At 35.5% G+C, this 55,169-nt stretch carries 70 protein-coding genes and 1 pseudogene (1 of these 71 only partly in view); 12 read left to right on the plus strand and 59 right to left on the minus strand.

Annotated elements, in window-relative coordinates; genetic code table 11:
• The 7 genes in view from BD809_RS12785 to BD809_RS12815 are tightly spaced (at most 49 nt apart) and all read right to left on the minus strand, a layout consistent with a single transcriptional unit that may run on beyond the window.
• Positions 1 to 3,081, minus strand: the 5' portion of a protein-coding gene (locus tag BD809_RS12785; RefSeq protein WP_148783374.1) for an SGNH/GDSL hydrolase family protein. It extends 42 nt beyond the left edge of the window; 3,081 of the gene's 3,123 nt are visible here — the first part of the coding sequence; its start codon is at positions 3,079 to 3,081; its stop codon lies beyond the left edge, outside the window.
• Entirely contained in the window at positions 3,081 to 3,584 is a 504-nt protein-coding gene (locus BD809_RS12790) for a DUF6712 family protein (protein WP_148783375.1), read from the minus strand. The genes BD809_RS12785 and BD809_RS12790 overlap by 1 nt, the downstream gene beginning before the upstream one ends.
• A complete protein-coding gene (locus BD809_RS12795; protein WP_148783376.1) occupies positions 3,571 to 4,743 on the minus strand; it encodes a hypothetical protein in 1,173 nt (390 codons plus the stop codon). Before BD809_RS12795 ends, BD809_RS12790 begins: the two co-directional genes overlap by 14 nt.
• A gap of 6 nt (positions 4,744 to 4,749) precedes the next feature.
• The gene (locus tag BD809_RS12800) at positions 4,750 to 5,277 is read right to left on the minus strand and encodes a hypothetical protein (protein WP_148783377.1); all 528 of its coding nucleotides are present in this window, start codon (positions 5,275 to 5,277) and stop codon (positions 4,750 to 4,752) included.
• Entirely contained in the window at positions 5,277 to 5,876 is a 600-nt protein-coding gene (locus BD809_RS12805; protein ID WP_148783378.1) for a hypothetical protein, read from the minus strand. Before BD809_RS12805 ends, BD809_RS12800 begins: the two co-directional genes overlap by 1 nt.
• 28 nt (positions 5,877 to 5,904) lie before the next feature.
• Positions 5,905 to 6,975 (minus strand): hypothetical protein, encoded by a 1,071-nt coding sequence (locus BD809_RS12810; protein ID WP_246131536.1) that lies wholly within the window; start codon positions 6,973 to 6,975, stop codon positions 5,905 to 5,907.
• 49 nt (positions 6,976 to 7,024) lie between these two features.
• On the minus strand, positions 7,025 to 8,143 hold the full coding sequence (locus BD809_RS12815) for a Clp protease ClpP (RefSeq protein WP_148783380.1): 1,119 nt from the start codon (positions 8,141 to 8,143) through the stop codon (positions 7,025 to 7,027).
• A gap of 61 nt (positions 8,144 to 8,204) precedes the next feature.
• On the opposite strand from BD809_RS12815, the gene BD809_RS12820 reads away from it, so the two are divergent.
• On the plus strand, positions 8,205 to 8,423 hold the full coding sequence (locus tag BD809_RS12820) for a hypothetical protein (RefSeq protein ID WP_148783381.1): 219 nt from the start codon (positions 8,205 to 8,207) through the stop codon (positions 8,421 to 8,423).
• On the opposite strand, the gene BD809_RS12825 is transcribed toward BD809_RS12820, so the two are convergent.
• The 11 genes from BD809_RS12825 to BD809_RS12875 are packed head-to-tail and all read right to left on the minus strand — an operon-like array spanning position 8,420 to position 18,269.
• Complete coding sequence (locus BD809_RS12825; protein ID WP_148783382.1) at positions 8,420 to 8,674, minus strand: hypothetical protein; 255 nt, start codon at positions 8,672 to 8,674, stop codon at positions 8,420 to 8,422. The genes BD809_RS12820 and BD809_RS12825 overlap by 4 nt on opposite strands.
• A complete protein-coding gene (locus BD809_RS12830) occupies positions 8,668 to 8,913 on the minus strand; it encodes a hypothetical protein (RefSeq protein WP_148783383.1) in 246 nt (81 codons plus the stop codon). Before BD809_RS12830 ends, BD809_RS12825 begins: the two co-directional genes overlap by 7 nt.
• Positions 8,897 to 11,611 carry a coiled-coil domain-containing protein gene (locus BD809_RS12835; protein WP_148783384.1) on the minus strand — a complete coding sequence of 905 codons (2,715 nt, stop codon included), beginning with the start codon at positions 11,609 to 11,611 and terminating at the stop codon, positions 8,897 to 8,899. The genes BD809_RS12830 and BD809_RS12835 overlap by 17 nt, the downstream gene beginning before the upstream one ends.
• Positions 11,611 to 12,132, minus strand: a complete 522-nt coding sequence (locus tag BD809_RS12840) for a hypothetical protein (protein ID WP_148783385.1) — start codon at positions 12,130 to 12,132, stop codon at positions 11,611 to 11,613. The genes BD809_RS12835 and BD809_RS12840 overlap by 1 nt, the downstream gene beginning before the upstream one ends.
• Positions 12,133 to 12,137: 5 nt before the next feature.
• A complete protein-coding gene (locus BD809_RS12845) occupies positions 12,138 to 14,165 on the minus strand; it encodes a hypothetical protein (RefSeq protein WP_148783386.1) in 2,028 nt (675 codons plus the stop codon).
• Positions 14,155 to 15,276, minus strand: coding sequence for a hypothetical protein (locus BD809_RS12850; protein ID WP_148783387.1), 1,122 nt, complete (start codon positions 15,274 to 15,276; stop codon positions 14,155 to 14,157). The genes BD809_RS12845 and BD809_RS12850 overlap by 11 nt, the downstream gene beginning before the upstream one ends.
• Entirely contained in the window at positions 15,276 to 15,740 is a 465-nt protein-coding gene (locus tag BD809_RS12855; RefSeq protein WP_148783388.1) for a hypothetical protein, read from the minus strand. Before BD809_RS12855 ends, BD809_RS12850 begins: the two co-directional genes overlap by 1 nt.
• On the minus strand, positions 15,740 to 16,156 hold the full coding sequence (locus BD809_RS12860) for a hypothetical protein (protein WP_148783389.1): 417 nt from the start codon (positions 16,154 to 16,156) through the stop codon (positions 15,740 to 15,742). Before BD809_RS12860 ends, BD809_RS12855 begins: the two co-directional genes overlap by 1 nt.
• Complete coding sequence (locus BD809_RS12865) at positions 16,134 to 16,703, minus strand: hypothetical protein (protein ID WP_148783390.1); 570 nt, start codon at positions 16,701 to 16,703, stop codon at positions 16,134 to 16,136. Before BD809_RS12865 ends, BD809_RS12860 begins: the two co-directional genes overlap by 23 nt.
• Complete coding sequence (locus tag BD809_RS12870) at positions 16,696 to 17,907, minus strand: terminase large subunit domain-containing protein (protein WP_148783391.1); 1,212 nt, start codon at positions 17,905 to 17,907, stop codon at positions 16,696 to 16,698. Before BD809_RS12870 ends, BD809_RS12865 begins: the two co-directional genes overlap by 8 nt.
• A complete protein-coding gene (locus tag BD809_RS12875; RefSeq protein ID WP_148783392.1) occupies positions 17,904 to 18,269 on the minus strand; it encodes a hypothetical protein in 366 nt (121 codons plus the stop codon). The genes BD809_RS12870 and BD809_RS12875 overlap by 4 nt, the downstream gene beginning before the upstream one ends.
• A 233-nt stretch (positions 18,270 to 18,502) precedes the next feature.
• Between BD809_RS12875 and BD809_RS12880 the strand changes: the two genes are divergently transcribed.
• The 3 genes from BD809_RS12880 to BD809_RS12890 all read left to right on the plus strand — a co-directional run bounded on the left by BD809_RS12880 (position 18,503) and on the right by BD809_RS12890 (position 20,439).
• Positions 18,503 to 18,793, plus strand: coding sequence for a hypothetical protein (locus BD809_RS12880; protein WP_148783393.1), 291 nt, complete (start codon positions 18,503 to 18,505; stop codon positions 18,791 to 18,793).
• Positions 18,794 to 18,941: 148 nt separating this feature from the next.
• Positions 18,942 to 19,532 (plus strand): super-infection exclusion protein B, encoded by a 591-nt coding sequence (locus BD809_RS12885; RefSeq protein ID WP_148783394.1) that lies wholly within the window; start codon positions 18,942 to 18,944, stop codon positions 19,530 to 19,532.
• 121 nt (positions 19,533 to 19,653) lie between these two features.
• Positions 19,654 to 20,439 (plus strand): hypothetical protein, encoded by a 786-nt coding sequence (locus BD809_RS12890; protein WP_148783395.1) that lies wholly within the window; start codon positions 19,654 to 19,656, stop codon positions 20,437 to 20,439.
• Between the two features lie 124 nt (positions 20,440 to 20,563).
• On the opposite strand, the gene BD809_RS12895 is transcribed toward BD809_RS12890, so the two are convergent.
• From BD809_RS12895 to BD809_RS13015, 25 genes are all read right to left on the minus strand, one after another.
• Positions 20,564 to 20,860, minus strand: coding sequence for a hypothetical protein (locus BD809_RS12895; RefSeq protein ID WP_148783396.1), 297 nt, complete (start codon positions 20,858 to 20,860; stop codon positions 20,564 to 20,566).
• A 12-nt stretch (positions 20,861 to 20,872) separates the two neighbouring features.
• Positions 20,873 to 21,205, minus strand: coding sequence for a hypothetical protein (locus BD809_RS12900; RefSeq protein WP_148783397.1), 333 nt, complete (start codon positions 21,203 to 21,205; stop codon positions 20,873 to 20,875).
• Positions 21,206 to 21,208: 3 nt separating this feature from the next.
• Complete coding sequence (locus BD809_RS12905; RefSeq protein ID WP_148783398.1) at positions 21,209 to 21,481, minus strand: hypothetical protein; 273 nt, start codon at positions 21,479 to 21,481, stop codon at positions 21,209 to 21,211.
• A 27-nt stretch (positions 21,482 to 21,508) separates the two neighbouring features.
• Entirely contained in the window at positions 21,509 to 21,781 is a 273-nt protein-coding gene (locus BD809_RS12910) for a hypothetical protein (protein ID WP_148783399.1), read from the minus strand.
• Between the two features lie 159 nt (positions 21,782 to 21,940).
• Positions 21,941 to 22,180 (minus strand): hypothetical protein, encoded by a 240-nt coding sequence (locus tag BD809_RS12915; protein ID WP_148783400.1) that lies wholly within the window; start codon positions 22,178 to 22,180, stop codon positions 21,941 to 21,943.
• Positions 22,181 to 22,194: 14 nt separating this feature from the next.
• Positions 22,195 to 22,614, minus strand: coding sequence for a YopX family protein (locus tag BD809_RS12920; protein ID WP_148783401.1), 420 nt, complete (start codon positions 22,612 to 22,614; stop codon positions 22,195 to 22,197).
• The gene (locus BD809_RS12925) at positions 22,611 to 22,868 is read right to left on the minus strand and encodes a hypothetical protein (RefSeq protein ID WP_148783402.1); all 258 of its coding nucleotides are present in this window, start codon (positions 22,866 to 22,868) and stop codon (positions 22,611 to 22,613) included. Before BD809_RS12925 ends, BD809_RS12920 begins: the two co-directional genes overlap by 4 nt.
• A gap of 9 nt (positions 22,869 to 22,877) precedes the next feature.
• Entirely contained in the window at positions 22,878 to 23,975 is a 1,098-nt protein-coding gene (locus tag BD809_RS12930) for a DNA cytosine methyltransferase (RefSeq protein WP_148783403.1), read from the minus strand.
• 48 nt (positions 23,976 to 24,023) lie between these two features.
• On the minus strand, positions 24,024 to 24,686 hold the full coding sequence (locus BD809_RS12935; protein ID WP_148783404.1) for a hypothetical protein: 663 nt from the start codon (positions 24,684 to 24,686) through the stop codon (positions 24,024 to 24,026).
• A complete protein-coding gene (locus BD809_RS12940; protein ID WP_148783405.1) occupies positions 24,683 to 25,489 on the minus strand; it encodes a hypothetical protein in 807 nt (268 codons plus the stop codon). Before BD809_RS12940 ends, BD809_RS12935 begins: the two co-directional genes overlap by 4 nt.
• 160 nt (positions 25,490 to 25,649) lie before the next feature.
• Positions 25,650 to 26,009, minus strand: coding sequence for an HNH endonuclease (locus tag BD809_RS15765; RefSeq protein ID WP_211356722.1), 360 nt, complete (start codon positions 26,007 to 26,009; stop codon positions 25,650 to 25,652).
• Positions 26,002 to 26,571 carry a hypothetical protein gene (locus tag BD809_RS12955; RefSeq protein ID WP_148783407.1) on the minus strand — a complete coding sequence of 190 codons (570 nt, stop codon included), beginning with the start codon at positions 26,569 to 26,571 and terminating at the stop codon, positions 26,002 to 26,004. The genes BD809_RS15765 and BD809_RS12955 overlap by 8 nt, the downstream gene beginning before the upstream one ends.
• Entirely contained in the window at positions 26,559 to 26,945 is a 387-nt protein-coding gene (locus BD809_RS12960; protein ID WP_148783408.1) for a MarR family transcriptional regulator, read from the minus strand. Before BD809_RS12960 ends, BD809_RS12955 begins: the two co-directional genes overlap by 13 nt.
• Before the next feature lie 304 nt (positions 26,946 to 27,249).
• The gene (locus BD809_RS12965) at positions 27,250 to 27,483 is read right to left on the minus strand and encodes a hypothetical protein (RefSeq protein ID WP_148783409.1); all 234 of its coding nucleotides are present in this window, start codon (positions 27,481 to 27,483) and stop codon (positions 27,250 to 27,252) included.
• A gap of 10 nt (positions 27,484 to 27,493) precedes the next feature.
• Positions 27,494 to 27,967: a hypothetical protein gene (locus BD809_RS12970; protein ID WP_148783410.1), complete on the minus strand. Its 474-nt coding sequence runs from the start codon at positions 27,965 to 27,967 to the stop codon at positions 27,494 to 27,496.
• Complete coding sequence (locus BD809_RS12975; protein WP_148783411.1) at positions 27,960 to 28,202, minus strand: hypothetical protein; 243 nt, start codon at positions 28,200 to 28,202, stop codon at positions 27,960 to 27,962. Before BD809_RS12975 ends, BD809_RS12970 begins: the two co-directional genes overlap by 8 nt.
• Positions 28,195 to 28,902, minus strand: coding sequence for a lambda exonuclease family protein (locus BD809_RS12980; RefSeq protein WP_148783412.1), 708 nt, complete (start codon positions 28,900 to 28,902; stop codon positions 28,195 to 28,197). Before BD809_RS12980 ends, BD809_RS12975 begins: the two co-directional genes overlap by 8 nt.
• Positions 28,903 to 29,292, minus strand: a complete 390-nt coding sequence (locus BD809_RS12985) for a hypothetical protein (RefSeq protein ID WP_148783413.1) — start codon at positions 29,290 to 29,292, stop codon at positions 28,903 to 28,905.
• Positions 29,293 to 29,320: 28 nt separating this feature from the next.
• A complete protein-coding gene (locus BD809_RS12990) occupies positions 29,321 to 30,364 on the minus strand; it encodes a hypothetical protein (protein ID WP_148783414.1) in 1,044 nt (347 codons plus the stop codon).
• Positions 30,365 to 30,423: 59 nt separating this feature from the next.
• On the minus strand, positions 30,424 to 30,612 hold the full coding sequence (locus BD809_RS12995) for a hypothetical protein (RefSeq protein ID WP_148783415.1): 189 nt from the start codon (positions 30,610 to 30,612) through the stop codon (positions 30,424 to 30,426).
• A gap of 103 nt (positions 30,613 to 30,715) precedes the next feature.
• Positions 30,716 to 30,844, minus strand: a complete 129-nt coding sequence (locus tag BD809_RS15970; RefSeq protein ID WP_262712890.1) for a hypothetical protein — start codon at positions 30,842 to 30,844, stop codon at positions 30,716 to 30,718.
• Positions 30,837 to 31,073 (minus strand): helix-turn-helix domain-containing protein, encoded by a 237-nt coding sequence (locus tag BD809_RS13000; protein ID WP_148783416.1) that lies wholly within the window; start codon positions 31,071 to 31,073, stop codon positions 30,837 to 30,839. Before BD809_RS13000 ends, BD809_RS15970 begins: the two co-directional genes overlap by 8 nt.
• Positions 31,070 to 31,294 carry a hypothetical protein gene (locus tag BD809_RS13005; protein ID WP_148783417.1) on the minus strand — a complete coding sequence of 75 codons (225 nt, stop codon included), beginning with the start codon at positions 31,292 to 31,294 and terminating at the stop codon, positions 31,070 to 31,072. The genes BD809_RS13000 and BD809_RS13005 overlap by 4 nt, the downstream gene beginning before the upstream one ends.
• Entirely contained in the window at positions 31,291 to 31,551 is a 261-nt protein-coding gene (locus BD809_RS13010) for a hypothetical protein (RefSeq protein WP_148783418.1), read from the minus strand. Before BD809_RS13010 ends, BD809_RS13005 begins: the two co-directional genes overlap by 4 nt.
• 1 nt (position 31,552) lies before the next feature.
• Positions 31,553 to 31,864, minus strand: a complete 312-nt coding sequence (locus BD809_RS13015; protein ID WP_148783419.1) for a hypothetical protein — start codon at positions 31,862 to 31,864, stop codon at positions 31,553 to 31,555.
• Between the two features lie 124 nt (positions 31,865 to 31,988).
• On the opposite strand from BD809_RS13015, the gene BD809_RS13020 reads away from it, so the two are divergent.
• On the plus strand, positions 31,989 to 32,393 hold the full coding sequence (locus BD809_RS13020; RefSeq protein WP_148783420.1) for a hypothetical protein: 405 nt from the start codon (positions 31,989 to 31,991) through the stop codon (positions 32,391 to 32,393).
• Positions 32,394 to 32,442: 49 nt separating this feature from the next.
• On the opposite strand, the gene BD809_RS13025 is transcribed toward BD809_RS13020, so the two are convergent.
• From BD809_RS13025 to BD809_RS13055, 9 genes and pseudogenes are all read right to left on the minus strand, one after another.
• Entirely contained in the window at positions 32,443 to 33,015 is a 573-nt protein-coding gene (locus tag BD809_RS13025; protein WP_148783421.1) for a hypothetical protein, read from the minus strand.
• Positions 33,012 to 33,245 carry a hypothetical protein gene (locus BD809_RS13030; protein WP_148783422.1) on the minus strand — a complete coding sequence of 78 codons (234 nt, stop codon included), beginning with the start codon at positions 33,243 to 33,245 and terminating at the stop codon, positions 33,012 to 33,014. The genes BD809_RS13025 and BD809_RS13030 overlap by 4 nt, the downstream gene beginning before the upstream one ends.
• A gap of 1 nt (position 33,246) precedes the next feature.
• Positions 33,247 to 33,498, minus strand: a complete 252-nt coding sequence (locus tag BD809_RS13035) for a hypothetical protein (RefSeq protein ID WP_148783423.1) — start codon at positions 33,496 to 33,498, stop codon at positions 33,247 to 33,249.
• 229 nt (positions 33,499 to 33,727) lie between these two features.
• Positions 33,728 to 33,958, minus strand: a complete 231-nt coding sequence (locus tag BD809_RS13040; RefSeq protein WP_148783424.1) for a hypothetical protein — start codon at positions 33,956 to 33,958, stop codon at positions 33,728 to 33,730.
• Between the two features lie 147 nt (positions 33,959 to 34,105).
• Positions 34,106 to 34,279 carry a hypothetical protein gene (locus BD809_RS15650; protein WP_170251886.1) on the minus strand — a complete coding sequence of 58 codons (174 nt, stop codon included), beginning with the start codon at positions 34,277 to 34,279 and terminating at the stop codon, positions 34,106 to 34,108.
• A 209-nt stretch (positions 34,280 to 34,488) separates the two neighbouring features.
• Complete coding sequence (locus BD809_RS13045; RefSeq protein ID WP_148783425.1) at positions 34,489 to 35,043, minus strand: 1-acyl-sn-glycerol-3-phosphate acyltransferase; 555 nt, start codon at positions 35,041 to 35,043, stop codon at positions 34,489 to 34,491.
• 26 nt (positions 35,044 to 35,069) lie between these two features.
• Entirely contained in the window at positions 35,070 to 36,128 is a 1,059-nt protein-coding gene (locus tag BD809_RS15885; RefSeq protein WP_246131538.1) for an iron-containing alcohol dehydrogenase family protein, read from the minus strand.
• Between the two features lie 72 nt (positions 36,129 to 36,200).
• Positions 36,201 to 36,911, minus strand: a pseudogene (kdsB, locus tag BD809_RS15890) (3-deoxy-manno-octulosonate cytidylyltransferase); the annotation flags it as partial.
• Positions 36,912 to 37,095: 184 nt separating this feature from the next.
• The gene (locus tag BD809_RS13055) at positions 37,096 to 38,520 is read right to left on the minus strand and encodes an ATP-dependent DNA helicase (RefSeq protein ID WP_148783426.1); all 1,425 of its coding nucleotides are present in this window, start codon (positions 38,518 to 38,520) and stop codon (positions 37,096 to 37,098) included.
• 137 nt (positions 38,521 to 38,657) lie between these two features.
• Between BD809_RS13055 and BD809_RS13060 the strand changes: the two genes are divergently transcribed.
• The 7 genes from BD809_RS13060 (at position 38,658) to BD809_RS13090 (ending at position 46,892) form a co-directional block, all read left to right on the plus strand.
• Positions 38,658 to 39,305: a hypothetical protein gene (locus BD809_RS13060; RefSeq protein WP_148783427.1), complete on the plus strand. Its 648-nt coding sequence runs from the start codon at positions 38,658 to 38,660 to the stop codon at positions 39,303 to 39,305.
• Complete coding sequence (locus BD809_RS13065) at positions 39,286 to 40,104, plus strand: DUF3822 family protein (RefSeq protein WP_148783428.1); 819 nt, start codon at positions 39,286 to 39,288, stop codon at positions 40,102 to 40,104. Before BD809_RS13060 ends, BD809_RS13065 begins: the two co-directional genes overlap by 20 nt.
• A 3-nt stretch (positions 40,105 to 40,107) precedes the next feature.
• The gene (locus BD809_RS13070) at positions 40,108 to 40,644 is read left to right on the plus strand and encodes an RsmD family RNA methyltransferase (protein WP_148783429.1); all 537 of its coding nucleotides are present in this window, start codon (positions 40,108 to 40,110) and stop codon (positions 40,642 to 40,644) included.
• A gap of 263 nt (positions 40,645 to 40,907) precedes the next feature.
• Complete coding sequence (locus BD809_RS13075; RefSeq protein ID WP_148783430.1) at positions 40,908 to 41,438, plus strand: hypothetical protein; 531 nt, start codon at positions 40,908 to 40,910, stop codon at positions 41,436 to 41,438.
• A 966-nt stretch (positions 41,439 to 42,404) separates the two neighbouring features.
• Positions 42,405 to 42,608 carry a hypothetical protein gene (locus tag BD809_RS13080; protein ID WP_148783431.1) on the plus strand — a complete coding sequence of 68 codons (204 nt, stop codon included), beginning with the start codon at positions 42,405 to 42,407 and terminating at the stop codon, positions 42,606 to 42,608.
• Between the two features lie 361 nt (positions 42,609 to 42,969).
• Complete coding sequence (locus BD809_RS13085; RefSeq protein ID WP_148783432.1) at positions 42,970 to 43,407, plus strand: hypothetical protein; 438 nt, start codon at positions 42,970 to 42,972, stop codon at positions 43,405 to 43,407.
• Positions 43,404 to 46,892: a WD40/YVTN/BNR-like repeat-containing protein gene (locus BD809_RS13090; protein ID WP_148783433.1), complete on the plus strand. Its 3,489-nt coding sequence runs from the start codon at positions 43,404 to 43,406 to the stop codon at positions 46,890 to 46,892. The genes BD809_RS13085 and BD809_RS13090 overlap by 4 nt, the downstream gene beginning before the upstream one ends.
• A 128-nt stretch (positions 46,893 to 47,020) precedes the next feature.
• Here the strand turns inward: BD809_RS13090 and BD809_RS13095 are convergent, their stop codons facing one another.
• The 7 genes from BD809_RS13095 to BD809_RS13125 all read right to left on the minus strand — a co-directional run bounded on the left by BD809_RS13095 (position 47,021) and on the right by BD809_RS13125 (position 55,088).
• Complete coding sequence (locus tag BD809_RS13095; protein WP_148783434.1) at positions 47,021 to 47,905, minus strand: aldo/keto reductase; 885 nt, start codon at positions 47,903 to 47,905, stop codon at positions 47,021 to 47,023.
• Between the two features lie 17 nt (positions 47,906 to 47,922).
• Positions 47,923 to 50,844, minus strand: a complete 2,922-nt coding sequence (locus tag BD809_RS13100) for a glycoside hydrolase family 3 N-terminal domain-containing protein (RefSeq protein ID WP_148783435.1) — start codon at positions 50,842 to 50,844, stop codon at positions 47,923 to 47,925.
• Positions 50,845 to 50,862: 18 nt separating this feature from the next.
• Complete coding sequence (locus BD809_RS13105) at positions 50,863 to 51,348, minus strand: ABC transporter ATPase (RefSeq protein ID WP_148783436.1); 486 nt, start codon at positions 51,346 to 51,348, stop codon at positions 50,863 to 50,865.
• Positions 51,349 to 51,465: 117 nt separating this feature from the next.
• On the minus strand, positions 51,466 to 52,257 hold the full coding sequence (locus tag BD809_RS13110) for a (Fe-S)-binding protein (RefSeq protein ID WP_148783437.1): 792 nt from the start codon (positions 52,255 to 52,257) through the stop codon (positions 51,466 to 51,468).
• Positions 52,258 to 52,318: 61 nt separating this feature from the next.
• Entirely contained in the window at positions 52,319 to 52,765 is a 447-nt protein-coding gene (locus tag BD809_RS13115; RefSeq protein ID WP_148783438.1) for an LNS2 domain-containing protein, read from the minus strand.
• Positions 52,766 to 52,805: 40 nt separating this feature from the next.
• The gene (locus BD809_RS13120; RefSeq protein ID WP_148783439.1) at positions 52,806 to 54,137 is read right to left on the minus strand and encodes a (Fe-S)-binding protein; all 1,332 of its coding nucleotides are present in this window, start codon (positions 54,135 to 54,137) and stop codon (positions 52,806 to 52,808) included.
• A 6-nt stretch (positions 54,138 to 54,143) separates the two neighbouring features.
• Positions 54,144 to 55,088, minus strand: a complete 945-nt coding sequence (locus tag BD809_RS13125) for an MlaD family protein (protein WP_148783440.1) — start codon at positions 55,086 to 55,088, stop codon at positions 54,144 to 54,146.
• Between the last annotated feature and the right edge of the window lie 81 nt (positions 55,089 to 55,169).

Consider the following 55,169-nt stretch of genomic DNA (forward strand, 5'->3'; position numbering starts at 1 on the left):
AACTGCGTGTGTAAGTAAAAAAGTTCTATGACCTAAATCATTTAGGTGTAACCCATCTGGTACATCTGAAGTGTTAGCCGTATAAATATTCTTTAATTCGGGATTATTGAAGTTAAGCCCCGCAAGTTTGTGGATGTCATAGTATTCAACTCCCTCATTTATACAACCTTCAATAATTGCATCAGCATAATCGCGCAGCGTGTTTCCTAAAACATTCTCATTGTCTCCGTTTTCTCTTTTAGTGGGAGTAACAAACGCAATAGTTTTGTTGCTTCCAAATCCTCTAATGGTTTCAATTATTTTTTTTATATGTCCATGAAACGTATCGGTAACCGATGTATCCGTAACTGATCCTATTGGACGATTAAACCCATAATCATTAGTACCTAAATCAATTATGTATACATTCTTATTGGTTGGGGTTGGTAGATATCCTGTATTAATATCATCAGCAAAATTCTTCATCGTTTTACCGGATCTTGAAACATTAGAAAAGTTTCTAATCTTTAAAATGTTTCTAGCTACAGAAGCAAAGGCCACATTAGTAGCGTAATTCTCCCTCTCTGTTTTTATAGAATCCCCAAGCAGTGCAAAACTGGTATTGCTAATTGTTTGCTCTTTATTTATACGTGAATTCTCATTTGTATAATAGATTGGATCAACTTTTATATTTTGAACCAAGAAAAACGCTTTGAAATCTGATTGTCTTGCTAAATAAATACTACAGTAATAACAATTACTTGGTGTGTTAAAGATGGCAGCATTTAGAGATGAAATAAATACCCCTGATTTATCAAAAAAAGTGACTAAGCTATTTCCTAAAGGATGTGAATATGGTGTTTGTGGCTCAACTCTAAAGAGACCAGTAGAAGAACCATTTGTCTGTATAGTTCCAGTACCGTCATAATATTCATTATAATTGAAATCGCGATAATAAATAAGATTGTTAGTTCTATTTAGCCAAATCAAACCGTTGTTTTCATATGTCCATCGACTATTGTCACGAGCATAACCATGATAAGGGAACCATCCCGAAGGGCCTGCATTACTAACAGAATTGTAAAAATGAACAATTGAATCAGTAACGTTTTTATCCGATATTAAAGCATTCCATCTAACATATGCAACATTTTCATGTCTTATAGCTATCTGAGTAACAAAAGTATTTGCAGGGTAAGCGGGGTCCGAGTTAGGTATTGGGTTCTTGTCCTTGTCGTAAAATTTAAAAGTGTTGGATTTCAGTTTTACTAATCGATCACCAACCGTAACGGGAATGTAATTTGTTAAATAATAATTCGCGTTTGCTGATTCTTCTCCAGTCAATAAGAATTCAAAACCATCTTTAATATCCGGGCTACTTAAATCAATCTCATTGATTCCTGTTTTTATAATTGGAATGTCACGGGATTCAAAATGATATATCATCGTCCAAACGTCGTCAATCGTTGCGTACAACCCATTTTTATCTGTATTAGCTTCTCCCTTTACCCACGCATAACGATCAATCAAAGCGCCATCAATTACCGGTAAATCAGCAATAGTGTTATATTCATTAATTGTGGTGAGTGAAGAAGCATCTTCATTATTTAATACATCAACTTCTGATTGAAGTTCGTATAAAGCCTGTTCAACATTAGTTGAAGTTAAGTTTCCCGAAGGGGTAACAGAAACCGCAGAAGCATCTGAAGCTCCCCCTGGCCCCCCACCTTGTTGCCATGTTGTAGATCCAAGCTCTGTATTTATTGAAGTTACAATTTCTGCGCCTGTCTGGTCAGCCGTGGCGTTTTCTGCTATGTTTGTTAACTTTGATTTTTCTGCATCGGTGAAAGCGTTTGTGTCTATATTACTCTCGTAAGCTGTTTTAATTTCATCAGCTGTACGCTCTCTAAAATATGGCTTCAAATCAACTCCTAAAGTCAAAGAATTATCCGCATCTGTAGAAACACCGGATCCCCCGGTTCCAGAATCTTGATTATTGTTTACTTTTTTAAACCAAAATGAGCCATCAAAAGCAATAATATCATTATCCTTTAAAAATACATCACCGTTACCAAAGTCTTTGTTTGTACCGTTGGTAGTGGCGTTTGTTACTCTGTATTCATGGCCAAGTACACCGGTTGCATTTGTAAGGGTTGGTGTATCGGTGGCAACATTATAATCTCCTTTAAAATCTGGTGTAATTCCTGATTCTTCTAAAGACTTAACCCAAAGATTAAATCTGTAATTACTATTAACAACAAAATTTTCTTCTGCAATAGTGATTTGCCATGCATCAAAATTGGCGTTTGTGATACTGGCCGTACTAAGATCAAACCATAGTCCTAGATCGTTTATGTAAATTTTAGTGCCGGCTAATTTTTCTTCGTTTGTCTTTTTAGAAACGAAGAAATATAAATTTGAAATGGTTTTAGCCAAAGTAAAGTTTTCATTAGCAGTTAAATCGCTTAGATCATCGGCTATCCCAGTTTGAAAATCAAAGGTATCATAATATAATTCTTTTGCTTCAATAGTTGCTTCACTAAGAACTTCACCATCCGTATTTTTTAAAGTCAACTTACCGTTATCAAAGGTTATACTTGTACCTTGATTCATAAAAACTTTAGCATCTACGGTAAAGGCTAAATTAGCATTGCCATCAAAAAAATTAATATCACTGCCATCAACAACACCTTCAGATAATAGATTGTTTGCATCAACAAAAGATTGAAGTTTTAAATCAATTTCATCTTCTGTGTAATACCTGTCATCATGTTCGTGGCCTGTAGCCACTTGTCCGTTTTGTAATTCTTGAATTGCAAGCCTATTCGCTTCAATTTGTGTATTATTTATATCACCACTTATAGCCGGTGAGAAAATTACATCATGTAAGGCATTAATTAAATTCGTGGCCGTGGAGTACGATAACCCTCCTACTGTTATATCTGATACATTGGTAACAGGAACTAGTACATAATTAGAATCATAGATGTTAAGCACTTTTATTTGACTATCGTTCACGCGGTAAGGGATAAAAGTTTTATATAACTCTATCCCGTTTACGCTAAACTTTGAAATCCCTATTTCTACAAATGCAAAACTCATTATGATATTTTTGAAATTCTAAATCCTGTACTTCTAGTGCCGCAACTGCCATTTGAGGTTGGGTATACATCTCTATTTCTTGAAATAAATACCAATACATCATTTAAATAACTAACTGCTGCCTGTCTATCCTTTGTGTAAATGTTACGTTTGAATTCATTTGAAACCGGCTGTGAATCATTATTTGATTTCTCAACAAAACCAAACGCGGTATCTGTAAAAGATCCAAATAAAACATAGCGTGCGTACGCAAAAAGGCTAATTACTTTATTAAGTCCTTTATGCGTGTATTCTTTGCCGTTGTGTTGGTAGTTCTTCGGTTCTAGTAGGTTTATGTACTTAAGGTCTGTCTTATTAGCTATAAGATCATTATACAGGCTCTCACCTAATAATGGTTTCAAATCCAAATATTCAGCATCTTCGATATATGGATTAATTTTATCATCACGTACCGATCTTGAAACCTCTCTATGCTTAGCAATTTCTTCTTTACTGATCAACATTTTCAACTTCTTTTGAAACGGTTATTAATGGCACTATTTTTAATTCCGTTATAGGGTTTACAAAGTGCTTCATTATCTTATTGATGTTCTGTTCTATGATTAATCGCTCATTTGCAGTTTGATCTTGATAGAAAAGTTTCATTTGCTTTATAGCTTCTCCGCTTTGACCGAAAATTGCACCATCTTTTGAACGAATAAGAGCCGCAGGAACATTTTTAAAACACATTCTTATATTATCACTCACTGAGCTTTCAGTATGTGCAAAAAGCTTATCATCGATATTCGAATCAATATTTTTAAACAAAATTTCTTCCTCGATTTTATCTGAATCAAACTCCATTTCTAAATGAAGAACACCATCAGCGTTTTCAGCTCCGATAAAACTTTGAATAGTTTCTCTGAATTTATCTCGTTCGCTAATTTGTTGTTGATATTCCTTTGGCTCGCTTTCTTTTATCAAGTTATCTACAAGAGGTTTTGTAACTACTAAAGTTTTACCAAAGAATCCTTTTTTTAAGGAATTCTTTTTGTAAACACTAGCGTTATACTCGCTTTCTGCATCAAATAAACAAGGATGAATTGGTGCTAATGGGTATACATATTTACTTGCATGGTAGTACAAGATTTGACCGTTGTAATTATCTACTCCTTCTGCTTTATCTATTTGATATTGAATTACTTTTTTATCGGGATTGAATACATCTATTTTAGTAGCTGTTTTTTCTGCTTTTGAATCGTTCCAATCCTTACAAACAAGTATTTTACCATTGTATTTATTATCATCCTTCTTTCCTACCCTACAATCTGTAAACGGTAATACGTCTGCATCAATGATTTCACAAGCAGCATTGTAATTAACTTGAATATAAAAACCTTTATGAGTTGCGTAGCTTTCTGAAATGTCCTGGACGAATTGTAATAATGTTATTTCCTTTTCTTCGTGAACTAAGATTTTATTTATATCATCCCCAAAACCTTTACCGGACAAATAATCTTTCATAAGGTCACGACAAGTAAGCGCGGTAACAGAATTATTAATTCCGCTCTCTACAGCAACGGGGTAGTTATTATCTACCCCGTTGTTATATATTCCTGCTTTCTTATTGAAAAAAGGTAGCTTGTTAAATAGCTCAATAAATTCAAATGCTAAATTCTTCATTTAGTTTTATTCTTCTTCGTCAACAACTTCTTCTTTTTCCGCGATTGCTTCGGCAATCAGTCCTTTGTTTTTGTAATCATCCGGGTTAAGTCCTAAACCTGTTGCGGTTTCATCCAGTTGTGCCCGTGTCATTTTATCGAGTACTTCGATACGCGTTAAAACAATTTCTTCTTCCTCTGGAATCGCTTCAAAAAGTTCCTCACCTCTTGGATGGTCCTTTAAAAGCTTATTACCTATTTCATCGGTAATATTTGCATTGGTTACTAATGTCGCTGAACCGAACTCCAAAGGAATTCCGTTGTACTTTTCTCTTAATTTAAATCCTGATTCTTTTTTTTCGGTTTTCATACTTGAAACGTATTTGATATAATTATTGTAGTAGTCATTCAAACATCTTTGACAACCGGCATTGATCATATCAGGTTGAAAAATGTTTTGATAATCTTTGAGAAACTGTGATAAATAGCGGTTACCATTTTCATCCTTTCCGTTAAAAATGGTAACCTTATCTATATTTCTCCAATCGCGAACCATTAAGGAACTGCAGGCTGAGCAAATTTGTTATTGAACGCTGTCAGCGTAGTATCATAATCGCTTTCTAACAACACTCTCGGCATATCATATTCCAAAGTATCATCCTTAGATGATAAAGTGAACTTGATTGCGCTATCCGATTCCCGTGAATTTTCGGTCATAACGGTTACATATAGTCCGGCATCCCATCCAAGAATCAAAAAGGCATCTGCTTTGTTTGCTCCTTTGTATCGTTTGTGAACCACAACTAAATATGATTGACCTTTTGCAAGCTTTGAAGCCGATAATCGGTTAGCTGCTGAAGGCGTCATAATCATACCGTCAAACAAATGTCTGAACTTGTCAACTGTTTCTTCACTTGGTACAAACTCCCAGTTATAACCCTGAGTTTGTTTGATACCTTCTAATTTTAATCCTGTGGTTCCAGCGTTTAAAACTAAATCATCCACCAACATACGATTGGTGGCATTGATTGTAGTTGCGGTCTTGTTGAAATCACTATGAGGAACTAACAAAACATCCGATTCAATACCGGATATCGAAAGATTATCACAATCGTTTACTATATCTTCTGTCAGTTTATCCGTAAAACATCCCATTTTTGTAATTTTTTAAAGGTTAAACTTCTTAGTAAGCAGCTACTGTCATGTATGGCAATAGGTGCTTAACATCTAGCATAAGATCAAAATCGATGTAATTCGCTTTGTCTTTCTTCTCGTACCAAGATTCAATTTTTGTCAAATCTTCTGTGCTCACAGTTCCTACAGGAATATTTTCTTTTACCGTTAAGATTGCACGGTGTGGAAGGTTGTGCTTCGTTCCGTTATCTTGGTAGGATTTGATGTTGTTATCCCAATCATGACGTACTTTAATAGGTACACCACGGTAAGACTTCTTGGTGATACCGTCGGTTGTTTCGTCAAGTGAGAACACAATTGATTTATCCTCTAAAGTGTCTTGGTAGTTCTGCCATAATGCACGGGTTACTAACATTTCAGGTTGCGCACCATCTTCTAAAGCTTCAAAGAATCTTGAATCCATTTGATTGTGCATTGCTCTAAAAGTTGCTAAAGCTTCCCCATCCGCTAATTTTTGAGCTGCATAACTTGCACCGGCATTCTTTGCAATTGCTACATAGTTGTCTGCTGTGGTAGGAATTTCGGTAAAGATTTGCTTAAACAAACCGTTGATGATATTGAAGTATTTTATATCAATACCATTCGTAATTACACCACCACCAACGACATTAGCCGCAGCTTTATCACCAAACCAAATAAGACGGTTGTTCATTTTCTTCATCGCCTGTTCCAGTTTAGCGATGATAACACCAAATTCTTCACTTCCTATACGGTCGTAGAAATCAGGGTTTACACGTTTTGCTTTCTTGAATAATTTCAATAAGCTATTCACGTCAACTGCACAGTGTTTTAATCTATCTCCTATCAATTCAGGATCCCAGAATTTTTCAGTCATTGGAATGGATGCAGGGTTTTCACCACGATCACACCCGGTAATTTTTTCACCCACTAAACCTAAATTCCCAATAAATGGAATTTGTTGTTTATGAGTAATACCGGTTTCAATTTCATGAAATTCGGAAAGGTCACCACCTGTTATGGTTGCTTCAAATATTGCCTGTGATACTTCACTTGCTTCTTCTGGGTTCATTGTTAAACCCGATAAATCTAATAGAGCCATTATGCTGTTCTTTTTTGATTAATGAATGTTGTTTATAGACAATGGGTGATTAGTCCTGGTCTTTCTTTTTCCAAACCTGTCTTTTTTGGTCTTGGTGTTGTTCTTTGCGTTCGCCTTTCTCGTGTTTAAAGCTCGATCCTATTGATCTTTTCAAAGCCAAAAATTCTGTTTCAAATCCTTTAATTGCTTTTGAATTTTCTTTGTTAGTTTTTTGAAGAGCTTGAATTGTATTATCTCTTTCCGCTAACTCGGTAACTAGATTTTCAATTTTTTCTTCGAGCGCTGCCATTTCCTCTGAAGGTGCTTCTTCTTCTTTTGGCTTGATCTCTTTTAACTCACCGTCTTCAACAACATACGTTTCACCGTTTGGCATTACGTATTCAGCTGCATCGGCTGTTGTTTTAGCTCCAACCGTTGGCGTATCGTCTGGTTCTAAATCTGGGAATTCCAGCTCTGTACCATTGGCATCCTGAATGACTTTTAAATTTTTAGGCTTCTCAGATTTACCGAAGTTTTTTAAGCCACTTAGTAATTTATCTACAAGCGTTTCAGCTTCTTTTTTGTCTAGCGTATTGCTCATTTTATTTGATTTAGTAATTAAATTTTTTGAAAATGCGACGGCATTCAAAGGTATTTTGGTATAGAAACCAGTAGCAAAACCGAATTCGATTGCTTGCTCTGGAGTAAGAAAAGTTTCCTTTTTCATTAATGGTTTGATTGCTTCTTTTGAAGTGCCAGTTGTAGAAGCATAGAAATCAATAATGCCGTTTTCCATTCTTCGTAGATCCTTATAATAGGCTTCTATTTCATCGGCATCTCCTTCACCCGGTGCTCCAAATGGGTTGTGAATCATAATTTCAGGACGATCAATAAGTAATCTTTCGTCACCGGCTAATAAAATTTTGATAGCAGCTGAAGCACATACTTCTTCAACTATAGTTCTAATCCTAACACCCTTTTGTTTAAGGCTAATTAGGTAGTTATATGTGTCGTCACCTTCTTCAACAAAACCGCCGGGGGATTTAATGAATACATCTAATTGGGTAATCCCTTTTTGCGATTCAACTTGTTGAACTACATCTAAAAAGGTAACATTCGGCTGCATTATGTTGCCGTTTTCATCTGGAATTTCACCGATAATACCGTGAATATTTAGTACTCCTATCATAATCACTAAATTACAAGGCGTACGAGCTTAAATATTCTAAGATAATTTGTAATTTTACCGTATGATAATCCTGATTTTAATAGTTTTTGCTATCTCTCTTTACGTGATCTTTCAATTGATCAAAGGATTATATTACTTATGCTTATCTATTTACTATAAAGTAGGTTCGGAAAAGAATGTTGATGAAGGTTTCAAGAAACATGTACTTAAAGAATCAAATGATTACAAGAATTTTGAAGATAGTTTTGATACTCAAATTGGTAAAATTCTGAAAGACTAACTTTTCATCTTTTTCACAATCCAATACACTGTACTTTCTCCTATATTGAATTCTTCGGAAGCATTTGTTTTAGCTTGTCTTTTGGCTTTGCTTTGTGAAAAACCCCCACGGATTAATCGAATAATTTCTTTTTGGTAGAATTCATAGATGACTTTATAATCTACCCAACTAATAGGTACAACCCCACTCTTTAAAAGATTATTGTAGTAGGGTAATTTTTCTAATTTTTTTATCAGTTCGTATGCTACCATTTACCTAAAGGACATTTATCTGTTTCACTTCTTAATTTGGTTGATAAAGGACAATTACATTTACCGCATTTCAAACCTTGAATCTCTTTTAACTGAAAATCTGGCATTAACTTTTCATAAGTTCCAACAACTGCATGATCACATGTAGTGCATGATTTAGCTCTTAACCTTTCAAGGTTTGATATTTTGCCAGAAATATAATTTTTCCATGCACGTACTATCTTAAATGTTTGCCCCATCAACCACGTTATTAAAACTACCTACTCCATTAATTATATCCCTTACATCGGTAATCGGTGCCGGTAATTGTCTGTTTGCATCTGCTATTTTACTAGCTAGTAAATCAATATCTAATACATTACCACTTTGAGAACTGTTTGCTGTGCTGTTGGTCGTGAACGATCGAGATACAAAACCACCATCCGCAAAGTAGTTCGGTTTGCTTGTGCTGCTTCCTGTGAATTGATTATTGAACCCCATGAACATTTTTGCAGCTCTACGATTCATAACACCTATAAGTTCGCCTTTCTCCGCTTCAAAGGAAGTACCATCTTCACCGGTAAAAAGAGTACCGCCATTTGAATGACGTTGACCGCCAATTTCAAACAACGCTCCCTTCTCTGCTTTTGGAACATCGGGCTTTTTAGTATTTCTAATCTTTTGAACCTGTGCTAATCCTGATGCAACGGCAGCCGCTGCTGCTATACCACCTAACACAGGTCCTACAATCGGGATACCTGATAGTGAATTATAGGAATTTACCGCACTTTGAAAAGTTGTTATTGTAGTTTCTGCAATTGCGGCAGCTTTACCGGCATCCGAATATTTACCTAATATTGTAGCAAGTCCATTAAAAGCATCTGCAGCCAATGACAACTTAGCATCGTTCGTTTTGGCTGAAATCTCTCTATCAATTGCGGCATACTTAGCTTCAATTTTAGATTTATCCGCGCCTGTCTTTTCTGCTTTGTCAAGTTCTGCCTGTTTTTCCTGTTCAAGGTATTGACGTTGTAATTCTAAATCGTAGGTTAAGCGTTCTTGGTCAAGTATTCTTTGATTGTCTAAATCAATTGCGGCCGCTTCGGCTTTCTGCTGTTTTAGTTCTTCTTCCTGCTCTGCTTTAGCTGCTCTGTTTTCTTCATTTATCGCGCGTATATTGTCGTTATATTGTCGCTCCGATATCTCGCCTTCCTGAAATCTTTTTAACTGATATTCGCGCTCCGCTTCTGCGATAGCTTCGAGCCTTGCAATCTCCTGGGCTACTAGTTCATCGGTAAGAAGCTGATTTTCTTCAATGCGCTTTTGGTGTGAGCTTCTAATAATTGCTAATTCTTCTTCGGCAAAGGCAATTGTTAGTTCTTTTTGTTTTTCAAGAAACTCGTTTTTAATTTTGAGCCTTTCAAGTTCCGCTTCGGTTTGCGTTTTGTTACCAGCTTCGAGTTCTTCTTCGTTTATTTTTAATTTTTCATCTCGTATACGTTCGGCATCGATTAAAGAATCTTCTAATGCTTTGGCTTTGCCTTTATTTTCTTCAATGAAGATTTGAAGCTTTACCTTACTTTCTTTTATGGCATCGTCAATTTCTTTCTTTGCTCTGGCACTAGTTGCTTTGGCTGCTGCTGCTTGCTCCGATGCTGCACGTTTCAACAATCCTTGTCTTTCTGCTTCAATACTTTTACGACGTTGTAAGGATTCTGTTTCGAGATTTATAACATTAGCTTGTAATTCTGCATTCTCTCGTATTTGTTCGGCTGTACTCTCACCTAAATCAAGTTGCTGCTGTGAAATACGTGCTTTCTCTCTGGCCAGTGTTAGTTCATCATCTAAGATTTTCTTTTCAATGTCTCCGGCTTGCTGTAAAAGCTTGGCACGTTCTTGTAATGATGTCGCTTCGTCCTTTGCTAATAACCTCAATTCGGCTATTTGCTTTTTTCTGGCTGCCTGTGTGGTTATAAGTCCAATTTCTGTATCTCGTAATTTCTGAAGGGCTGCTTCTAATTCATAAGCTAATCTTACTTCGCGCGCAATTTCATCTCCTAATCCTGAAGCTGCTTCCTTCACATCGTTAAAAGCCCCGACAAAGTCACCAGATATAAATTTCAATAGTGCCCCTCCTAATTGTGAAAGTCTATCAATAATCACATCAAAGAACGCCCCTAATCCTGCTAAGGCCTTACTTACAAAATCAACTCCCTTTTGGGTTTTTGTAAGGTATGCGATCAGCGAACCAACTAGCACAAGTATAGCACCTATACCCGTAGCAACTAACGCAATTTTAAAAGCTTTTAAAGCTGTATTCATTAAAAACGTTGAAATCGCTGCGGCTTTTTGGGCTTTGGTATATCCTTGTGTACTCGCTGTAAGTATTTTGTAATTTTTACCTACACTAGCAATTTCTAATTTTAAAGCAGCGAATACAGGCTTACCAACTTTTAAAATTTCATTTATGTTTCTTTGAGCCTTAGCAAATAAAGTGTTTTGATTTTGTGCTGCTAAGATAGCTTCGGTATATCCTCCGACACTTCTACTAGTATCACCTGTATTACCTTCAAGTTCTTTTAAACGATTGCTTAATTCAAGTTTCTTTTTGGCGAGTTTATCGGCTTCCTTTGAATTGGCACCGTATAAATCTGCTTGCTTGGCCCACTCTTTACCAACTACAGATAACGCGTTTCTGGCTTGCTCTACGGTTTTAATCTCTTTCCCTTGCAAGCTGATCATTTTAGCGATTTGCTGCTGTGCTGAATTAGATTCTTTGCGTACGCCCTTGTATGCTGATTCAAGACGTACATACGTTTCACTACTCGTATCACCTGAACGTTTGAGCGCGTCCAATTGCTTCTTTAAAAACTCACTTTCCTTTTTGAGTTCTGAAGTAGAAGCAATGGCTGCATCTATATCAATATCTAGTTCGAATATTTTAATTTTTTCAGCCATCAGATTGCAATTATTTCAAGATGAAGTCTTTGGTGATTACCCGATACCTCTCTAAATGCTACGTGAATCCTAGTTCCTGAGATTCTCCGTATTACGGGGTAACAAACATCATTATGATTATTCCAATCACTAGCCGTGTAGTTAAGCGTTGGTATTAATCTGCGATTGTAAATATTCTGTTTGAAATTAACCTCGATTAACGTGTCATTACCGCTATTTGCAATTATTTTAGCTGAACTAATGATTCCCCCAACGGTATAACTAACAGGGCTATTACCTATTTGAATATTATAAACCGTTCCATATACGGGAATAGCTCCGACAATAGAATTAAGGTGCGTTTGAAGCGTTGTATTACCGTCGTACTTCATACTTTTTAAACGATCATCAATGAGATTAAAAAAAGAATCTCTTAACTCGTATAATACCGCTTTGACATTGGCAGCGGCAATCTCTTTGTTATTGTTGTCATATACATTACTGTTTACAACTTCTGTTACATTACTTCTACTCTTTGCCATGTCTGTTAATTATTAAAATCGTCATTAAAATCGTCGCTAAATTGTCCTAGTTTTTCATAACTACGAACTCTTATTATCTCAACCGTTGTTTTATCTTCTCCTGTAAAATTTGGTATTTTGTTTACGTAGAATATCCCACCTAGCTGTTTGATATATTTAAGCTTAAAGAAGTCCATCCTATGTATATCGATCACATTTAAATAAAGTAAAGCTTTGTGTTTTTTCCCGTAGTTTACCATGTTTGAAAATGCGGTGTATTTTGTTGCAACCGTGCTATTAAAGTCAAGTTCTTCAAAGTCCATAAAGGGAACACTACTATTCGCATAAAAGTTTGATCCTGATGAATCGGAAAGTTTATAAGTTATAGATGCTGCAACACGTTTAACCCTGAAAAAATAGGGCTCTACTTTTTGAGGTTTAACCGTTTTAAGTTTACCATCTTCATCAAACTCTTTTTGGTAAAAGCTGCACTTAAATAGATTTGTGAACGCGACAAATAAAGAAGATCGTTCCGGTGCTCGGTAAACTCTTTCTATTAAAGTCTTTTCATTTTCCAATGTATGATCATCAATTTTTATTTGAGAATCTGCAAAGGTGTTTTCACTATTATCGTATCTGTATTTAAATAAATTGTTTTGTGCGTAATTACCAACTTGGTAGCTAGTACCTACAACCTTGTGAAACTTACTGGACCAATCCTCTAGTACATCACTTGTCTTAATCTTGTATTGATTGAGATATACGGCAGTAGGATCTAATAATTCTTCATAGCTTATTAGCTCATACGTTTTGCCCTTTCTCCTAAACATTAAACCGTAAAAGTTTAGAATATCTTTAATAAAATCTTTTTGCTTTAGTTTGGTTAGGAAAGAACTAAAGTTAACTGTAGCTACCGTGTTATCTAAATACATGGTAAGCGTTAGGTTATAGGAGTAAAACGATTCATTGTCTACTGGTAAACTAATCACCTTTACAAATAGTTCATCCCCTTTTTGAAGGAATAGCTTTTGTTCAAAATTCACATTGCTTCCTTGATCTGGAAAATCGTCTTTAATTGTAAATAGATCGTGCCCGTCTTTTTCTATAAACAGTGAAACATTTTCGGTATTTAAATTTGAAAATTGCCCTCGTAAATTAAAAATATAATACCCTTCTTCTTGAATTCTAATCCTTGAACGGTTATACTGTACAGACGTAGAATATAAATGCATATTATCCGGATCTTCTTTGGTGGTGAATCGGACATATTCCGTTATCTCATCAATCAATTCTTGAACTACTATGGTTTGTCCTAAAAAGTTAATTGTCTCTCCAGTGTATTGACTAACTTTGTCTATTCCTATTTCAAGTTTCTTTACTCTGGGTGCAGTGTTTTCGTTTTTAGCTAACCCTTCATCAATGGTAATAGCTAATTCACTCCACTCTTTTTTATTAAAAGGGTTGTAATCGCTCTGGCCTGCTCTGCCAACATACCTAAAATGGAATCCACTTTCTAAAAAAATACTTTCCCAAATGTATTTGACGAACAAAGATGGTACTTGATAGTCTACTTCAATAGTTTCACCATCTGTTTTTCCGTAGTCTGCTATTGCATAGATATAATCATTACGGCCAAAAGAATTAATCCAGTTTGTAGTGTTTAAAGTGTGGCTCAACTGCTGTATGCGCTTTAGGTCTGATATTGATTTATTACCAATCACATCAAATAGATCGATGTTTTCATTGTAAACATGGACTTTGAAACCTTCTGCACTATCTTTGAAAATACCAATACCATCATGAACGGTTTGAATTCCATTTCTATAGATGGAAACCTTATGAACCCGGTAAGGCGCTAAAGAGGTATTACCGATCAAACCCATTCCTGAAAGTATTTCAATATTTCTTTCAGATTTAGGAAGATTGAAAGAATTTGTATACGAGGTTTGACGATCTTTTATTTCAAAAAAATCGTTTATTTGCTTTGTCTCAGCAATAGTGGTAGATACATCCGTATCCATCTTTTCCTCGTTTATGTAAATATCAACCTGCATACGTTTGTCGGTATTGTTCCGCTAGCATTATATCAACCTGAAATTCTCTAGTTTCTAACTTAGAATTGAATACTTCACGACTTCCTGGTTTTACTTGCACTTCTTTAAAATCTTCTTCAAAGAACTTTTGATGAATTTCATTTGTGTATATGAAAACTTTAGGTGAAGTAAATAGGTCGCTAACTAATCTTTGTTCATCTACGTTTAAATAACCTGAATTTAAACTCATTTCGGGTTTAGTCTGTATTCCAGTTACAATAGTTGGACTAACTGTCTTGTCTACATTACTAAAATCATTATTGATCTCATCTAAGATTTTAGTATTCACCTTTTTAGAATAGACAGGTGAAAACTTCCAATAGGACCATGCACCCGAAGCATTAAACCATTTGAGATATGTACCACAGTCAACAGGCTTTTTATCAATAATAATATTAGCTTTCTCACTAACACTCCCCTCAGTAAATGAAAATTCTAGTTCGTTTTTCCCTAAATAAAGCGGCATAAGACTTTCAAAACCCTGACTTTCATTTGGCCCACTAGAAATAAAAACCCGATTAACCCCCTTAGCTAGTTGAATTAAAATTGATGAAGAAGTTTTTTTATTAGTAACTGTTACCGTTCTTGCTATATTTGAATAAACTGGCACATCAAAGGGATATCCCTCGAAAAAAGTGGCATGCTTTAAAGTGTCGTTAGATGGTAGATATATTCTAATTTTTTCGGCTTCTTCGTATGTAGGGTCGTATAGCTGTACAACTGCTTTTGAAATTGCACAGGGTTTATCTAGTGAATCACTCGCGCCATTTAGTTGAAATATTTTAAAATTTATATCATAACTATTCCATAAATTGAAATCAGGCTGAACAAAATTTTGTGGTAACTCAACAATAATATCATCTCTAAAACCAAACTTATTCATTAAAACGTTAAAAACATCCTTAGCATTGAAATGAAACAATCCTTTGTTTCCGGATATTTCAAATGTATAGCTGCTTATCTTCACTGTAGCTCTTACCCCGTCACCTATATCACTATAGAATTCATAGATCATATTATTATACATGGGTATAACAGGTCCTGTTGGTTCTTTAAAGAATTGTATTGCCATTACGCTGCCATTTTTTTTAATAGTCCGTTTATCTCACTAGTGAATGAACTAACATGAAATTCAGTTACTCTATCTATAATGCGTTGAATACGTTCAGGGGTAATAACTGATTCAACTAAATCGGTACCGCCTTTTTTAAAGTACTCGGTTCCTTCCTTTGCTATTTTCCTAGCAATTAAGAACGCTAAGCTGCTAATTGATATCTTACCTTCAATACTAATATTCTTATCATATATCCACTGCTCAATCTTTTTTATTGGTGGGAACCTTCCGGGCTCTCTACCGTTCACTAAGTAATTAGTATAATCCAAACCAAATATTGTGGCCCGCATTCCCTTTGCGGAAACCTCTAATGAATCAATCCAATCACCGCTTGCTTTCATTCCTAGTTCTTCGTGTCGTCTTATAAGATCCTGCTGAATAGATTCAAATTCTGATTTCAATATTTGAGTTGAATCGTTCATTAACCTTTCAAATTAAAACTAACACTTAAACCATCTGCATTAAAGTCAAATACATTGATAACTTCTATAGATCGCCAGGTTGTAATCTCTGGAAACTCGCAACGCATTTTATTCTTAATCTCATTCATGACAATATCAATTAAAGGCTTTACATACTTAGCGTGTTTACCTTCATAAGTATCATCTAAATCGGATTTTGTAAGGACCATAAAATTACCCTGATACCTTAATCCTTCACTTTCGCCACTTCTTACAATAGGATCCAAAAACAAAAATGTTTCCCCTACTTCGTAACCTTCTATAGAATCAGCAAAAAATTGCGTGGAATCAATCAGATTTTGATAATCACGCCTAGCATGAACAAAGTTCCATCCGTAACTAATTGCGACACTTTCAAGCTTGTCTTTTACGCCCATTGGATTGCTTTATTTCGTTATACTTCTGCTCGATTTCTTTGTAAATCTTATTATGAATCATAAGAGACAAAACAAAATTGTATTGCCATTCTTCAACCTCCTGCGGTGTTTTGCCAAATTTCTCAGCTATTGCAATAAGTGTAGATAGTTCACCGAATACGCTTAGCCTGTTTATACCTGCCATTTCTAAATCAAAATCGGGATCACTTGATAACGCTTTATTTTCTTTGGTGATTAGATTCTTGGTGCTTTCAAGTATGTAGTTAAACGCCTGTAAGAAATCGACTATATCACTATTGAGAATCTGGTCAACCTTCACATCGTAGACAAGTTGAAAAGTTTCAATCAAACTATCGTAGTTTGGGTTCAATACGTTGCGTTTAATACTCGCTACTTGACCGAATGATAAAACACCTAGCTTCTTAGCTTTATATTTTCCAAACTCGTTAGAAGGCTTTATAATCTCTTGCAGCTTCATGTATTCTTTCGCTTGATCTTCTTCAAGTGTAAAGAACTCCTTTACTGATATGTGGTTTAGATCAAACATTTATTCGCGTAGTTGTTGATTTTTTTAGGTTGTAGTAGCAATATCCCCCACCGTCCGTAACGTGATCGAATCCACTTTCTTTATCTGGCACACCGTTTTTGTATGCTAATTTTTCTAACGCTTCGGTATACTCTGGACAATTATGAGTGTTCACGTAATAATCTGTTTCCCCTTTGGCGTTTAGGAATCCTGCATTAACTGTTGTGATACGATCCCTAACTGATGGGTTAGTATTCTTTACTCTTACCGTGAATCGTGCTTTCTTTAATAATGCAATGTCCGAAGGTCCAGCGGTGTTTCTGGCATTACCGGAAGCATCTGGATAGACTACTATTTTATGATTAGGAAAACGCTCTTTTAATATCGTGATCATATCAGCAGTATCATAAGCTCCGGTTACTTCTGAAGCTGCGTGTTTTTTACCTTTTTCGATCACATGAATAACCGCACTCATTTTAGTTATATTGAAATCCATTCCAACATGAAGCACCTCACGTGGTTTAATTTCTCGATCTGTATGGTTACGCTTTCGGTCAAACGTATGGTAGACAGTTCCTGCGGTTAGGTTAACAAATTCACCATTTAAATAGGCTGCTAATTGTTCTTCGGTGTAGCTCTCGCGTAATGTTTCAATATAAGAATCTGGTAAAGATTTGTTAGCGGAAGTCTTACCGTTGATAAGCACTTTGTTTTTTGAAGGTTTCTTTATAAAGAAATCATAAAGAAATTTAAATCCCTCTGGTGTGCTTACAAAATCGGTAGAATTTGCTGCACCATCAGGAAGATTAACCCTGTTTCTTGCAACAATATTTTTGAAAGAAATATTCATTTTATCCTTTGGCGGTATATCAGCTTCATCTACCAAAGAATAACCAACCTCATAGCCTACGATATTATCGGGGCGGTCCATTGAACGCATTATAATTTTTCCTAGTGGGGTTAAGAATTCGGTATCTGTACGATTGAGAACATATTTAATGTTCTGAGCTTCTAAGGTTTTAGATATATTATCAAATGCTATATCCTTTATCAATTTGTAGGTTGGAAGGTAGTACGCTACATTGATGCCGGGGTATGCCATCTTTTTAGATACTATCTTTAATGTGCCGATGAAAGATTTACCACAACCAAAACCACCTACTAGCCCCGTATGTATAGCATTACTATATAAAAAATCATCTTGATGTGGATATAGCTCGATCACTTTACACGTTTTGTTATAATAGGTTTGATATTCATATCTTCCATTTGAATCGCCTGTACCGGTTTACCCTTAGTACGATCCATGATAGCATTATACGCTGTAGTGTCACCCTTTTTGATTGCCTTTTCAAGCTGCTTTAAATGCATGGCCGTTTCAAAGTCGATTTCTTCAATACTTAAACCTAAATAATCGGCCACCCCTTGAAAAGATTCTTTTGCATCGCCTGTAATTATCTGCGCGCATATATCCTTTATCAAAGCTTTCTTTTTTTTTCCTAAGCTTTTAGCTTCTCCAGTAGGTTGATTGTCCTTACTGAAAAGCTTACCATCTTTAGGACCTATTTTTCCCTTACCTCCTGACAATTTTCGTGGTTTTTACGTCGTATGCTTACAAATTTAAACATAAATAAGGCTTAAGTGTTTTAATATGAAAGTAGTTTATCAACAAAACACAACTTTTGTCAACAAAAAAACCGCCTTAGCCATGTTTAAACTAAGACGGTTACAAAAGAATGAGAAATCTGTGTTTTATAATTTAACTTACCTGTTTTGTATTTCCTTACGGGTTTCAGTAATCTGAATTATATTTGCAGGCCATGAAATTAGATCCATCTACAATAACACCTAAGCTGATAGAAGAGCTTATTATGCGTTGCTATACAATTGATCATACTCTGCGAGTTACGGACGCCGGTAAGTCCTGGGCGCAATTAAAATATGGGCTTTACTCCTTTAAAGCACCGAATAAAAAATTCTCCGGCCGCATAGCTGTTGGGATTGTACAAAGGAATCTATCCGGATTAATTAGACGCTATAAGAACTTCGAGTATCAGGGTGTTAGGTATTACTATGATCGTGGTAGGTGGCGGGTTTCGGGATTTGATTAATAATGAACTGATAAAGATATGATCTGTTAGGATTGTAGCCAAATACCTAATTCTATTTTAGTTAGGAAAAATCTGTTAGATTTGTAGTATTAAGTTAATAGAAAGAAAGAATATTACAATCACGATAACCTATATACCGTTTCAAAAAATGAAAATTGATCAATACTTTAAAGCCATTTTTGACTTATCTAAAGTTCCTACAAAGTTCTTTGTTTTAGTATCATTAATTTCTGGATTTTATCTGTTTGTAGACGTCAAATTTTTTAATGAAGTTTCGTTCCGCGATGCAGTATTAGCAAAACTTGGATGGATTGTAGGTTTCTCATTTTTTACGTCCACTGCACTTATAATAGTTAGTTTATTTAGCTGGGGCGTAAAAAAAATTAGAGAAATGATTTTAAATAAAAATCAAAAAAGAAGGATTTTAAAAATATTATGTTCACTTGATCGATTTGAACAATTAGTGTTATGTGAATTTCGTGTGACCAAACGGAATTCACTTGAATTACCAATTAATAACCCTACAGTTTCTGGGCTTTTAAATAAAAAAATATTGGTGGCACATAAACAATCCATTACATCATATGGGGTTGATGGGGTGTTGGCTTCTGTAAGTATAAACACCTTGGCAAATGAAATGCTTAGGGGCCAACATCTTGGCATGAGCAATCCTCCCACCGAGGATGATGTAAGACTAATAGAGAGTAAACGTTCTGATTGGAAGATTGAAAATTACTAATAACTTCTCTCGGTTCAAAGGATATGTTCTCAGTTAACAACAACATTTCAATATTCTAAAATAAAGGAAATTTAAATAATAAAAAATATTATAATAAAAGCTCTCAAAAATAATTGGATACATGAATAGATTAACAAATTTAGCAGGGGTTATTATTGGGGTAATAGGTATTTTAATTGCTTTTTATTTACACTATAGTAACAAGGAAACTAAAGAATTATCATACTATATTTTACCTGAATCTTACAAAGTATTTGACAAGGAGTTAATTACAGAAACCAATAGTTTTTCATTATTACAAAATGATTCATTAAAAATAGAGGAGAGTGTATACTTGACTACATTTTCAATATGGAATACTGGTAACCAGCCTATTCCTCCAACAGACGTGAGGAAAGATTTAGAAGTTTTATTCAGTGGGATAGATAAAATTTTAGATTTAAAAATTTTAAAAACTATTGAACCTGAGGTGTCAAAATTTCAATTAACAAGAGTTTCAGATTCTGTAGTTGGGGTTAAATGGAAGTACTCTGATCCTAAAGATGGTGTTAAATTTCAAATGCTATATTTAGGAGAATCTTACATAATACCCAAAATAGAAGGCAAGATTTTAGAAACCACATTCAATGAATTTAAAATAAATAAAAAAGTTGAAATAGTTAGTAATATTATGTCAGCGATAACAGTGATGATTTTCTTATTCGTGCTTATGATTATCATAAGTCTTTTTTTTAATAAAACGTATTTACCTATTCGTGTTTTGTATAAATTGTATGGACAAGATCTAACATTTGTAAGGCAAAGTTTTAAAAAGTCCAGATTAAATTATTTATATCTTCTTGGGGTATATACATTCTTAATCCTATTAGATTTGTACCTCAGGTTAAATCGAACAACCGAATTTTAAACGAAATAAAAAAGTTAATATTTAAGAAAATAAGTTTTTTATTTTTTCTCAATATGTATAACAGTTTTTTTTTTCAAAATTTAAATAATCTTACTATCAAATATCAGGGGTAAGTGATAAATGGTTAATCAAATTGAATATGCCAACATCTTAAAGAACAGCACGGGCTGTATTGAGGTAATTGATTTTGTCCACAAAGGCATAATTTTTCCTTGTTCATCTCTTTAACTATCTCCGGTGCTTTTACGTTTATAGCGTGAAGGTTCTTTTCGGATTCTCTTAAGTCTTTAATAAAGTGCTTTATTAGCAACAATTTAGCATTAATTTTAACTGATTCTATGTGTCTAATTTCTTTATTATTTAAGACTTCCAAATTCTTGCATTCACCTTCCCATTTTGTGATTAATCTTTGTATGTTCATTGTAATGTGTTTTTAGTGTTGGTTTCCTTTATAGAATACGCTTCCTAATCTGATTATGTAATCCCCTTTCTTGACAATAACCGTTAGACCATTGGAAAACTTAATTGTTTGGTTACAGTTGGATATTTCAAAACCTTTGTAATCTGCTAAAAATAAAGGTTTATCATGCCCGTAACCATTTACAAATTTTACGTTATCGTACTTTTTAGGATTACCTTCCTTATCTATCAATCTTGATTTTATCCATGAACTTGGTGTCCTGTACTCGGTTGATTTTTCACCTGATACCATTACTTCAAAAGCTCTTTTCTTTAAAGTTAAGTGAAGTGTGTTTTGTTCTTCCATCTCTTAGTTATTTGAAAAAATTTCAAAATTATCTTTAAAGTATTTTTCAGCAACTAACCATTGATCAAGATAGTTTTTAGGGTTTCTCGCTATCATATCCCCAATTTTAGGAGATCCGTTTTTAATATCTTGCTCCGAAATAGACACTGTGTACCAGCCTAAATCAGATATAAATTTAAGATTACCGTTACCCTCAAAATTCTCTCTGTCTTCTTTAGTAACAGGTCTAAGTTCTGCTATCTGCTTTCTTATGTATTTTTTAAATATGCTTTTCATTTCTATTTAATAATTATAGTTAGGTGGTTAAAAAGGTAAATCCGCTAAATACTCCTTCTTAAAAGTCTTTGATTCAATCTCTTTAATTTGATTGAATAGTTTTTCTACTTCGTTTCTACTTAAATAAACCTTAATGAATTTAGCTTCGTAATCTGGTTTATTTATATCCCCAATTTGTTGGTAGAAGAAAATTTGATTTACTCTTTTCCGGTGCTCTATAATTTCACCTTCTTTTGCCTTAGCTAATGGTTTATCTCCACTTATTATAGTGAATTCATGATTTTGTGATATATGTTTCATCTTATTATCTATTATCCCCTGTAGGGGTGGTTAAACTTTTGTGCTATTAGCTAAACCTGAGCCCTTACATGTTTTACAATATTCCGCACCCCTGCTATAACTGTAAATAATTAACTGCCAGCCTTTACACTCTTTACATTCTTCTTCTTTAGTCATAATTCAATTTTTGTTTGTTGAAAAAACGCTTTTAATCAGTTCTTCTTTGGTTGCGAAAATTTCGCTATCATAGAATCTAGTGCAATTATGTGATCCCGAAGGGTTCTTATCTATAACATACACTGTACTGACACAACCCTTTTCAACATTAATTACAATCTCCTTAACCTTTGACTCTCTTGGTTTGTCTAATGACATAAAGTGACACTTATCACCTATGTTTAATTTTGTTTCTATCTTCATAACTTTATTATCGTTTAATTGTTTGTTAGTGGTGGGTTGTCGTGAATGTTTCCTGTAATTTCAAGGTTATGTTTACTTAGTCCTTCCCATAAATGAATTGATGAAGCTCTATTGCTATAGTAGCTGTTATCTAATTGCCAACTCCCTGTTTTTTCGTTCCAAAAAACTGGAAAATCACCTTTAAGAAATCCTTCATCAGTTTCTACCCAACCCATTAAAGTATCCCCTTCATATATCTCCTTTCCGTTCTTGTCTTTTAGTCCAGTGTATTCTTCACAAGATATAATCTCCCAACGTTCATCTATTCCGAATCTTGAAATTCCGTTTTTATCGCAATTTAAAGTCATATAAAACGTACCTATATCACCTCCTTTGTACAGCCCCCAATCATCAGAAATTAACCTTAGTCTGTATCTAAACTTTATATCTCTCATAACTCTAAACTTCTTTTAATTACCCCATAGCAATCACCGGGGGTGTGTGGTTGAACTGGTGAGAATAGTCTGTAATAATCACCTTCTTTATAACTATCTACTATGTAGTAGCCAAGTTTCTCTAACTCTGGTGTTAGCTCCTTAATCCAAATTTCATCAGTTAAACGCTTTCCGTCAACTGTAAATGTTGGAACAATTTTGAAGTCTTTCCCCTTTAATAATTCTTTGGCTCTTTGTTGGTGTTCTTTTAGCATGGTTGTATTTTAATAATTAAACTCTTTTATCATCTGATCAATTACCTGGTATATCTGGTAGATTACTTGTGGTACTATTGCGTTTCCGTAGGCTTGGATACTTTGGTTTCTCCATTTAGAAAAGGTAATTCCGTCCAATCCACTGGGAAGCCCATCATCTCTGCCACAAATCGGGGATTGAGTTGGGAAGTTTTCCCAGTTAATGACCTGGCCCTTTTCGTTAAGGAATCTTGATTCTCTTTTCCAGTTACTTTGGTTCCCTCTGATGCTTGTGGTGTTGGAATAAGCTCCGCAATCTTGTCCTCTAAATTTCCTTTTTTCCTGTTGTTGCTGCAATTCCCCCCGGCTGCTCTCGCTCTTGGGGTTGGGAGTAAATGATTTATTACTACACTGTTTAGTTCGCAGTTCTTCATTCTCCTTTTGCTTTCCGGATTTAAATCTGGCGATCTGTAATCCCTCGTTGTTGGTGTTGGTAACATTCCTATCTTCCCCAATCTTACAAGTCCTAGACTGAAACTGTTTCCGTTCTGATTTATCTTTCTGGGAGTTCCGTTTGATGTCATTTTGAAAACATCGTTCTTCCCAATTATCGCACCCGTGGTCGCATCGCTGCTTACCGGCGTAGGCAATAAAGAATATCCTTTCTCTTTTATGTGGCGCGTCGACGCTTGCAGCTGGAAGTGTAACCGGAATGACTTGGTAGCCTTCATTTTCCAAATCAATCTGGATTTGCTCGAATACCAATCCTTTTGACCAATTAATAAGGCCATAAACGTTTTCTCCCACAACCCAACGCGGTTGAATCTCTCTAATTCCTCTAAGCATTTCCGGCCAGAGGTGGCGGTTATCTTCTGTTCCTTCTCTTTTTCCTGCCGTGCTGAATGGTTGGCATGGGAATCCCCCGGTGAGGACGTCAATTTTTCCTCGGTGAATAGTGAAATCTGTTTTGGTAATATCTTCATAACTCTTTGCTTTTGGCCAGTAGTATTCTAAAATTTTCCTTCCAAATGGATTAATCTCACAATGCATTAGATTCTTCCATCCCATCCATTCTGCTGCGATCTCTGGACCACCTATACCGGAAAAAAAAGTTGCGTGTCTAATCATTTATAAATATTAATTTCCCGTGAATACCTTCACGCACTTTTATTTGGTTTACTTGATAGATTTTCTTTTAGCTTTAAGCAATCGAACGTATGGCTTTTTAATCGGGTCCTTTTGCCAATCGGTTATAGTATCTTCCAACATTTGACGGTCCATATTTTTGGTAATGCCATCAATGTGGCGTTTTATTTTTTCAAGCTTTTTTTTCTCAGTATTCTTTTTGTAGGTTATCTGTACATCTTCGTAGGTGACAGAAATAGAGTTTAGTTTGCTTTTTTCGTTCTGGTAGGACTGTTCTCGGTAATCGGCTTTTAATTCTAAATATTTAGGAAACCATGTACCAAAAATTAAATTTGAATCTAAACCCCTTGTTGTTGTTCCAAAACTTCCAGATCTAGCCATTTTAAAAAACAGAATGACATCTTCAAGACTTTCATAAGCACATTTTTCTAAGGTGTCAACCGTTAGCATTTCAATTTGTGAGGGTGAAAGTTTAGAGCTAAAACCAAAACTATCAGTAAAACGTTTGACCATTCCGTTAATGAAAGTAAAACCTAGTTGAGAATTTTCACCCTTAAAAACTGATCGAATCAAAGGCTTTTCAAATACATCTTGCATGGTTAAACTCATTTCCATTTTAGGAATTGAAATTTGCTTTGACATTATTTTTTCAACTAAATCAATTCCGGTGTTTTCTTTTTCGATTAGTTTCATGTGTTCCAACTTTTTGCTATTTCACTATCGTGTACTGTCTGCATGTAATCCTGATCAGCTTCAAAACCTTTGTTAGTTGGTTTTGATTTAATATTTTCATTGAATACAACCACATACATCAAACCTTCTTTATTTTTTTTCCTAAGCTTAACCAGACTTAAAAAATTCTTGGACCAAAAATCGTCCGCTCTGGTTTTCTTGACGATTTCAATAATTTTATCAAAAGGAATTTTTTCAATTCGGTTTAATTTTTCAATCGTATCAACCCATGATTTTTTTTGTTTATCACCGGGCCTTAAATGCTCAGGGAAAAATTCAACGCATTTTTTTAAACACTGGTCAATTTCATTTTGATTTGTGTACTGCATTAAAGATTTTTCTTTTGCGCTTTTTTTTTCATCTTCATCTTTACCTTCTTCTTCTTCTTCATCTTCATCTTCTTCTTCAAGCTTAAAGCAAGCTTGGTTCAAACTTGAATTTAATTTTAGGTTGTGTCTATTAATTGCCCTGTAAGTTGGTTTATGGGGGTTGTAATTTTCTTTTAGTTGAGTGTAATTAATTGAGATAAAATTTTTCATTAATAAAAGGTTTCCGGAAACTTCAAATTCTTCAGGAAGATGCTTTTTTAATAAATCCAAATCAATTTCAAAGCCATTTTCAAACTCAAATAAATCGCGATCTATTTCCCAAACACCGGCAGCATCGCAATGATTCCATAAGTAAAACCAAGTTATTTTTAAGCTTGGTTCAAGCTTGCGCCAAGCTTTAGGCAATATTGATATGTCTATAAATCTTTTGCTCATATTGCTAATTTATGATTGACTAAACCTTTGGTTTTTCTTCATTATATTTTCTCTCAAATACTTCTTTTCAAGCAGCCTTAACGGTCTTTGAAAAAACAGTTCGTTACCTATCATTTTTAATTTTACTTCAATTCCATTTTCCCGATAAATACACCATGCATTAAGCTCCATCTTCATCGGCTCTATTAATATTTTTTCTTCTTTTGTATTCATCTGCATTTAATTTTTTAGGGTTATTTGGGTTAAAAGGATGATCAAATTGTTTATGTGCCTTATCATGATCCTTTTCGCACAATGTGACCATCCATACCAAAAATTCAAGTTCTTTGTTTAAAATGCTCTTTCCGTTAACGTAGTAGGTTATGTGATGCACTTCCAATCGAATCTTACAACCACATACCAAACATTTGAAATTGTCACGTATGCGGACTTTTCTCTTTACCGTGTTCCAATACTTATTGTTCTGGAGTGATTTACGATAGTTTGAAGGTCGTCCGCGTATGTGTCGCATTCTACTCATTAACTGCCTTTTCTTGCTTGTTGAGGTTTTCGAAAAACTTTTCATTCTTCTGGCTGCTGCTTATCAAATCATTTTCCTGATAGGATGGAATATCCTGTACATGGGCCAACTGAATTTTGCCGTCAATAAACGTGTAGTAATACAACTTTGAATTGTAAACCACCTGCCAAGTGTTTTCACTGTCAAGTTCAATGTCTGTGGTTCGATCGTTTACTTCAATCGCTAATTGTTCTATTTTATTCCTAGAAGCATTAACCATTTCTTTAGCTTCCTTTTCTAGCTTCTTAGCTTCTTCCGCTTCATTAGCTTTCTTTAAATGATTTTCTTTCAATTTTGGAAGCTCATTTTCTAGCTCGTTGCCGTATTCGTCCCGCAGTCCTTCAATTTCTCGATGGTCCATGAAACGCTTTGCATTTAAATTGGTTTGAAGCGACAATAAATTTTGAGCCATAAATACGCGCGCATCTTCATCACTTTCAAATTCTCCTAATACTTTGGGAACTTGGTTCGATTCAACTGTAAATTCAATTTCATCCGGTCGGTAATCATCTACTTTGTACATACTTCTAATTCTTTTATAAGGTCATTATTAATTAAATCTTTGAATTGGGATAATCCTTTTTTCCTCCACTGGGAAAACTTTATTTTCTTACGCTCAAAGGCGTTCTTTGCTTGCTTGTTTGGGTCCGGTTGAAATTTGTAATATGAATGAGTACTATTCCCTTTTTTAACTTCTCCACTTTCTTCAATTAAACCTAAATCTTGTAAATCGCTAGTTCTAGCTGAAGCGGTTTGATGCTTCATATTTAGTTTTCTTTCGATCTCTGGTAAGGTTGTGTAAGGATGCTTCTTTATATGGTGTAATATTCTCACCTTATCAGTTTCCATCTTACCAGAATTAACTTGCTTTAATAATGCTTTTACTCGTGGGTTCATACTCTGTTTGGATTAAATTGAACGTCTAGTTTATCATATCTCTGGTGGCATGGCCTTCCTCTATACCTTAGATTCTCTACACTCCAACAAAGTTCAGTTCTTCCGGTTTTCTTAGCTTCGTAAACACTTACTTCATGGCTTGCATCAATCGGTTTGCAATCATTACGCTCGCAGTCCTCGCAGAATAAATACCCGTGTTCATCTATGAACTCAATCTTCTTTTGGGCTTTTGCCTTTTTTATCCGATAATCAATAGTTTTTTGATCTACTCTGGTGCCGTCACTGCAAGCGTATGTATTTGCCATTATCGTTTTGTTTCTACTGGTATTGAATGAACAATTTGTTTTCCGTCGATATATTGAATTTCCTTTCGGTATTTTGCAAAATTGTTACCGTATCGTGCAACTACTAATTGTATTCCTTTTTTGTTATTGAAAAGTCTGTTCTTCTTCCTTCTACGATCTCTGCGTGATTCCGGAATAAAAGATTGTAATCTTTCTTCTCTTAATTCTGCTTTTGTTTTGGTTTCTGAATTCATAGTTGTTTGATTAAAATTTTACTCTCTTTTCTGGATCTGGTAATGGAATTTGATATTCAAACATATTCCAAGCAAGATCCCTGCAAGCCTTGTGATATTCTTCTTGTGTCCACGTGCTGTTTTTGGTTGTAGATTTAGTTTTACGGATGGGGTTCCCTGTTATGGGGTTCAACATTATTTCACCCGTTTCTTCATCTGCCAAATCTTCATAACTTAAATTGACTTTTAGAAACTCATGTACTTCATCTGGGCTCAAAATCTCTCCCCATTCCTCGCGAAGTAAATTTTTCCAATGCTCCACGATTACACCGAAATAATAATTGTTTTGCCGGTTGCTGCGCTTCTTAAAAATCCTTTGTAAAATCAAAGTGATATCCTTACCCTCAAAGGCTTCTATACCTTCAATTATGAAATCTCTATTCTTTATGAGCTTTCCGTTTAGTACTGAAGTTTCAACTTCTATTTTACGTGGATTCTTAGGCATTTTTGTTTTCTAATTGTTTTAGAAGGTTTTTTAATCCTCTCCCATCATTTATACTTCTACCACTAGCCCAACCCGAATAAGGAAAATAAGTAACGGTACAGCCTTTGTATAAAAATTGAATATGATTTTCACATTTTGCTTCAATAACATAACCCAGATTTTCTATTTCGTTGATAGCTTTAGTTAACCTTTTAGGCTCTAAATTTTCTTGTCGTTTTTTATCTAGTCTAGCCATTTAATTTTTTGATATAATCAAGTTTTACACTGATAGCCGTTTTTAGTCTTGGTTTCAGTTTTTCAATATCTTCATCATTACGATGCACTTTTATAATGTGCATTTGGTGAGCAGGATTTTTAAACCTGGGATCATAGGAAAAAAAGTACCATAAAGGTAGATTAGCGACATACATACCCCCCTGACATTGCCAGTAGTAATCTTTGCAAACCTTTTTAAGATCGTTCTGGTTTTTGATGGTTGTTAGATAATTAAAATGTGTTTTACTGTTTGGTGCTTTACCTTCTACACCGGCCAGACCTTTAATAATTCCATCGGGGGTGCATCCTACGTGTTTACCAATAGTTAAAAATTCTTGGTCCGCTCCGAATTTGGTAACTTCTAAACCTGTAATTCTCATAAACTCATGCATTGCATCAATCTCTAATTCATTACCGCGTTGCATGATATCGTTGGTATAACCTTCCTCTTTTATGGTTAGGGTTTCAATTGCCTTTTCCATTGCGTAGGTTTCCGCGCCTTTTGGAAAATCTGGTTTATCTTCATAACCCATAAGGCGGTGAAACTCACTGGCAGAAAAAACACCTCGTTTGGATTCTAACCATAGATCGTGCTTACTGGGTAGAGCATTCAGGGAATTAAAATCTAATCCCTGAACCTCGTTTTCCATTTCTTTTGTTATGTCTTGTAAATCGAACATCTATCCTAATTTTTCAACATCAAAAATCATAGTGCTACCATCACTACTTTTATTCGCTTTCTTACCTTGGTAGGTAAGCTGCAAAGGCGTTTTTAAAGGCAGATTCTTAACGGCTTCTACAAGGGTCATTTGCCCGGAAATGAAACATTCTTTTTCGCTTACAAAGCATCCGCATTTTACAATTTCGCCCGTCTCGTTTGGTATATCTTTTAAACCCATGTAAAAGACTCTTAACGGCTTCCCTTTAACCGCTGCCCAATCGTCCGCAGTTTTGTATTTAAGGTTTAGGTTAAATTTTGGTTCCATGTCTTTAAGACTTCCCAAACTCTCTGTGTCCGGAATGTAAAATGTTACCTCTGTTCCTGCTGCTTTTTCTAATTCGTTACTCATTTGTTCTAATTATTTAAGATTTGATTAATTAAATTTTTGATGCTTCTTCGTTGGCTCTATCTTTCAATAGATCAATATCATTGATAAGCTCTTTTAAGAATTCAACCGAAGATTCATTGTCAAGTTTTGGCGGTTGTTCAGCAAACTGAAGTGAGTTTATAAAGCGAACTAACTTTTCTTTGTCCGGCTTTAAGGCTTCGGCTCTTTTTCTGGCTTCATCTTCCTTCGCTTTTCTTTCGGCTTCTTCCTGAGCCTTTTGTTTAGCTTCTTCCTGAGCGCGTTTTTCATCTGCTAACTTTTTCTTTTCGGCTTCTAGTTTTGCGTTTTCTGCATCAAGTTTCGCCTGTTGTTCTTTTTGCTTTTTTTCAGCAGCTTCATTCTTAGCCTTTTGTTCAGCTTCAAACTTTTCACGTTCGATTCTAAGTTTTTCCTTTTCAGCTTCAAGGCGTTCATCTTCTTTTCGCTGATCCTCTTTTTCGGTCAGGAATTTTGAACGGTCAGCGTGTTGAGAATTAAGAAGATTTATTTTTTCGATAAGATCCAGTTCAAATTCTTCAAAATCGGTTTCCTGTTTTGTTTCTGCATCTTCTAAAAATGAAGCATGAACTTTTTCTATAGTCTCAAACGTCATGTTAATAATAGCGTTCTTATGGAAGTCGTAGAAGTCGTTAATTTCCTTTTGTAAGGATTCTTTGCGCACTTGCTCAATACGGGCTTTTTCTGCTCGCTCTGCTTCCTTTTCAGCTTCATAACGTCTTACTTCTTCCTGCTGCTTTTCTTCGTGTGGTAGAGTGATTGCAATAAGCTTGTTTGATACCTCTATACAATTAGATCTAAACTGCTTAATTTTTTTTGCAATTTCTTTGTCTTGATTTTGAATACTAGTACGGGCAGAAACTAATGCGGTACGTCTTTTTTTTCCTTCTTCGTAGGTTTTATTATCCTCGATAGTGATAAAAGGATTTTCCTTTACAATCTTTTTTTGCTTGTCCTTCCACCCTTGTAGCTCTGGTAATTTGTTTGGATCCAGTAGGGCCAAATCTAAAGTTGTTTTTGTAGCTGAATTTTTCATAACTTTGTATTTCTAATTATTTGAGAATTAAATTTGATTCTTTGATTAATCCCTGTATTCTAGTGCAGGGATTTTTTTATATCTATTATATGATCCGATACTTTTAATTTTTCAAAATCAAACATCTGATCAAATGTTTTTCCGCTGAACGTCCAACGTCCGTTAATCCTTGCAGGCCCTTTGGGGCTTATATGCTTTGGTTCGGTGTCTGTTTTTAGTCCTAGTTTTATGAGTAGTAGTTTTTTCATGAGAAGCGTATTAATTGATTAACAAGTATTATCCCGGCTATGAAGGTTATCATAGCTAGTGCAGTTAAAAGAGCTGCGATAAATAATTGTCGATCCTGATTGTTCATTTGTCCTTTTTGCGTTCTTTTCTTCCTTTGTATACATTGATTCCTATGGGGATAAACACGATAAAAACAACCGCATAAATGATCATAACCGCATAAAAGTGTGTTGAGAATTCCATACTAGTCATTACTTAAAAATTTAATGTAGTATCTGCCATCTGTTGGCTCAATAGCTATTTTACGTTCGTGCAGCATATCACTAATTTTTTGTGCATCTGCAGTTTTGTAAAACCTTTTGCGGCCCACTTTAAAAAAGCTTACTAAACCATACTTTACCAACTCTTTTAAAATATCGTTGTGATAGGTTAATCCTATTTCTTTACAGAATGATTGCGCTGATAGATTAAGTGAATTCATATTTTTTCTTCTTGGTTTAATTCTTTGATATACTTGTCAATTTCTTGATCAACATAGGTTTGGTGCTTTATAGGAACTGTTTTGAAAGTGGTGAACCATGTGTTCAAAATGTATCTAGCTCCCAACTCTAAATCCTCACTAATCCTTTTGATAAACTTGGTTTTTGTTCCTTGTGGTAAACCGTCGTATTTTATCTGGATTACATCGTTTAAATTGCTCATGCTACCTTTGTTAGTTGTGACTTTATTAATTGTATTTTCCATTTTTCCTGTGCTTCTTTTAAACACTCCAAAATCATTTCTTTGAAATTATCATCATCAAAACTCTTTGCAACCAAATCGGTATAGTGGTAAGATTCTAGTATCTCATTGTAAACCTTTAAGACAAGTACAATACTGTTGCCTTTAATGATTTCTACGATGCGATACTTTGAACCGCATTCTAATTGTCCGCTAAAGTTTTTTGCTAATAATTGCATGTTATGAGTGTATTAAGTTGACTTGATTTACTAATTCTGAAGTTGTAAAAGGCTGAGAGGTATCGTTGTCGATCTTTTCCTTTACTTGATAATATATGATCGTTTCAAATTCTTCTCTTTGGCTTTCAGTTGGGATATATAATTCACCATCGAACCATATTTCTAATTTGTAATCCTCTTTGTAATTAACACCCTCGGCAAATACTTGAACTAAATTTGAAACTGCTTTTAAGTCAAAGCTTCCATCATGTTCTGTAGAGATTACAGATTCATTTTTTAATGTTGTTCTGATAGAGTGTATAGTGCTTTTCATTATATTTGCTTTTGTATGATGTATGATTACATTACAAATATACGTACTTTTGTCAACTAATTACAACTTTTACCAACTATAGTTGTTATTTGTAATTAGTATAAATAACCTTCATAATTTTACTATGGACCAGCTGAAAATTAATAAACTACACGAATTAATAGAGGATAAAAAAGTTTCTAATCGCATATCCTACAGTAAGTTAGGTAATGTTGTTGGTTATTCGCCAGAGGGAGTTAAAAAGGCATTAGCAAATAAAACCCTAAAGATCAGTTTTTTGAAGGATATTGCAAAAAAGTTTGATTTTGTTGATGATTTTAATGCAATAGTTGGCCATAGTGATTCTTTAAATTTATCAAAATCCGATGATTCTATTCGCAAACTTGCTTTAGACTGCGTAAATAATTGGGATCAGTTGAAAGAGATTGATACATTTAAACATAAAATGTATGATGAAATAGGTAAGATTTTAAATGTTTCTTTGGACGAAATTATTGAGAATGGCCTAAAGAGCGCCATGAAGAAATAAAAAAACCACCCGGTTAGAGGTGGTTTGTATTTTTAATAACTGTGAGCGTTTACCAATCAGATTTTGTGTTTTCTGATTCTCCGTTAATATGATCACTTACACTTCCAATAATACTATTGGCAATATCTTCTATTTGATTTCTTGCTTGCTCCGTATTTGCTTTAGGTTTGCCTTTCTTATTGAAAAATGAGTACGCCAACATACCCCCTCTAAATATCATTGCTTGAGGGTATTTACCTCCATAATTAGGATGCATATTCATAGATATGATTTTTATGTCATATCTAACCTTACCATCTTTAAATCTAAATTCCACTTTAAACATTGGATCCCATACTAGTTTTGCCAACCCACTTCTTATAAACAATCCAGATTTATACATAACATTGTACGATAAGTATTCGTTTTCAATATTAGATTGATTAGACACTGACGCATTGTTTATGTTATATTCACTCCACTTTGTAACAGCTTGATATAATTCTTCCGCTGTTTTACCTTCAAATTGTTTAACTAAGAAACCGTTAAATCCCTCCGGAGTAATTCTTAGTTCATTAACTTTTTCTTGGGCCTGAATACTAGCTCCAATAAAAAATAATAATAAGAGTAATTTTCTTTTCATATCTGATTAATTTGAATATTATAATTGAATTTGGATAAAATTATATTTTTTAGAACTTCCTTGCTGCAGATGTTATTTTCAATCACAGATATTTTGGAAGCTATTTTTTCATTTTCCTTTTCAATCTCCAGATCTAAATCTTCGATAATACTGTTTTCTAATTCTTCAAAAACATCATCATCGTAAAACTTGGATCTTTCTTTTAGCCTGTTGAGTTTGCTATTTTTCATTTTAATCTAGGGTTTCAAGAGATTCATTAAACCGAACTAAATCTTCGGTATATTCTTTGTTCTTTTCGGTTGGCACCCACTTTTTGCGAACTTCGACAACTATAAATCGGGTAGCTTTACGAATATTCTTCAATAAGATTTCGTTTTCGGTACGGATGGATTGTATCGTGAATAAAATTATAGCAGCAATAAGGAAGATACTTATAGTGAACCCTACTGCGTAGAAGTGTAACAGTGGATCGTCTGCTTTCATTGTGTGGTCAAAAACCCAATACAGTTGTATAAAGAAAACGTATATAGGGAATGCGTAGGAAAAACGATATGGCTTTAGTAAGAAGCCTAAACATAAAAGGATGGGTGACAACGATTGGCCAACCATCCAAATGAATGTTCCAACATTACGGTACCCATAAGAATTGGTAATACCGAAGTCGGTTATTTTGTCAATAAAAATCACTAGCGCAGAAAATACTACTACTATACTAGCAATTATAGATTTTATTTGTGAATTCTTTTGATTGTCCGAACCATGCAGAATCATTTTGAGCACTTGTTGAAGTGGTTTCTTCTTCTGGATCATCCCCTGGTCGGATAACATCTCCTTTCTCTGTTTGGAATAATTCAATTTCTTCTCCTGATTCATCATAAAGATCTGTTTTTTCACATGCAATAAATAAAAATGCGAACACTGCTAGTAATAGAAAATTTTTCATTGGTATGTACATTTAAGATTAAAATCTAAATGTACGAATAAAAAATATGTCTTGACAGTTCTAGGGGTAATCTGAGTTTCAAATATAAATATAATTTCCCCTTAGTTGTATACGGCTTTACCGCAAAATTTAACCGAACAAATCGAACTAGTTAGGCATTTCTTTTTTTAGTTCGTCTATGACTTGTTGAAACTTTAATGTAGCTTTATCCAAAAACGCTATATTTGCTTCATCCTCTACACCCATAATAGGTATCATACCGGTAATTGATTCAAAGTAACTGTTAATTCTTTTCTGCTCTGCTTTTCTTAGATTTTTCATAATTGAGTAATTTGTTTACTAATTGTTTACCAATTAGGATTTATAATTTTACAAACTCAATAAATTCAATACTTAACAGTTTTTTAAGGAAGTTCAAAATGTCTATCATACCATGGAAGAATCAGCATAACGCTATATCCTATAAGGTTAAAAGCGCGGAACCAGTTGGATTCAGCGCTTTTTTTTATTTTAAAAATTGTATTACTTACTTATTTTGGATCAAAACTATAGGCTTTTACTTTTCCTTGTACTCCTTCAAAAAACTTATACATCGTAGTTAAGTCTTCTTCCATATCACCGGTTGGATAATACGGTTTAGATATATGGTTTTGTTTCTTTTCAAAATCAAAGGTGACCATAATGATTGGTACATTTGCCGCTTTGGCTATAAAATAAAAACCCGTTTTCCAATCAGTTACCTTTTTTCGGGTCCCTTCGGGTGCTAAGGTTAAACGAAGTTCATCACGCTTCTCAAATTCTTTAGCAATTGCTTCCACCTTATTTTGTCCCGGAGTTCGATCCAATGCAATCCCGCCTACTTTTCTAAAATATAGTCCCAGTGGCCATCTGAATAATTCTTTTTTGGCCATAAAACTAATTTTGATTCCGCAGATCTGCCGTAGTAAAAGGCCTATATAAAAATCATGCCAGCTGGTATGTGGTACTGCAATTACGACACATTTCTTAACAGTATCAGCACTAAAATCTCCAATGATTTTCCACCCCAATATTTTATGATAAATAAATGATGAGATTTTCTGCATATGGTATAGTCTTCTTATTTTTTAGCTTAAAGCTTTCGGTAAATTGCTTTAAGAACATCGGCATTCACTTTATCCTTCCAATCTGCACCTAATGCATTTTCCCACAGAGGATCGAGACTTAAAGCTACAGATGTCATGGTATCTAATTGTTCTTCAGTCACATCAGCACATATACCCATAGGTAAGGTGATATTGTGTACTTTTTTCATTTCTTTAAAAAGTGCCACCCCTTCCGGATAGTATGCTTCTAATTTATCAAAAACGATGCAATTACCGATTCCGTGTTTGGTTCCTAAAACGTAAGCGAGACCATAACTCATAGCATGTGCAACACCCACTTGAGAGTAGGCAATACTCATACCGCCATGCCACGAAGCCATCATTAATTTTGCATCAGCATCATTTTTATCTAATGATCCATCTAAAAAAATCTCTTTACATAAATCTAACGCTTTCTCTCCATAACTCTGGCTAAAAGCGTTGAGATACGTGCCGTTTAAAGATTCTACACAATGAATATAACAATCCATTCCTGTATAAAACCACTGATCATTTGGCACATTCTTGATCAATTCAGGATCTAAAATTACCTGATCAAAGGGCGTATAATCTGAGTTAATCCCTAGTTTGCGATCCGGACCTGTAAGTACGGTCGTACGAGAGACTTCTGCCCCTGTTCCTGATATCGTAGGCACACCCACATGATAGACTGCTTTGTTCTTAACCAAGTCCCAGCCTTGATAATCTGCGGCACTTCCGGGGTTAGATAACATAATAGATACCGCTTTGGCTAAATCCAACACCGATCCACCACCGATACCGATAATACCGCTAGGTAGAATATACTTATCTTTAATTTCTTGAACCAGAGTATCTACTTGTGATGTTTTTGGTTCCTCTTTAGTAGAAACGTAGATTATTTTATCTCCATTTTTGAGCGCTAAACGATCTTCGATAAAAGCCGTGTTGTCTTTAAACACATCATCTACTAAAAATACAAATGGCGACAAGCCTTTGCGCTCTGTTGCCAGAATACTGTCGATTTGGTTAAAGGATCCATTCCCGAAGACTACGCGAGGTACCATCGGAAAGTTCTTGTGTGTAGCTGTAGTAGCACACGGTTGAGTGGTAGTTGTTGTACTCAAAAGATTTTCTTTTTTAATAATTCGTTTTGCTTTTTCTAAATCTTCTGGGGTATCGATTTCTACACCTTCATGGTGGGTTATGACCATTTTAATATTTTTACCATATTCCAAATAGCGAATACACTCTACTTTTTCTGAGGCTTCAAGGGTTCGCATAGGAAGCTTATAAAAATCTAAAATAGCTTCTTTTCTAAAGGCATAAATACCTTTATGTTTATAATAGGTTGTGTTTGCTTCTTTATCACGAGGGTATGGTATGGGCGCTCTTGAAAAATAAAGTGCATAATTATCCTTATCCACAATTACTTTAACACTATTAGGATTTAAGATATCATCCCACTCAGTCATCGGTTTCATCACGCTGGCCAAATCAATACGATCAGCATCTTCTCCATGAAATACATTAAGTACTCTTTCCAGACTTTCCCGATCTGTAAAAGGTTCGTCACCCTGAACGTTCACCACAATATCAACATCCATATCAACTACCGCTTCGGCAATACGATCGCTCCCACATTCATGTTCCTTTATACTCATGATAGCTTCACCGCCATTGGTGGTGATTTCGTCAAAAATGATCTTACTATCGGTAACCACATACACCGCCTCAAAGAGTTCTGATCGGACAGCTGCCTGATAGGTACGAAGAATTACAGAGGTTCCTTCTAAATCTTTCATTAACTTACCGGGGAATCGGGTAGCCGCAAACCGAGCCGGAATCATAGCAATGGTTCTGAGTTTATTTTTGTTCACTAGTTTTGCTTTTTATACCGCCAAAAATAAGGTATTTATTTGAGTATTTTGGGCTTTTATCCCTTGTTTCTTGTAATTCAACGAGCCTATAACTTATTGATTGGTGTACATTCCTGCTCTACATGAACTATCTCCATAATGCAGTTGCATTACCTTACTCAACAAAGTATTCATCTTTAAAACCTATAAGATATAGTTTTTGTTTTGCACGGGTAACTGCCGTATATAACCAGCGCAAATAATCCTTAGAAACACCGTCCGGTAAATATGGCTGTTCTATAAATACCTGGTCCCATTGACCACCCTGTGATTTATGACAGGTAACGGCATAGGAAAATTTAACCTGCAGCCCGTTAAAGAACTTATTATTTTTGACGCCTAGAAACTTCTTGTATTTTGAACTTTCATTTTCATAATCCTTCAGTACCTCCTGGTACAAACGATTGGATTCTTCGTAGGTAAGCGAAGGTGTTTCGGTTGTCAACGTGTCCAAAATAAGTACTGTCTCAAACGGTTGCTGATCCGGATAATCCACCATACTCACTTTTACTTCCGCAAAGCGAAAACCATACAACTCTTTGATCGCAAAGATTTCTAATATTTTAATAATATCTCCGTTGGCAATAAATCCTGCTTCACTTTTAGTATCCAGCCAATAGTAGTTATTCTTAACGACCATCAAGTAATCTCCAGAAGACAATTCCTCTTCCTGAAACAAAATACGTGTTCTTATTTGCTGATTATACAGATTGGCTCTTTTATTAGAACGCAAAATAATTACAGATTCTTCATGTCCCGAGTTGGCATACGCATCATTTAGTGCATCCATAATCTCATGACCATCGATCAAACGTACAATATCAGGAAATCCTGCAATTTCAAACTGAAAAGAATCATAAAATCCATCGTTGAGTGCCTCACGTAATCGCGTAGCATTTATTAAAATACCGCTATCCTCTGCCTGTCTTACTACTTCGTCTAATTCAATTTGCGTTACCTCTTTATTAAACCCAAGAGATAAGGTATCCGGATCCAACGCCGGACTCACCTCTAATTTGACCGGGGGTAACTGCGCTGTATCTCCGATAAATAATATTTTACAATTGTGTCCTGAGTATACATATAGCATTAAATCATCCAACAACGAACCGTTTTCAAACAATTTACTATCAGTAGCTGTGTCCGAAATCATCGAAGCTTCATCCACTATAAAGACAGTATTACGACTTTTATTTTGTTTCAGTTGAAAGGCTAATCCCCCACTACCCGTCTTTTTAGGATAGTAAATATTGCGATGAATGGTCTGAGCCTGCCTGCCAGAATAGTTGCTAATCACTTTTGCAGCACGACCTGTAGGCGCTAATAATACCGCATTAAGCTTTGCTTTCCACAGATTTTTGACCACTGTACCTATTAAGGTTGTTTTTCCGGTTCCGGCATACCCTTTTAACAAAAACAGCGCATCTTTGGTGCCTGTCAGTAAAAAAGAAGCTAGCTTTTGAAGAACAATATCCTGTTTTAGAGTGGGTTCGAAAGGGAAATCTTTTTTTAATTCTTGATAAAATTCTGTTTCCCGCATTGAATATTTATGAGTGATTGGTTCTTGTTTCAATTAATAAATCAAAGATACTAATGATTTTTTGGCTATAAACTTTTACGATTGAAAAAAAATTGTAGATTTGCGTATACACTAATGTTTAAAAGCTATATCATAAAATGAAAATTGTTATTCAATTAGTTCTATGGGTGGTTATCGGATTTTTAGGATACTTGGTATTCAATTCGATTAATGGTCCTGTAAAGTTCAATAAAATTAAACAGGCGAGATACGCTAAAGCAATTGAAAATCTAAAAGATATTCGAAATGCTGAACTGGCTCATAAAACTGTTGTTGGTAAGTTCCAGAAAGATCCTGCCAAATTAATCGCTTTTGTAGACACGGCTAAATTTACGTTGACGCAACGTAGAGATTCAAGTTTTATTCGTTACAACAAAGTATTACGCATTGATGAGCCAAAAGATACGGTAGTGGTTGATACCCTTGGGTACGCTTCTGTTAGAGATTCATTATTTGGTGGTACAGATCGTTATAAGAATATGATGGAGGTTCCTGTTGAAGGGGCTGAAGCTAAGTTTGAACTTAACGCTGGTTTTATCAATAAGAATGGTTTGAATATCGCTGTTTTTGAAGCTAAGGTTTCTAAAGATGTGCTTTTACACGATCAAGACAGAGATCTTGTTCTTCAAGAAAAAGAAGTACGTTCTGCTGATGGTGTTAATGGACCTTATTTATCTGTAGGTTCTATGGAAGAAGTTAATACAACCGGTAACTGGCCAAAGACCTATGGCGCAAACGATCAATAAGATAACAGACGATACAGTCTATACATTGTCCATTCAGGTTAGCCTGAATGGACTTTCTTTTTGTTGCAAAAACAGCGATAACGAGGTTTTAACTCTGGTGTCAAAAAGCTTTGACATGCAACTTTCTCCAGAACTGGTGTTAGACAAAATCAAGGGATATTTTGAGGAGTTAGAGGAATTGCAGGCAGATTTTAAGACCATTGAAGTAATTTATCAAAATGATCTTTACACACTGGTTCCCGCTCCTTTATTTGATGAAGGTATGCTTAAGGAGTATTTAAGTACCAATATAAAGGTATTGGATACTGATTTTATCGCTTTTGATGAACTGCCACAACGTGATATGGTAATTGTATATGTGCCTTATGCTAATATCAATAATTATTTTTTTGAGAACTTTGGTAGTTTTACCTATAAGCACTCCACCACTATTTTGGTTGATACCTTATCTGGTTATGAAAAGCATGCGACAACGCAACGTATCTATGTTAATATCCATACGGTATCCTTTGATTGTATAGCTTTTGAAAAAGGAAAGCTGCTATTATGTAATACCTTTAGCTGCGAGTCAAAAGAGGATTTTTTGTATTATCTTATGTTTGTTGTAGAGCAACTCAGTTTTAATCCGGAAGTTTTTGAATTAATCTTTTTGGGCACTATTACCGAAGACGACCCATATTATTTAATAGCTTATCAATACATCCGTCATTTGAGCGTAGGTACTCCTGATAATAAGGCTAAAATTCTAAATACTACTGATAGTACTACACATCGTTATTTCACTTTATTAAATTATTAGTTTATGCGTATTATCTCGGGAATGTATAAAGGAAGACGTTTACAAGCACCAAAAAAGTTGCCAGTACGTCCTACGACAGATATGTCAAAAGAAGCCTTGTTTAATATTATCAATAATACCTATACATTTTCTCAACTCACCGTATTGGACTTATTTGCCGGTACCGGTAACATAAGTTATGAGTTTGGTTCTCGCGGAACCAAGCAAATCACGGCTGTAGATGCACATTATGGTTGCGTAGGCTATATAAAAAAAACTGCCGAAGAACTGGAATTACCAATCCAAACCATAAAAAGTGATGTCTATGCGTATCTGGAAAAAGTGAAGCAACAAGCGGATTTAATTTTTGCAGATCCACCTTATGATTTTGCTACGGAGCAATTTATCAAAATTGCCGAATTGGTTTTTCAAAATGAGTTGTTACTCGATGATGGCGTATTAATTATCGAACACTCTAAGCATACAGATCTAAGTGCTTCTCCGCATTTTAGCCACGCCCGCAAATATGGAGGTTCTGTGTTTAGCTTTTTTGAAAAATAGGGTTTTAGGGAGTTGTTTTAAAAGGAAACCTATTTTAGATAGTATTTATTCTTTATTTGGGTTTATAAGTCTTTGCTATAGCATTGAATTATCTAGTAGGTAATACAGATTTAGAACTTGATGTAGAACGCATAAAACATATTGAGACTAATGTTTAAAATTAAGAAAAGAATACTATATGTAATTATAGTTGCATTTCTCTTTGAATTCAATGCTGAAAAAGTATACTTTTAAAATTCTTCTCTAATCTCGAAATATTTTTCATGTCAAGCAAAATAATATCATCAATCATATTCTTAGCTACAAACTGTTTTTTCTTTGGTTGTGGAGAAAAACCTATATCCACAATTATTCAAATGAGTAAGGAGGAAGTTTTAAATATTTTCCCCGAAAATTTTGAAGTAAAACACAATGGAGAAAGGATGGAAGGGTATGTTTATATAAACGATACTTTAAAACTACAATATTCTACTAGTATAATGTCAATGATGTCCAGTAGAGATGAAATAGATAACTTATATATTGGTAATAAAAAGATAGATACTATTCAAAATAGAATTTTACGAGTATTTAAAGAAAAGAAAATAGGGAAAGATAAGTATAATATATCTTTTCAGATGATAGATCTAAGATCAAAAGATATTCCCACTATTTTTGGTAATCCAAGCAATCCTAAAATCTTGTACACCGTTTTAGATCTTTATACAAATATCAAACATCCTCTTTCTAAAAACGAAAAAGATGCTTTAATTCAAAGTATCTTCCACGATTCCATTTTAAAGTTAGAAAAGTAAATTTTCCCCCTGTATCTAGTCTGTGACTAGTAATATATTAATCAACTTCTCCAAATATAAATAAAAAAACGATATCATAGCCATTACTTACTATCACAGATACTACTTGTGGACTGCAAATCTCTACCTTCATTAGTCACAGATTAGCGTGAGTAGATCTTGATATTATTGACAGCACTCGTTACAAACGAGCGACAGCGGATTTTATTCTGCTACAATTGTAAACCAATTACAGAACTATAAGTTACTTGTCAACCTATACTAGGATCAAGTTCGTAATCTATAAACTTTTTTTAAAGCGAATGATACTATTGACCCCTCTTGGCAAGGGGGGTACCCCCTATCACCTACCCCCTTGACCCCTCACCGAAGTGGTTCGATGAATGCTTTTAATAGCTATCACCCCTCTACCAAGGGGCTCTTTGCCCTAAACGCAAGGGTCTATGGGGTAGATTATGGCCTTAAAGCCCACTTGATGACCCTTTTTTGGGTTCGTACCAGGGGTTATAGGCCTTAGTATGAGGCATCTAAGTACTTAAAACAGGGATCGAGATAGTTTGACGACACCTGTAAGGGTATTACAGAGCAGCATTCAATACAAAAAAAGCTGCTGCAGCTAGTCTGCGACTAGTGGTTTCATTACTCAACTTCACCAAACTTAAATAAAAATGATACAATAGTCATTAGTTACAATCACATATACTAGTCGTGGACTGCAAATCTCTACCTTCATTAGTCACAGATTAACGAAAGCAGATCCTGATATTGTTGACAGCACTCGTTACAAACGAGCGCCAGTTAGGACGTTTGTTGCGCATACCATACAATTATTGCGTTCAACCCGTATCCATTAGTTCCTCGTTTTTAGTATCTTGTAATTCAGTTATTTAAAGTTAAACTTTGGAGCATATTTACTTCAAGCATGGTTGAACTCTATCTATATGTAATCTCTTAAATCTTAATACTATGTTTAAAATCACAAAAATTGAAGGCGTTAAAAAAATTGAAAAACAAGATCAAAAAACGATCATAGGTGGTCGCGGACCTACACCCCGACCGAGTTGTTATCCTAGTAGTGATCCGGAGTGCTGTGGCACTGCCTCATGGCAATGTGGCGTTGGACCTCATAGTGGAGGATTATATAGAAATGGTTATTGCTATTGTTTTTAAATTAGCCGAATGAACAAAAAATCCCTCACAGGTCTACTCTGGAGGGATTTTTCATTTTAAATTTTAATTGCTTTTAGAAATTATAAAGATCGTCAAGAATTACATTGGACTTATTAAACAAACCACATTGAGTCCTCATGATACTTAACTTGATCAGTCAACTTAATCATCTTATTATGAAATATTTAACGTATTGAATTAAGTTTTTATACGTATATTCATAATCGTAAATAGTATAGATGAACAGCTTACAATTTCGATATCTATATTTTACAATCACTTCCCAATCGCTATAGAACTTTGGTTACAATAAGCATGGATATTCATAGGAATGAATTTCCTGATTGTATCGTATAACCAGATGAATTCTAACACTTCAAATGTCATACTACTCTTTATCATCTTTCCAATGTTTTTTTATGGTTGTAAAACTTCCGAAAAACAATCTTCTGAAACCACATCAGTCTTACCCATAGCTACAATGAATTTTCAGGACACCATCACCACAATCAAATTAAACACTGATAAAACGATGAAATTAGTTGTAAAAGAAGTGCGTAAGCAAGGTGATCCAGCAGCACATTTCGCATACAGCGTTTTCAATACTACGGATCAAACGCTGCTAAAACAAGGAACTTTTAGAGGAGAACTTGTGACTTGGAATGACAAAAACTCTCTCAAATTGATTCCTTATGTGGGAATAGAACAAAAACCTTCTTCTGAAAATCCTGAAGATTATATAAAGTCTAAAAATAAAAATCAAACAGATATAATAATTGTTAAACTGGATACTTTATGACACGCAAATTTTACTTTCTCAGGCTTATTACTATTTTTTCCTTCGTTGCACTTTTTTCGTGCAATCAATCAGAACAGCAGGAAATAACTTCTCCGGAATCGATTAAGGTTCTTGAACAAAAGAAAAAAAAGAAAGACCACAATTCGATAAAAGGAATTGAAATTATAGCCGAATATCAGGCTAATTTAATGAAACCGATAGATGCCGTCGAGTCTACTTATAAGGACGGTTACTTAATGACCGAACATCAAAAAGCTTTGAAAAAAGCTGCAAATAATACGTTGAGAAGTTCGGTGTCTAATGTCACATGGAAAGAACGAGGTCCAGTGAACGTCCCCGGTCGAATACGACGCGTGGTTGCTGCTCCCAACAATAGCGACAGATGGTATATAGGTACTGTTGGCGGCGGTATTTGGGTAACAGATGATGCCGGAAATACATTCAAAAATCTTACTGATTATAAAATTCCTAGTTTGTCAACATCTACAATTGCCATTAGTCAGGTATGTCCGGAAACTGTCTATGTGGGTACAGGAGAACCTTTTGGTAATCTGGATGCTGTTGGCGGAATTGGATTATTAAAATCCAATGATGCCGGTAACTCATGGAACTACCTTAACAATACTAAAGATTTTGGAGGAATCGGTCGACTCGCTGTGAATCCTCAAAACTGTAACAATCTGATCGTAGCTAGTAATAATGGTGTGTATGTGACTCAAGATGGTGGCCTAACTTTTAATCAAACATATAATGGAGGGAATGTACAGGATCTAAATTATGCTCCGGGAAATTTTAATATACAGTATGCAGGAGTTAATGGTGTGGGAGTGATCAAAAGTATGGACGGAGGTTTAAGCTGGAGTCTTGTGTTTGACAAAGCGAACTACAATACAAACCATCAACGTTTCGAATTAGATATATCACCAGTGGATCCCAATATTGTATATCTTTCAGTATATACTCCTAGAGGAGCGGCTACAGTGGCCGTAAACACCGATTTTTATGTTTCTCAAGATGCCGGGAACAGTTTTCAGCTTTTAGGATTTAATGGAAATCCTGCCGCTGCCAATCTGATAACCGGTCAAGGTTGGTACGATAATATTATTACAGCACATCCCTTTGATAAGAATATCTTTTATGCCGGCGGAGTCGTTATGTATAAGGTAACCATTACCGGAAGTCCTAAAAGGGGTGGCGCCTTTACCTTTGAGCCTATAGCCGCAGGTTACAATAACGAACGTAATGATTATGTACATGTGGATCAACATAGTCTATTTTTTCAGATAGATGAGGCTGAAAAAAAATTCAGGCTTATCTTAGGAAATGACGGTGGGGTATATTCAACTGATTACTTAAGCGATCCTGGCACTACTGAAGGAGACTGGTCACAGGCAGCATTTGGTCTAAATAACACTCAATTTTACGGAGCTGATAAACGTAATGGAGCGGACGATTATATTGCCGGAGCACAGGACAACGGAACGTGGATATCTTTTACGGGTGGAACGGCAGATGAAGCCACCTCATACCTGAGAGCAATTGGCGGAGATGGTTTCGAAAGTCTTTGGAATTATAATGATCCCAATAAATTCATAGGTGGATCACAATATAATGGTTATGTGAGATATGTGAACGGAAGAGGGTTCAATGCGAGACATCCGGAATCAGGTGCAGGCACTTCGCCATTTTATACAAAAATAGTAAGCTCTGCTAACAATCCTGATGTGTTATTTAGTGTGTCAATTAGCGGAATATGGAGATCTACTGATTTTGCTGAAACTTGGAATCTTACAGCAATACCCTCAGCGTATAATCCGGGATCTAATGCCACCAGTGCATTAGATGCATCTGTATCTGTTTCGAATCCTGATATTGTTTGGACTGGTAGCGCCATGACTGAAAGCGGAAGCTTTGCTTTACATGTATCAAAAGATAACGGGAGTACTTTCGAAAAAACAAACACTTTCGTAGATCCAAGACCGGATCGATCTCATAATTATTTTATGGCAGGATTAGAAACCTCTCCTACCAATGAAAATAGAGCCTATGCCCTATTTGGTGGTCAGGGAGCTGCAAAGGTTCTTAAAACTGAAGATTTAGGCCAGACATGGGAAGATATTTCAGGTTTTTCATTGGGTGAAGATAGAGGCTTCCCGGATGTTTCTATTCATAGTATGATAGAAATGCCGTATGATGAAAATGTGATTTGGGTAGGAACCGATATTGGTATTTTTGAAACCAGTGACGGAGGTTTGAACTGGTCACTTCTAACAGGCATACCGGCAGTATCTATTTGGCAAATGAAAATAGTAAATGACCAAGTCGTCTTAGCCACTCATGGTCGGGGTGTTTGGTCTGCTAAAATTTCGCAGCTCTCAGGATACGAACCACCCACCTACTTTGCCCCTCCTGTAATTGTTACCGCTAAGCAAGAAGCTATAGAAAACATGAATATCTTTGCAAAATATCGACAGGTTAATGCCGATGTTACTGCTGTAAAGGTGTATCTAGATGGTGAGGAGGTTGCCGAAATTACAGAAAACACAGAACAGGGAGCTGAAGGAAGTTATGTCTTTGAGAACCTGAGTGAAGGCTTGCACACTATAGGTTTTCAAGCGATTGGTTCAGACGAAATGAGTTCCATAATATCATCTGCTGATGTAGACGTAGTCGCCTTTGCGTCTCCCGCAGAAGAAGTAGTCATCAACACTTTCACTCCGGACGACGTATACACATTTAATAATGAATTTGTAATAAATACGGTCGGCAGTACTGTAAGTCAAGATGTACTTAATAATGCAGATCATAATTATCAGGACAGCAGACAATATAGAACTATTTTAAAACGACCTATTACGGTTACTGCCAGTTCTGCTAATTTTAGATATGAAGATGTTGCTCTAACCGAATTCAACCCAAATCCGGGTGCATTTTATGACTATGTGACTATTGAGGCTACCAAAGATTTAGAAACCTGGGTGGAACTGGATAAATATGATGCAGAACGCTTTCCTGAATGGACAGAAGTTTATGAATCCAGTCCGACACCTTCTATTAACGATGACTTATTTAAAGAACAAACATTTAATTTATTGGATTATTTTGCTGTAGACGATGTAATTGCTATCCGATTTAGATTGGTTTCTGATCCCTTATTTAATTCCTTCGGATGGGCGATTCGTTCTATAAATGCAGAGAATGAACCAGAGATTGTAGCTGAAGAAGTACCGGACTTCAAGAACGCAGAAGTTGTGGTATATCCCACCATCTCAAGAGGAGAGATTTTTATACGTTCCAATCAGACTATGAAGAATAGTATGGTAGAAATTTTTAATCTTGGCGGAATCAGTATGTTTTCTCAAAATATCTCATTATATGATTCATCTGAAGTACAACTACCATTAGGCAACCTAAATCGTGGTATGTATTTAATAAAAATAACTTCAGGTACGTACACGAGTACCAAGCGTATTATTTTAATGTAGGATTATAAGTTTTAAAATTAATAGAAATTGAAGAACAGCTGTCTTTTGAGACAGCTGTTCTTTATTTATCTGTATAGAGAAATAAATTATAAGTAGCTAAATACAGTTAATCCAGAAATACTCTTAAATCAAGCTACCTCCTCTCCGGCAGATGCCTCCCAGATCATAAACCATTCCTGGTCACTTAATACAATCGCTTGTGCATCAACTGCTGACTTAATTCTGTCAATCTTTGTTGAGCCTACAATTGGTAGTATACCGGCAGGATGCTTCAGTAACCAGCCGATTAAAATTTGATCAACTGTTGCGTTATGGGTATCAGCCAGACGTTCAGCCACATTATATACACGTGTTACACGTTCGTCTTTCTCTTTAGCAAAAAAACTTCCGCCAGCTAATACAGAATATGCCATGGGCTGTAACTGCTTCTGTACACATTGATCTAACGTCCCATCAACAAAAGGATGTAACTGTAATGCAGATATTTCTATCTGATTAGTAACTAAAGGAAAAAGGGAGTTGAGCATCTCAAATTGACTCGGAGTAAAATTTGAAACGCCAAAATGCTGTACTTTACCTGAGGTTTGTAATTGACTAAACGCTTCAGCAATGGCATGAGGATCCATAATTGGGCTGGGCCTGTGAATTAGCAGTACATCAATAAAATCAGTATGTAAATTTTTTAATGACTGCTCCACAGACTCGATTATATATGCTGTTGATAAAGCATAGTGCTTTATCGAATTTTCAGGTCGATTGGGAGTCACTAATTGAATTCCGCATTTGGTAATCAATTGCATACGTTCCCGTAGCGCTGGATCTTCTTTAAGTACCTTTCCAAATAATTTCTCAGTTGTATAGTGTCCGTAAATATCTGCATGATCAAAGGTGGTTACCCCAAGCTCAAGACAACCTTCAATCAATTTTTGAGTATCGGTAACTGAGAGATTTGCTCCCCACTCGCCCCAGTACATACATCCCGATATGATTTTTGATGTTGTTAACGCCCTCATTTACTTTGTTTATGTGTTTAGTAGATAATCGCGTCGTAAATAAGTCGTTGTATTTCTGAGCGAATATCATTTGAAATTAATTTTCTATTGGTAGCATCAGGAAAGGTACGATTACTCAAAAATACATACACAATCTCTTGTTCAGGATCTGCCCAAGTAAAAGTACCGGTAAATCCACTATGCCCAAAACTCGTCATAGAAATACAGCCACAGGTCGGACCTACATCACCTAATTGGGGTTTGTCAAAGCCAATACCGCGTCGTACATCGTCATCACAGTAATAACAGGTATTAAACTCATCCAAAGTTTCTTTCCTGATAAATGTTTTACCTCCGTAGGAACCCCCGTTCAAATACATCTGCATTATTTTTGCCACATCATTGGCATTTGCAAAAAGCCCTGCATGACCTCCTATGCCACCAAACATAGCCGCCCCTTGATCATGGACGTACCCTTGAATCACTTGTTTCCTGAAAAACTGATCGTCCTCGGTAGGGACTATACGGTTTTTATCGAATTTATTAAGCGGTAAATATCCGGTGTTAGAAGCACCTAAAGGTTTGTAAAAGTGCTGTAAGGTTAAAGCGTCCAGAGAATTTCCGTAATGATTCTCTATAAAATTTTTAATCATATAGTAGGGCAAATCACTGTACTTATAGCGTAAGCGATCTCTTAAATCACTATCGCGTATCTGAAGCATCAAGGAATCTTTCATATCACTTCGCAAAAACATCTGATTCGCAACCTTTATATTAAATTGCTCTGAAGGTCTATTCCTGTAATACTTGGCAGAAGGCTTTGAGGTAACCGAGTCTAAAGTTTGCAGATAAAAAGGAATCCAGGCACGCAATTTTGCGTAATGAGACAACATCGACCGCAAAGTAATATGTTCTTTATTAGATTCTTTAAAGGAAGGTAGCATCTCACCTATTCTGGTGCCCAAAGAGATCACTCCCTTATCTTTTAACTCCATGGTAAGCGGTAGCGTAGCCAGAATTTTAGTTAGCGAAGCTAAATCATAAATATCAGATGATTTGACTTCGCGCTTTTTATTATAAGTGTGATAACCATAGCTTTTATTGAAAATTACTTTTCCTTTTCGTGCAACAATTAGTTGAGCTCCCGGGGTCATATTATTTGACAACGCATAGTCCATTATCGAATCGATTTTATTCAATTTATATGAATTGACCCCTGCACGCTCGGGCGCCCCATATGATAAACGTTGTAATGCTTTTGTATGAATACCAGTACCAGCCGGAAATTCTTTTCCAACACCAACAGGCAGTTTACCTTTGGCTTCGATACTACCAAATAAAATTTGCGCCGCTTTTTGCTGAGCGATATCACTATTTTGATATGCCATAACAATTCCTTCAAAATTTGTAGTGGTTTGAAGATCCAACATAGCATAGGGTCTGGAGAATAAAGTTAGCACCGTAGTATTGAGCCGAGCAATTTCATATAGCCAAACCAACTCTTTGTCCTTAAACTTATATTCTTTCCAGGGAGAAGCATTTGATTTATGATAACCCACGACGACATAATTGTACTCGCGTAACTGAATCAAAATATCACTTAATAAACTTCCCTTTATTACATCCACCTGCGCATACTTATTCATCTCCTCAATAAATGCATCTCCTGTATCATCGCCTAAAGCGACGTATGCGATCTTTTTTAAATCCAAGTTTTTAACGGGTAGAATCGCTCTGTCATTTTTTACCACCGTAATAGCATTTTCAAAGAGTTCCTCTTGTAAAACTTTATTATGAACGGTGTTTAACTCTTCGTATAAGTAATGTGTATCAATCGGCGTATACTTATGTAATCCTACTTTATACTTGGCGTATAATATTTTTTTAACCGAATGAGAAAGACGCTGCTCGCTTATCTGACCAGCATAATAGGCTGATACCATTTTTTGAGTCGCTAAGGGAACGTTTTCTGAAATCAGTAACACATCATTACCTGCCAGAAAGGCTGCCAAATCAATATCACCGGGTTCTTTAAAATCTGACGCTCCCTTCATATTAAGAGCATCGGTAAAAATTAAACCTTCAAAACCGAGGCTATCTTTTAGTAAATCAGTCACAATACGTTCTGAAATAGAGGAAGGAAAATTAGATCTACGCTCCAGACTTGGTACATTAAGGTGTGCTACCATCACGCTGGACAATCCTTTTTGTATCAATCTACGATATGGATACAATTCTATACTATCGATACGTGCTGCATCAAAATTTATTGTTGGTAAGGTTTTATGCGAATCACTATCAGTATCTCCGTGACCGGGAAAATGTTTGGCGCTGGCCAAAACACCTTCTTTTTGCATGCCCCGCATAAAGGCTAAAGATTTTTGGGTTACATTATTCTTGGTCTCACCAAACGATCGATTCCCGATAATTGGATTTGCCGGATTTGTATTTATATCAACAACCGGTGCAAAATTTATATGCACTCCCAAACGTTTGCAGTGTTCGGCAATTTGTTGCCCGGTCTTTTCAATTAGTTTATTATCCTGTATAGCACCTAAGGTCATATTCCAGGGAAACGCATGCGTGGAATCGAGACGCATGGCCAACCCCCATTCCGCATCCATAGCTACCATCAAGGGTATTCTTGAGAGTGCTTGATACTCATTAGTAAGCTTAGCTTGTCGCTGAGGACCACCTTTTGAAAAGATGAGACCACCAATATGGTACTCTGAGATGAGCTGTTTTATTTTATCTGTTTTTTCTTTGGGATCAGATGAGAAAACATCAACCATAAAAAGTTGACCAATCTTCTCTTTTAGATTCATGGTATTATAGACACTGTCAACCCATTGCCTTTGTTGCTTATAATCCGTTGTATACAATGGATTTTGACGCTGTGCATTGAGGATGAAACTAAAAAAACAAATTAAAAGTGTTAGGTACTTTTTTATGCTATGCATAAATATTATAATTCTATTTTATTTTATAAAACGACTATGCCAACTATCTTTAGCGGGAACTTCCCAATTTTCAAGATATTCTGCCTTATTGGTTACCAAATTATTGAAAACGACCGTATTTGCGGAAACCGAACGGTTTTTGGCCATTTTTTTAAAATCTGTTAAGGGCTTATAAGCTACAAACTCCCCTTGCTTATAAGAAACGTTCATTTTATCTAATAAATCCACGTTGTACGTATCCTGTAATTCTAAAATGAAACGTACCGAAGCATCGATTGAACATCCTGTTGCTGCATTTATATCCTGATCAAGACCAATGATTATGAAGCGCTTATATTTTATCTCATAGCCGGCATTCAGGTCAGCCCCGTGAGCCGTCCAGTCCGTCAAAAACTGATCTAACTTTTGTTGTATCTCGCTCAACTCTTGTTCAGAGAACGAACGGTTAGCTTGATAAATCCATATTCTTGCGCTTTCCGGCAGCGCATTAAATTCTACTAGCATTTATTATTTTTTTTACTAAGGTAACTAAATCTCACTTTCTTTATTGTACAAAAAAGAGTTAATATGAAGATCATACTAACTCTTTTAACGCTTTATTATATTTACAAAAGAAATCTATTACAAATCCTGAGCGTTTGCAATGAGTTCTGCAATATCCAGTACATCTACTTCTGCTTCCTTCTCTTTGCTTTTGACACCATCGGTCATCATCGTATTACAAAACGGACATCCGGCCGCAATGATATCCGGTTTAAGCTCCATTGCCTCTTCGGTACGTTCGATATTTACATCTTTATTACCCGGCTCAGGCTCCTTAAACATTTGTGCTCCTCCTGCTCCACAACATAATCCTTTTTTCTTGCAACGTTTCATTTCGACTAATTCCACTTCGAGTTTACGCAGTAAATCTCGGGGTGCTTCATAGACGCCGTTGGCTCTACCCAAATAGCAGGGATCGTGAAACGTAATACGTTTTCCTTTAAATTTACCTCCTTCTACCGTCAATCTACCTTCGTCGAGCAGTGATTTTAAGAATTGCGTATGATGCATTACTTCGTACGCTCCACCCAAAGAAGGATATTCATTCTTTATGGTATTAAAACAATGCGGACAAGCAGTAACTACTTTTTTAATTTCGTACGCATTCATTACTTCTATGTTAGTAACCGCCTGCATCTGAAATAGAAATTCATTCCCGGCTCTCTTAGCAGGATCCCCGGTACAACTCTCCTCTGTTCCCAATACAGCAAAATCAACATTGGCATTATGCAATAATTTCACAAAGGCCTTTGTTATTTTCTTTGCCCGATCATCAAAACTTCCGGCACAACCTACCCAAAATAATACTTCAGGTTTTTTACCTGCAGCCATATACTCTGCCATCGTTGGCACCTTAATTGTTTCGCTCATAGTAGTAACTATTTATATGAAATTAGCCGTACTAACTTCGTATTCAATTCGTTTTTATTCTTTAATCGTGTTTTCCGTCATCAAAAACCTCTATGGTAACTACACGTTCTACCAACTCTGTAAATTTACCGGTATAACGTGTTGCTTTGACCAAGTGATTATCGATCCAGTGATAGTTTCCTCCTCTGGGTTTTCCCATCAAAAGACTGTGATATTTAAAACCATGCTTTTTTAGCCATGTTTCAGTAACTTCTCTATGATCTTCGGTTCTAGACGTAAAAAAACAAATAATGTGTCCCTCATCAAACCAATTATTGAGTGTCACTAACGCGTCAGGAAAAGGCTTACAAGTAACCATACGTTCCGGTTCTTCATTAGGAACATCCTCGGTTATAGTACCATCAATATCAATAAGATAATTCTTAATACCTTCTGGCAATACAGGACTTATATGCTCTCCTTCTTCAACTTTGTCATGTAATATTTTTTCTACATCTTTCTGGTTCATAATCTTGTGTTTGTGGTGGTTTATGGTATTGGTTATAAAATTATTTTTCCTGGCTCCAGTTCATACGGTCCATTTGGTTAAATGGCCAAGGCGCTCCGTTGTTTTCTACATTCGACATCATAACATTGAGATCCGATGGTGCAGCACTTTCTTCCATCACTAAATATTGTCTCATATCAATGATAATAGATAAAGGATCGATACCAATCGGACAAGCTTCTACGCAGGCATTACAACTAGTACATGCCCAGAGTTCCTCTGGCGTTATATAATCATTGAGCAATTGCTTTTCATCAGCAACAAAACTACCATTCTTATCAATATTTTTACCTACTTCTTCCAAGCGATCCCGTGTATCCATCATGATCTTACGCGGAGATAATTTTTTACCTGTAATATTTGCAGGACATTCACTTGTACAGCGTCCGCATTCGGTACAGGTGTAGGCATTGAGCAACTGCACCCAATTTAAGTCTGTTACATCGGCTGCACCAAATTTCTCCGGTTCCCCTTCTTCTCCTTCGGTTTCCGGAGCTGCGGCAAATGGATCTGCACTTGGATCCATCATCAATTTTACTTCTTGTGTTACCGCATCAAGATTCTTAAACTGTCCTTTTGGCTTCAAATTTGCAAAATACGTATTAGGAAAAGCTAATAGTATATGTAAGTGTTTTGAAAAATATAAGTAGTTCAAAAAGATTAAAATTCCCAAGATGTGTAACCACCAAGCTGTGCGTTCCAAAATTATCAAACTAGATATTGACATTCCGTCAAACAAGGGGGTTATAAAAGAACTTATTGGGAAAGATCCAGCTTTTACATAATGCTCAGCCCCAAGATTTTGAAGTTGCAAATCTGCAGCATTCATCGTTAAAAACAGCACCATTAAAACGACTTCGAAATATAAAATTATATTCGCATCGTTTTTTGGCCATCCTTCCATCTCATTGGCCCAAAATCTTCTAATTTTTGAAATATTTCTTCGTGTCCAAAAGATAATAACTCCAACAAGTACCAAAAATGCAAGTATCTCAAAGGATGCAATTAGAAAATCATAAAATCCACCTAAGAAAGAAAATATACGGTGTGTCCCGGCGATACCATCGATGATTATTTCTAAAACCTCAATATTGATAATAATAAATCCTATATATACAATTACGTGCAAAACTCCGGCGATTGGACGACGTACCATCTTTGATTGCCCTAAAGCTATCATCGCCATGTTCTTAAAACGTTCGGGTTTGTTGTCAGAACGATTAATATCTCTACCCAATCTGATATTACGTATGATCTTACGAATATTATTAGAGAAAAAACCGATTCCCGCCAAAAGCGCGATTACAAATAAAATATTAGGAATGTACTGCATAGTTAGTTAGTTTATTGAATCTGCTGGTTGCTCATAAGGTTCACTTTTTTTACCAAACACCGAAATATGGACATATCGCTTTGGATTGAGACGTAAATCTTCTAGTAACAATTCTAATTGTTTGGTGGTACGCTCTAAGTTATCGTATAATTTGTCATCTTTAATCAATTTACCAATAGTTCCCTGGTCAAGCTTGCTCACGGTAGCATTGATATTATTAAGCACGGTCTCCACATCAGTGGCTAATTTATCCACGTCTACTTTAGATAAATTGTTAGTGAACTGGTTAAGATCTGTAGACATTTCGTCCAGATTGGTAAAGGTACGATTCAGCTTTTCTTCGTTTCCGGAAAGAATATTTTTAAGAGATCCCGAAGCTCCTTTAAAATTACTAACGGTAACGCTTAGGTCACTTACCAACGAATTAATGTTATCCTGTGTTTTAGGTGAGAGAATACCATTAACCGATGTTAATACAGAATCTGCACTCACGATAGCTACTTCTAACTTTTCCTGAAGTGGTGTCAAACGATCATTCACCAATTCAAGAAGTCCTTCTTCAACCCTTCCCGGTAGCGTATCCTGATCTTTTGCTTCGAGTCCTTTTTCATATTTAGGAATGATTGCTAAGGATTTACCTCCGATAAGTCCGCCACCATAAACTTTGGCCAAACTGTTACGTGAAAATTCAAATTCACTATCCACATTAAATTCAACAACCAAGCTTCCCTGTGAATTAGCAAAATCAATAGAAACGACTTTACCCACCACAAGGCCATTTATAGTAACCGGTGAAGAAGGAATTAACCCTTCTACATTATCATAGATGGCATAAAATGTACGGTCGTTTTCTAAAAGATTTTTTCCTTTGAGAAAACTATATCCAAAAATCAGAAGTGCTATAGCAGATACAGCTAAGATTCCTGTTTTAACTTCACGAGTAAATTTCAAAATAAATTTGTTTTAGCGGCAAATTTAGAATAAAAATTATACTTCTACTGATTATTACTAAAGCTTTTAACAGTATTTATT

It is taken from the genome of Aquimarina intermedia (genome assembly GCF_008124785.1).
Lineage (GTDB): Bacteria > Bacteroidota > Bacteroidia > Flavobacteriales > Flavobacteriaceae > Aquimarina > Aquimarina intermedia.

What these genes read in the sequence shown, in the direction of transcription:
- BD809_RS13115 (WP_148783438.1), bottom strand. Translation starts at nt 52,765, where the DNA reads ATGAACCAGAAAGATGTAGAAAAAATATTACATGACAAAGTTGAAGAA.
- BD809_RS12890 (WP_148783395.1), top strand. Translation starts at nt 19,654, where the DNA reads ATGAATAGATTAACAAATTTAGCAGGGGTTATTATTGGGGTAATAGGT.
- BD809_RS12960 (WP_148783408.1), bottom strand. Translation starts at nt 26,945, where the DNA reads ATGAACCCACGAGTAAAAGCATTATTAAAGCAAGTTAATTCTGGTAAG.
- BD809_RS12930 (WP_148783403.1), bottom strand. Translation starts at nt 23,975, where the DNA reads ATGATTAGACACGCAACTTTTTTTTCCGGTATAGGTGGTCCAGAGATC.
- BD809_RS12900 (WP_148783397.1), bottom strand. Translation starts at nt 21,205, where the DNA reads ATGGAAGAACAAAACACACTTCACTTAACTTTAAAGAAAAGAGCTTTT.
- BD809_RS13065 (WP_148783428.1), top strand. Translation starts at nt 39,286, where the DNA reads ATGGCGCAAACGATCAATAAGATAACAGACGATACAGTCTATACATTG.
- BD809_RS13110 (WP_148783437.1), bottom strand. Translation starts at nt 52,257, where the DNA reads ATGAGCGAAACAATTAAGGTGCCAACGATGGCAGAGTATATGGCTGCA.
- BD809_RS13085 (WP_148783432.1), top strand. Translation starts at nt 42,970, where the DNA reads ATGAATTCTAACACTTCAAATGTCATACTACTCTTTATCATCTTTCCA.
- BD809_RS15650 (WP_170251886.1), bottom strand. Translation starts at nt 34,279, where the DNA reads ATGAAAAATCTAAGAAAAGCAGAGCAGAAAAGAATTAACAGTTACTTT.
- BD809_RS13070 (WP_148783429.1), top strand. Translation starts at nt 40,108, where the DNA reads ATGCGTATTATCTCGGGAATGTATAAAGGAAGACGTTTACAAGCACCA.
- BD809_RS13090 (WP_148783433.1), top strand. Translation starts at nt 43,404, where the DNA reads ATGACACGCAAATTTTACTTTCTCAGGCTTATTACTATTTTTTCCTTC.
- BD809_RS15885 (WP_246131538.1), bottom strand. Translation starts at nt 36,128, where the DNA reads ATGGTACCTCGCGTAGTCTTCGGGAATGGATCCTTTAACCAAATCGAC.
- BD809_RS12970 (WP_148783410.1), bottom strand. Translation starts at nt 27,967, where the DNA reads ATGCCTAAGAATCCACGTAAAATAGAAGTTGAAACTTCAGTACTAAAC.
- BD809_RS12910 (WP_148783399.1), bottom strand. Translation starts at nt 21,781, where the DNA reads ATGAAACATATATCACAAAATCATGAATTCACTATAATAAGTGGAGAT.
- BD809_RS15765 (WP_211356722.1), bottom strand. Translation starts at nt 26,009, where the DNA reads ATGAGTAGAATGCGACACATACGCGGACGACCTTCAAACTATCGTAAA.
- BD809_RS12915 (WP_148783400.1), bottom strand. Translation starts at nt 22,180, where the DNA reads ATGAAGATAGAAACAAAATTAAACATAGGTGATAAGTGTCACTTTATG.
- BD809_RS12940 (WP_148783405.1), bottom strand. Translation starts at nt 25,489, where the DNA reads ATGAGCAAAAGATTTATAGACATATCAATATTGCCTAAAGCTTGGCGC.
- BD809_RS12835 (WP_148783384.1), bottom strand. Translation starts at nt 11,611, where the DNA reads ATGGCTGAAAAAATTAAAATATTCGAACTAGATATTGATATAGATGCA.
- BD809_RS12815 (WP_148783380.1), bottom strand. Translation starts at nt 8,143, where the DNA reads ATGATAGGAGTACTAAATATTCACGGTATTATCGGTGAAATTCCAGAT.
- BD809_RS13100 (WP_148783435.1), bottom strand. Translation starts at nt 50,844, where the DNA reads ATGCATAGCATAAAAAAGTACCTAACACTTTTAATTTGTTTTTTTAGT.
- BD809_RS13015 (WP_148783419.1), bottom strand. Translation starts at nt 31,864, where the DNA reads ATGAAAAGCACTATACACTCTATCAGAACAACATTAAAAAATGAATCT.
- BD809_RS13060 (WP_148783427.1), top strand. Translation starts at nt 38,658, where the DNA reads ATGAAAATTGTTATTCAATTAGTTCTATGGGTGGTTATCGGATTTTTA.
- BD809_RS12845 (WP_148783386.1), bottom strand. Translation starts at nt 14,165, where the DNA reads ATGCAGGTTGATATTTACATAAACGAGGAAAAGATGGATACGGATGTA.
- BD809_RS13005 (WP_148783417.1), bottom strand. Translation starts at nt 31,294, where the DNA reads ATGAGCAATTTAAACGATGTAATCCAGATAAAATACGACGGTTTACCA.
- BD809_RS13010 (WP_148783418.1), bottom strand. Translation starts at nt 31,551, where the DNA reads ATGCAATTATTAGCAAAAAACTTTAGCGGACAATTAGAATGCGGTTCA.
- BD809_RS12880 (WP_148783393.1), top strand. Translation starts at nt 18,503, where the DNA reads ATGAAATTAGATCCATCTACAATAACACCTAAGCTGATAGAAGAGCTT.
- BD809_RS12885 (WP_148783394.1), top strand. Translation starts at nt 18,942, where the DNA reads ATGAAAATTGATCAATACTTTAAAGCCATTTTTGACTTATCTAAAGTT.
- BD809_RS12920 (WP_148783401.1), bottom strand. Translation starts at nt 22,614, where the DNA reads ATGAGAGATATAAAGTTTAGATACAGACTAAGGTTAATTTCTGATGAT.
- BD809_RS12935 (WP_148783404.1), bottom strand. Translation starts at nt 24,686, where the DNA reads ATGAAACTAATCGAAAAAGAAAACACCGGAATTGATTTAGTTGAAAAA.
- BD809_RS13025 (WP_148783421.1), bottom strand. Translation starts at nt 33,015, where the DNA reads ATGAAAAGAAAATTACTCTTATTATTATTTTTTATTGGAGCTAGTATT.
- BD809_RS13040 (WP_148783424.1), bottom strand. Translation starts at nt 33,958, where the DNA reads ATGAAAAATTTTCTATTACTAGCAGTGTTCGCATTTTTATTTATTGCA.
- BD809_RS12825 (WP_148783382.1), bottom strand. Translation starts at nt 8,674, where the DNA reads ATGGTAGCATACGAACTGATAAAAAAATTAGAAAAATTACCCTACTAC.
- BD809_RS12925 (WP_148783402.1), bottom strand. Translation starts at nt 22,868, where the DNA reads ATGCTAAAAGAACACCAACAAAGAGCCAAAGAATTATTAAAGGGGAAA.
- BD809_RS13055 (WP_148783426.1), bottom strand. Translation starts at nt 38,520, where the DNA reads ATGCGGGAAACAGAATTTTATCAAGAATTAAAAAAAGATTTCCCTTTC.
- BD809_RS12830 (WP_148783383.1), bottom strand. Translation starts at nt 8,913, where the DNA reads ATGGGGCAAACATTTAAGATAGTACGTGCATGGAAAAATTATATTTCT.
- BD809_RS13080 (WP_148783431.1), top strand. Translation starts at nt 42,405, where the DNA reads ATGTTTAAAATCACAAAAATTGAAGGCGTTAAAAAAATTGAAAAACAA.
- BD809_RS12850 (WP_148783387.1), bottom strand. Translation starts at nt 15,276, where the DNA reads ATGGCAATACAATTCTTTAAAGAACCAACAGGACCTGTTATACCCATG.
- BD809_RS12795 (WP_148783376.1), bottom strand. Translation starts at nt 4,743, where the DNA reads ATGAAGAATTTAGCATTTGAATTTATTGAGCTATTTAACAAGCTACCT.
- BD809_RS12820 (WP_148783381.1), top strand. Translation starts at nt 8,205, where the DNA reads ATGATAATCCTGATTTTAATAGTTTTTGCTATCTCTCTTTACGTGATC.
- BD809_RS12965 (WP_148783409.1), bottom strand. Translation starts at nt 27,483, where the DNA reads ATGAATTCAGAAACCAAAACAAAAGCAGAATTAAGAGAAGAAAGATTA.
- BD809_RS13020 (WP_148783420.1), top strand. Translation starts at nt 31,989, where the DNA reads ATGGACCAGCTGAAAATTAATAAACTACACGAATTAATAGAGGATAAA.
- BD809_RS12805 (WP_148783378.1), bottom strand. Translation starts at nt 5,876, where the DNA reads ATGGGATGTTTTACGGATAAACTGACAGAAGATATAGTAAACGATTGT.
- BD809_RS13105 (WP_148783436.1), bottom strand. Translation starts at nt 51,348, where the DNA reads ATGCTAGTAGAATTTAATGCGCTGCCGGAAAGCGCAAGAATATGGATT.
- BD809_RS12810 (WP_246131536.1), bottom strand. Translation starts at nt 6,975, where the DNA reads ATGGCTCTATTAGATTTATCGGGTTTAACAATGAACCCAGAAGAAGCA.
- BD809_RS12790 (WP_148783375.1), bottom strand. Translation starts at nt 3,584, where the DNA reads ATGTTGATCAGTAAAGAAGAAATTGCTAAGCATAGAGAGGTTTCAAGA.
- BD809_RS12990 (WP_148783414.1), bottom strand. Translation starts at nt 30,364, where the DNA reads ATGAAAAATTCAGCTACAAAAACAACTTTAGATTTGGCCCTACTGGAT.
- BD809_RS12895 (WP_148783396.1), bottom strand. Translation starts at nt 20,860, where the DNA reads ATGAACATACAAAGATTAATCACAAAATGGGAAGGTGAATGCAAGAAT.
- BD809_RS13000 (WP_148783416.1), bottom strand. Translation starts at nt 31,073, where the DNA reads ATGAATTCACTTAATCTATCAGCGCAATCATTCTGTAAAGAAATAGGA.
- BD809_RS13095 (WP_148783434.1), bottom strand. Translation starts at nt 47,905, where the DNA reads ATGAGGGCGTTAACAACATCAAAAATCATATCGGGATGTATGTACTGG.
- BD809_RS12985 (WP_148783413.1), bottom strand. Translation starts at nt 29,292, where the DNA reads ATGAGTAACGAATTAGAAAAAGCAGCAGGAACAGAGGTAACATTTTAC.
- BD809_RS13120 (WP_148783439.1), bottom strand. Translation starts at nt 54,137, where the DNA reads ATGCAGTACATTCCTAATATTTTATTTGTAATCGCGCTTTTGGCGGGA.
- BD809_RS12980 (WP_148783412.1), bottom strand. Translation starts at nt 28,902, where the DNA reads ATGTTCGATTTACAAGACATAACAAAAGAAATGGAAAACGAGGTTCAG.
- BD809_RS12905 (WP_148783398.1), bottom strand. Translation starts at nt 21,481, where the DNA reads ATGAAAAGCATATTTAAAAAATACATAAGAAAGCAGATAGCAGAACTT.
- BD809_RS13045 (WP_148783425.1), bottom strand. Translation starts at nt 35,043, where the DNA reads ATGCAGAAAATCTCATCATTTATTTATCATAAAATATTGGGGTGGAAA.
- BD809_RS12995 (WP_148783415.1), bottom strand. Translation starts at nt 30,612, where the DNA reads ATGAAAAAACTACTACTCATAAAACTAGGACTAAAAACAGACACCGAA.
- BD809_RS12860 (WP_148783389.1), bottom strand. Translation starts at nt 16,156, where the DNA reads ATGGGCGTAAAAGACAAGCTTGAAAGTGTCGCAATTAGTTACGGATGG.
- BD809_RS12800 (WP_148783377.1), bottom strand. Translation starts at nt 5,277, where the DNA reads ATGGTTCGCGATTGGAGAAATATAGATAAGGTTACCATTTTTAACGGA.
- BD809_RS13030 (WP_148783422.1), bottom strand. Translation starts at nt 33,245, where the DNA reads ATGAAAAATAGCAAACTCAACAGGCTAAAAGAAAGATCCAAGTTTTAC.
- BD809_RS13035 (WP_148783423.1), bottom strand. Translation starts at nt 33,498, where the DNA reads ATGAAAGCAGACGATCCACTGTTACACTTCTACGCAGTAGGGTTCACT.
- BD809_RS12865 (WP_148783390.1), bottom strand. Translation starts at nt 16,703, where the DNA reads ATGTTTGATCTAAACCACATATCAGTAAAGGAGTTCTTTACACTTGAA.
- BD809_RS12955 (WP_148783407.1), bottom strand. Translation starts at nt 26,571, where the DNA reads ATGTACAAAGTAGATGATTACCGACCGGATGAAATTGAATTTACAGTT.
- BD809_RS12840 (WP_148783385.1), bottom strand. Translation starts at nt 12,132, where the DNA reads ATGGCAAAGAGTAGAAGTAATGTAACAGAAGTTGTAAACAGTAATGTA.
- BD809_RS15970 (WP_262712890.1), bottom strand. Translation starts at nt 30,844, where the DNA reads ATGACTAGTATGGAATTCTCAACACACTTTTATGCGGTTATGATCATT.
- BD809_RS13075 (WP_148783430.1), top strand. Translation starts at nt 40,908, where the DNA reads ATGTCAAGCAAAATAATATCATCAATCATATTCTTAGCTACAAACTGT.
- BD809_RS12975 (WP_148783411.1), bottom strand. Translation starts at nt 28,202, where the DNA reads ATGGCTAGACTAGATAAAAAACGACAAGAAAATTTAGAGCCTAAAAGG.
- BD809_RS12855 (WP_148783388.1), bottom strand. Translation starts at nt 15,740, where the DNA reads ATGAACGATTCAACTCAAATATTGAAATCAGAATTTGAATCTATTCAG.